The organism is Cellulomonas sp. ES6, from assembly GCF_030053835.1.
Classification (GTDB): Bacteria; Actinomycetota; Actinomycetes; order Actinomycetales; family Cellulomonadaceae; genus Cellulomonas.
In genome coordinates this window covers 1-57,050 of sequence record NZ_CP125655.1, presented here as the reverse complement: position 1 = coordinate 57,050, position 57,050 = coordinate 1, and the positions used below count along the sequence as shown (strand labels likewise).

54 protein-coding genes (1 of these 54 running past the window's edge) are annotated in these 57,050 nt (G+C 76.0%); 18 read left to right on the top strand and 36 right to left on the bottom strand.

Annotation, left to right across the window (positions count from 1 at the left end; genetic code table 11):
• The 8 genes from P9841_RS00270 to P9841_RS00235 form a co-directional block, all read right to left on the bottom strand.
• A protein-coding gene (locus P9841_RS00270) for an amidohydrolase (RefSeq protein ID WP_283320146.1) crosses the window boundary here: on the bottom strand, positions 1–1,099 show its 5' portion. It extends 203 nt beyond the left edge of the window; 1,099 of the gene's 1,302 nt are visible here — the first part of the coding sequence; its start codon is at positions 1,097–1,099; its stop codon lies off the left edge, out of view.
• A 74-nt stretch (positions 1,100–1,173) separates the two neighbouring features.
• A complete protein-coding gene (locus P9841_RS00265) occupies positions 1,174–2,502 on the bottom strand; it encodes an MFS transporter (RefSeq protein WP_283320145.1) in 1,329 nt (442 codons plus the stop codon).
• Between the two features lie 87 nt (positions 2,503–2,589).
• Positions 2,590–4,635 carry an ABC transporter ATP-binding protein gene (locus tag P9841_RS00260; RefSeq protein ID WP_502848136.1) on the bottom strand — a complete coding sequence of 682 codons (2,046 nt, stop codon included), beginning with the start codon at positions 4,633–4,635 and terminating at the stop codon, positions 2,590–2,592.
• Positions 4,632–6,365: an ABC transporter ATP-binding protein gene (locus tag P9841_RS00255; protein WP_283320144.1), complete on the bottom strand. Its 1,734-nt coding sequence runs from the start codon at positions 6,363–6,365 to the stop codon at positions 4,632–4,634. The genes P9841_RS00260 and P9841_RS00255 overlap by 4 nt, the downstream gene beginning before the upstream one ends.
• 136 nt (positions 6,366–6,501) lie before the next feature.
• Positions 6,502–7,239, bottom strand: a complete 738-nt coding sequence (locus P9841_RS00250; RefSeq protein WP_283320143.1) for a TetR/AcrR family transcriptional regulator — start codon at positions 7,237–7,239, stop codon at positions 6,502–6,504.
• 391 nt (positions 7,240–7,630) lie between these two features.
• Positions 7,631–8,827 carry an SPFH domain-containing protein gene (locus P9841_RS00245; RefSeq protein ID WP_283320142.1) on the bottom strand — a complete coding sequence of 399 codons (1,197 nt, stop codon included), beginning with the start codon at positions 8,825–8,827 and terminating at the stop codon, positions 7,631–7,633.
• A 127-nt stretch (positions 8,828–8,954) separates the two neighbouring features.
• The gene (locus tag P9841_RS00240; RefSeq protein WP_283320141.1) at positions 8,955–9,473 is read right to left on the bottom strand and encodes an NfeD family protein; all 519 of its coding nucleotides are present in this window, start codon (positions 9,471–9,473) and stop codon (positions 8,955–8,957) included.
• A gap of 168 nt (positions 9,474–9,641) precedes the next feature.
• Complete coding sequence (locus P9841_RS00235) at positions 9,642–10,427, bottom strand: ABC transporter ATP-binding protein (RefSeq protein ID WP_283320140.1); 786 nt, start codon at positions 10,425–10,427, stop codon at positions 9,642–9,644.
• Positions 10,428–10,482: 55 nt separating this feature from the next.
• On the opposite strand from P9841_RS00235, the gene P9841_RS00230 reads away from it, so the two are divergent.
• Positions 10,483–11,289 (top strand): Rv1486c family protein, encoded by an 807-nt coding sequence (locus P9841_RS00230; RefSeq protein ID WP_283320139.1) that lies wholly within the window; start codon positions 10,483–10,485, stop codon positions 11,287–11,289.
• Between the two features lie 33 nt (positions 11,290–11,322).
• Here the strand turns inward: P9841_RS00230 and glgA are convergent, their stop codons facing one another.
• Complete coding sequence (glgA, locus tag P9841_RS00225; RefSeq protein ID WP_283320138.1) at positions 11,323–12,543, bottom strand: glycogen synthase; 1,221 nt, start codon at positions 12,541–12,543, stop codon at positions 11,323–11,325.
• 71 nt (positions 12,544–12,614) lie between these two features.
• Here glgA and P9841_RS00220 point away from each other — a divergent pair, with 71 nt between their 5' ends.
• Together P9841_RS00220 and serB are read left to right on the top strand one after the other, a co-directional pair.
• On the top strand, positions 12,615–13,856 hold the full coding sequence (locus P9841_RS00220) for a glucose-1-phosphate adenylyltransferase (RefSeq protein WP_283320137.1): 1,242 nt from the start codon (positions 12,615–12,617) through the stop codon (positions 13,854–13,856).
• 79 nt (positions 13,857–13,935) lie between these two features.
• Positions 13,936–14,571 (top strand): phosphoserine phosphatase SerB, encoded by a 636-nt coding sequence (gene serB, locus P9841_RS00215; protein ID WP_283320136.1) that lies wholly within the window; start codon positions 13,936–13,938, stop codon positions 14,569–14,571.
• Between the two features lie 15 nt (positions 14,572–14,586).
• Here the strand turns inward: serB and P9841_RS00210 are convergent, their stop codons facing one another.
• Genes P9841_RS00210 through fabG form a run of 3 tightly spaced genes read right to left on the bottom strand, consistent with a single transcriptional unit; the run spans position 14,587 to position 16,657 of the window.
• The gene (locus P9841_RS00210) at positions 14,587–15,102 is read right to left on the bottom strand and encodes a SixA phosphatase family protein (protein ID WP_283320135.1); all 516 of its coding nucleotides are present in this window, start codon (positions 15,100–15,102) and stop codon (positions 14,587–14,589) included.
• Positions 15,103–15,121: 19 nt separating this feature from the next.
• Positions 15,122–15,889, bottom strand: coding sequence for an enoyl-ACP reductase FabI (fabI, locus tag P9841_RS00205; protein WP_283320134.1), 768 nt, complete (start codon positions 15,887–15,889; stop codon positions 15,122–15,124).
• A 33-nt stretch (positions 15,890–15,922) separates the two neighbouring features.
• Positions 15,923–16,657 (bottom strand): 3-oxoacyl-ACP reductase FabG, encoded by a 735-nt coding sequence (gene fabG / locus P9841_RS00200; RefSeq protein ID WP_283320133.1) that lies wholly within the window; start codon positions 16,655–16,657, stop codon positions 15,923–15,925.
• A gap of 286 nt (positions 16,658–16,943) precedes the next feature.
• Between fabG and P9841_RS00195 the strand changes: the two genes are divergently transcribed.
• From P9841_RS00195 to P9841_RS00185, 3 genes are read left to right on the top strand one after another with little or no spacing between them, the layout of a single operon-like run.
• Positions 16,944–17,336: a DUF3099 domain-containing protein gene (locus tag P9841_RS00195; protein ID WP_283320132.1), complete on the top strand. Its 393-nt coding sequence runs from the start codon at positions 16,944–16,946 to the stop codon at positions 17,334–17,336.
• Entirely contained in the window at positions 17,333–17,617 is a 285-nt protein-coding gene (locus P9841_RS00190; RefSeq protein WP_283320131.1) for a hypothetical protein, read from the top strand. Before P9841_RS00195 ends, P9841_RS00190 begins: the two co-directional genes overlap by 4 nt.
• On the top strand, positions 17,614–18,630 hold the full coding sequence (locus P9841_RS00185; RefSeq protein WP_283320130.1) for an SURF1 family cytochrome oxidase biogenesis protein: 1,017 nt from the start codon (positions 17,614–17,616) through the stop codon (positions 18,628–18,630). Before P9841_RS00190 ends, P9841_RS00185 begins: the two co-directional genes overlap by 4 nt.
• A gap of 156 nt (positions 18,631–18,786) precedes the next feature.
• Here P9841_RS00185 and P9841_RS00180 read toward each other — a convergent pair whose 3' ends face one another.
• Complete coding sequence (locus P9841_RS00180) at positions 18,787–20,385, bottom strand: ABC-F family ATP-binding cassette domain-containing protein (protein ID WP_283320129.1); 1,599 nt, start codon at positions 20,383–20,385, stop codon at positions 18,787–18,789.
• Positions 20,386–20,759: 374 nt separating this feature from the next.
• Here P9841_RS00180 and P9841_RS00175 point away from each other — a divergent pair, with 374 nt between their 5' ends.
• The 4 genes from P9841_RS00175 to ypfJ all read left to right on the top strand — a co-directional run bounded on the left by P9841_RS00175 (position 20,760) and on the right by ypfJ (position 23,954).
• Positions 20,760–21,476, top strand: coding sequence for a biotin transporter BioY (locus P9841_RS00175; protein WP_283320128.1), 717 nt, complete (start codon positions 20,760–20,762; stop codon positions 21,474–21,476).
• Positions 21,473–22,327, top strand: coding sequence for an energy-coupling factor ABC transporter ATP-binding protein (locus tag P9841_RS00170; RefSeq protein ID WP_502848127.1), 855 nt, complete (start codon positions 21,473–21,475; stop codon positions 22,325–22,327). The genes P9841_RS00175 and P9841_RS00170 overlap by 4 nt, the downstream gene beginning before the upstream one ends.
• A complete protein-coding gene (locus P9841_RS00165; RefSeq protein ID WP_283320127.1) occupies positions 22,324–22,926 on the top strand; it encodes a CbiQ family ECF transporter T component in 603 nt (200 codons plus the stop codon). Before P9841_RS00170 ends, P9841_RS00165 begins: the two co-directional genes overlap by 4 nt.
• Before the next feature lie 137 nt (positions 22,927–23,063).
• Positions 23,064–23,954: a KPN_02809 family neutral zinc metallopeptidase gene (gene ypfJ, locus P9841_RS00160; RefSeq protein ID WP_283320126.1), complete on the top strand. Its 891-nt coding sequence runs from the start codon at positions 23,064–23,066 to the stop codon at positions 23,952–23,954.
• 110 nt (positions 23,955–24,064) lie between these two features.
• Here ypfJ and P9841_RS00155 read toward each other — a convergent pair whose 3' ends face one another.
• The 8 genes from P9841_RS00155 to P9841_RS00120 form a co-directional block, all read right to left on the bottom strand.
• Positions 24,065–24,412 (bottom strand): metal-sulfur cluster assembly factor, encoded by a 348-nt coding sequence (locus tag P9841_RS00155; protein ID WP_283320125.1) that lies wholly within the window; start codon positions 24,410–24,412, stop codon positions 24,065–24,067.
• Positions 24,409–24,918 (bottom strand): Fe-S cluster assembly sulfur transfer protein SufU, encoded by a 510-nt coding sequence (sufU, locus tag P9841_RS00150; protein WP_283320124.1) that lies wholly within the window; start codon positions 24,916–24,918, stop codon positions 24,409–24,411. The genes P9841_RS00155 and sufU overlap by 4 nt, the downstream gene beginning before the upstream one ends.
• Positions 24,915–26,279 (bottom strand): SufS family cysteine desulfurase, encoded by a 1,365-nt coding sequence (locus P9841_RS00145; RefSeq protein ID WP_283320123.1) that lies wholly within the window; start codon positions 26,277–26,279, stop codon positions 24,915–24,917. The genes sufU and P9841_RS00145 overlap by 4 nt, the downstream gene beginning before the upstream one ends.
• A 103-nt stretch (positions 26,280–26,382) precedes the next feature.
• Positions 26,383–27,150 (bottom strand): Fe-S cluster assembly ATPase SufC, encoded by a 768-nt coding sequence (sufC, locus tag P9841_RS00140; protein WP_283320122.1) that lies wholly within the window; start codon positions 27,148–27,150, stop codon positions 26,383–26,385.
• A 22-nt stretch (positions 27,151–27,172) separates the two neighbouring features.
• Positions 27,173–27,505, bottom strand: a complete 333-nt coding sequence (locus tag P9841_RS00135; protein WP_222169592.1) for a non-heme iron oxygenase ferredoxin subunit — start codon at positions 27,503–27,505, stop codon at positions 27,173–27,175.
• Positions 27,506–27,557: 52 nt separating this feature from the next.
• Positions 27,558–28,919 (bottom strand): Fe-S cluster assembly protein SufD, encoded by a 1,362-nt coding sequence (gene sufD / locus P9841_RS00130; RefSeq protein ID WP_283320121.1) that lies wholly within the window; start codon positions 28,917–28,919, stop codon positions 27,558–27,560.
• Entirely contained in the window at positions 28,919–30,361 is a 1,443-nt protein-coding gene (sufB, locus tag P9841_RS00125) for a Fe-S cluster assembly protein SufB (protein WP_283320120.1), read from the bottom strand. The genes sufD and sufB overlap by 1 nt, the downstream gene beginning before the upstream one ends.
• A gap of 1 nt (position 30,362) precedes the next feature.
• Positions 30,363–31,196, bottom strand: a complete 834-nt coding sequence (locus P9841_RS00120) for a helix-turn-helix transcriptional regulator (protein WP_283320119.1) — start codon at positions 31,194–31,196, stop codon at positions 30,363–30,365.
• A 160-nt stretch (positions 31,197–31,356) separates the two neighbouring features.
• Here P9841_RS00120 and P9841_RS00115 point away from each other — a divergent pair, with 160 nt between their 5' ends.
• The 4 genes from P9841_RS00115 to P9841_RS00100 all read left to right on the top strand — a co-directional run bounded on the left by P9841_RS00115 (position 31,357) and on the right by P9841_RS00100 (position 35,204).
• Positions 31,357–32,358 (top strand): ABC transporter ATP-binding protein, encoded by a 1,002-nt coding sequence (locus P9841_RS00115; RefSeq protein ID WP_283320118.1) that lies wholly within the window; start codon positions 31,357–31,359, stop codon positions 32,356–32,358.
• Entirely contained in the window at positions 32,355–33,155 is an 801-nt protein-coding gene (locus tag P9841_RS00110) for an ABC transporter permease (protein ID WP_283320117.1), read from the top strand. The genes P9841_RS00115 and P9841_RS00110 overlap by 4 nt, the downstream gene beginning before the upstream one ends.
• Before the next feature lie 386 nt (positions 33,156–33,541).
• Complete coding sequence (locus P9841_RS00105) at positions 33,542–34,528, top strand: COX15/CtaA family protein (RefSeq protein ID WP_349306916.1); 987 nt, start codon at positions 33,542–33,544, stop codon at positions 34,526–34,528.
• 19 nt (positions 34,529–34,547) lie between these two features.
• The gene (locus tag P9841_RS00100; protein WP_283320116.1) at positions 34,548–35,204 is read left to right on the top strand and encodes a GAP family protein; all 657 of its coding nucleotides are present in this window, start codon (positions 34,548–34,550) and stop codon (positions 35,202–35,204) included.
• An 18-nt stretch (positions 35,205–35,222) separates the two neighbouring features.
• Here P9841_RS00100 and P9841_RS00095 read toward each other — a convergent pair whose 3' ends face one another.
• Complete coding sequence (locus tag P9841_RS00095; RefSeq protein WP_283320115.1) at positions 35,223–35,966, bottom strand: M15 family metallopeptidase; 744 nt, start codon at positions 35,964–35,966, stop codon at positions 35,223–35,225.
• Positions 35,967–36,171: 205 nt separating this feature from the next.
• Here P9841_RS00095 and P9841_RS00090 point away from each other — a divergent pair, with 205 nt between their 5' ends.
• From P9841_RS00090 to P9841_RS00075, 4 genes are read left to right on the top strand one after another with little or no spacing between them, the layout of a single operon-like run.
• Positions 36,172–37,401 (top strand): sensor histidine kinase, encoded by a 1,230-nt coding sequence (locus tag P9841_RS00090; protein WP_283320114.1) that lies wholly within the window; start codon positions 36,172–36,174, stop codon positions 37,399–37,401.
• Complete coding sequence (locus P9841_RS00085) at positions 37,398–38,096, top strand: response regulator (RefSeq protein WP_283320113.1); 699 nt, start codon at positions 37,398–37,400, stop codon at positions 38,094–38,096. Before P9841_RS00090 ends, P9841_RS00085 begins: the two co-directional genes overlap by 4 nt.
• A gap of 38 nt (positions 38,097–38,134) precedes the next feature.
• On the top strand, positions 38,135–39,106 hold the full coding sequence (locus P9841_RS00080; RefSeq protein ID WP_283320112.1) for an ATP-binding cassette domain-containing protein: 972 nt from the start codon (positions 38,135–38,137) through the stop codon (positions 39,104–39,106).
• On the top strand, positions 39,106–39,912 hold the full coding sequence (locus P9841_RS00075; protein WP_283322026.1) for an ABC transporter permease: 807 nt from the start codon (positions 39,106–39,108) through the stop codon (positions 39,910–39,912). Before P9841_RS00080 ends, P9841_RS00075 begins: the two co-directional genes overlap by 1 nt.
• Before the next feature lie 34 nt (positions 39,913–39,946).
• Here P9841_RS00075 and P9841_RS00070 read toward each other — a convergent pair whose 3' ends face one another.
• The 14 genes from P9841_RS00070 to P9841_RS00005 all read right to left on the bottom strand — a co-directional run bounded on the left by P9841_RS00070 (position 39,947) and on the right by P9841_RS00005 (position 55,315).
• On the bottom strand, positions 39,947–40,915 hold the full coding sequence (locus tag P9841_RS00070; RefSeq protein ID WP_283320111.1) for a GGDEF domain-containing protein: 969 nt from the start codon (positions 40,913–40,915) through the stop codon (positions 39,947–39,949).
• Positions 40,916–40,997: 82 nt separating this feature from the next.
• Positions 40,998–41,612 (bottom strand): NUDIX domain-containing protein, encoded by a 615-nt coding sequence (locus P9841_RS00065; RefSeq protein ID WP_283320110.1) that lies wholly within the window; start codon positions 41,610–41,612, stop codon positions 40,998–41,000.
• Positions 41,609–43,306 (bottom strand): CTP synthase, encoded by a 1,698-nt coding sequence (gene pyrG, locus P9841_RS00060; protein WP_283320109.1) that lies wholly within the window; start codon positions 43,304–43,306, stop codon positions 41,609–41,611. Before pyrG ends, P9841_RS00065 begins: the two co-directional genes overlap by 4 nt.
• A 102-nt stretch (positions 43,307–43,408) precedes the next feature.
• On the bottom strand, positions 43,409–44,497 hold the full coding sequence (locus P9841_RS00055; RefSeq protein ID WP_283320108.1) for a glycosyltransferase family 4 protein: 1,089 nt from the start codon (positions 44,495–44,497) through the stop codon (positions 43,409–43,411).
• A complete protein-coding gene (gene murJ / locus P9841_RS00050) occupies positions 44,494–46,320 on the bottom strand; it encodes a murein biosynthesis integral membrane protein MurJ (RefSeq protein ID WP_283320107.1) in 1,827 nt (608 codons plus the stop codon). The genes P9841_RS00055 and murJ overlap by 4 nt, the downstream gene beginning before the upstream one ends.
• Positions 46,317–47,246: a hypothetical protein gene (locus P9841_RS00045; RefSeq protein WP_283320106.1), complete on the bottom strand. Its 930-nt coding sequence runs from the start codon at positions 47,244–47,246 to the stop codon at positions 46,317–46,319. The genes murJ and P9841_RS00045 overlap by 4 nt, the downstream gene beginning before the upstream one ends.
• Complete coding sequence (locus P9841_RS00040) at positions 47,243–48,307, bottom strand: copper transporter (protein WP_283320105.1); 1,065 nt, start codon at positions 48,305–48,307, stop codon at positions 47,243–47,245. The genes P9841_RS00045 and P9841_RS00040 overlap by 4 nt, the downstream gene beginning before the upstream one ends.
• 115 nt (positions 48,308–48,422) lie before the next feature.
• The gene (gene steA, locus P9841_RS00035; protein WP_283320104.1) at positions 48,423–49,613 is read right to left on the bottom strand and encodes a putative cytokinetic ring protein SteA; all 1,191 of its coding nucleotides are present in this window, start codon (positions 49,611–49,613) and stop codon (positions 48,423–48,425) included.
• A 6-nt stretch (positions 49,614–49,619) separates the two neighbouring features.
• Entirely contained in the window at positions 49,620–51,350 is a 1,731-nt protein-coding gene (gene recN / locus P9841_RS00030; RefSeq protein WP_283320103.1) for a DNA repair protein RecN, read from the bottom strand.
• Between the two features lie 3 nt (positions 51,351–51,353).
• Positions 51,354–52,394: an NAD kinase gene (locus P9841_RS00025; protein WP_283320102.1), complete on the bottom strand. Its 1,041-nt coding sequence runs from the start codon at positions 52,392–52,394 to the stop codon at positions 51,354–51,356.
• Positions 52,391–53,206, bottom strand: coding sequence for a TlyA family RNA methyltransferase (locus tag P9841_RS00020; protein ID WP_283320101.1), 816 nt, complete (start codon positions 53,204–53,206; stop codon positions 52,391–52,393). The genes P9841_RS00025 and P9841_RS00020 overlap by 4 nt, the downstream gene beginning before the upstream one ends.
• A 5-nt stretch (positions 53,207–53,211) precedes the next feature.
• Positions 53,212–53,355, bottom strand: coding sequence for a hypothetical protein (locus P9841_RS00015; RefSeq protein WP_283320100.1), 144 nt, complete (start codon positions 53,353–53,355; stop codon positions 53,212–53,214).
• A 50-nt stretch (positions 53,356–53,405) separates the two neighbouring features.
• Entirely contained in the window at positions 53,406–54,455 is a 1,050-nt protein-coding gene (locus P9841_RS00010) for an HAD-IIA family hydrolase (protein WP_283320099.1), read from the bottom strand.
• On the bottom strand, positions 54,452–55,315 hold the full coding sequence (locus P9841_RS00005; protein WP_283320098.1) for a hypothetical protein: 864 nt from the start codon (positions 55,313–55,315) through the stop codon (positions 54,452–54,454). Before P9841_RS00005 ends, P9841_RS00010 begins: the two co-directional genes overlap by 4 nt.
• Positions 55,316–57,050 lie beyond the last annotated feature (1,735 nt).

Here is a 57,050-nt window from a genome sequence, read left to right as displayed (position 1 = left end):
CGCGCGGCAGGCCGTACTCGGAGAAGTCCTCGGAGCCCATGAGCGGCTCGGCGGTCCTCACCGTGCCGGCCGGCATCACGGCCCGCTGCGCGGCCATGACCCGGTCCACGACGTCCGGGTCGTTGACCGTCGCCGGCGGGTTCTCCCGCAGCGTGACCGTCGGCGGCTGCGGGCACCCCGCGGCGGCGGCCTCCGCCTCCACCACCCGCCGCACCGACGCGACGAGCCGCGCCATCGTGGCGTCCGAGCGGGCGCGCAGGTTGACCGTGAACGACGCGGTGTCCGGGATGATGTTCGACTTCGTGCCGGCGTGGAAGGTCGCGACGGTCACCACCACCGGGTCGTCCGGCGAGGTCTCGCGCGACGCGATCGCCTGCAGGCGCGTCACGGCGTACGCCGCGGTGAGCACCGGGTCGACGGTGACGAACGGGCGGGAACCGTGACCGCCGCGTCCGTGGACGGTGACGTCGAGCGTGCACGCCGCCGCCATCAGCAGGCCACGGGCGTGGTGGCTGACCCCCGCCGGCAGCGCCCCGACGTGCTGGCCGAGCGCCACGTCGGGCTTCGGGAACCGCGTGAACAGGCCGTCCTCCAGCATCGCGGACGCGCCGGACGCCGTCTCCTCGGCAGGCTGGCCGACCACCAGGAGCGTGCCGCGCCACTGCTCGCGGGCGCCGGCGAGCGCGTCCACGGCCGCCGCCAGCGCGGTGACGTGCATGTCGTGGCCGCAGGCGTGCATCGTCGGGACGGTGTCGCCGGCCGGGTCCACGTCGGTGTGCCGGCTCTGGTACGCCAGCCCCGTCTCCTCCCGGACCGGCAGGCCGTCCATGTCGGCGCGGAGCATGACGACCGGGCCGTCCCCGTTCCGGAGCACCCCGACCACGCCGGTCCCGCCGACGCCCTCGGTGACCTCCAGCCCCGATGCCCGGAGCTCCGCGGCGAGCGCGGCGGCGGTGCGGTGCTCGCGGCCCGAGAGCTCGGGGTGCGCGTGCAGGTCGCGGTAGAGCGCGCGCCAGTGCTCCGTGCGCGGGTCGGCGGCATCGAGGACGCGGGCGGCGCGGGCGGGGTCGGGGGCGCCGTCGGGGTGGGTGGCGGACATGCGGGCGGGGCTCCTCCGGGCAGGTGACGGGTCCTGCGCACCGTACCCGGGGGACCGCTGGCGGCGCGTGCGCCTCAGAGCGCCGCCGCCACCGCGGGTCGTTCGCGCCGCCACGCCCGGGCGCCCGCCAGGGCGGCGACGCCGCCGGCCACCGCGATGACCGGCACGATGACGAACGCCGTGTGCGACCCCACGGCGTCGGCCAGCGCCCCCAGCAGGAACGGCGCGATGCCGATGGCCAGCCCGCCGGCCACCGTGGCGCGGGCCTGCGCGGAGTCGGTGGCGCCCGCGGACGCGCCGAGCAGCAGCGAGATGCCGAGCGGGTAGTGCGCGCCGTACCCGAGCCCCGCGAGGAACAGCCCCGCGAGCGCCACCGACGCGCTGGTGGCCGTCCACAGCACCGCCCAGCCGGCGACCGCGACGCCGAACGCCCCCGCCAGCAGCCGCGCCGGCGACACCCGCAGCGACAGCGGCCCGACGACGAACCGGATGAGGGTCATGCCGGCGACCAGGCCCGCGGTCGTGGCGGTCGCGATGCCCGCGCCGGCCCCGGTGCGCTCCCGCACGAGGTCGGTGGCCCAGTACGTGGTGGCGTTCTCGATCGCGATCGCGGCGACGATGGTGACGAGGAACCAGCGCGAGGCGTGCACGGCCCGCTGCGTCGCGGCGGCGGGGACGGCCCGGGCCGCGTCCGCGGCGGGTGCGGCGTCCGCGGCGGGTGCGGCAGCCGCGGCGGTCGCCGCCACGGCGTCCGCGTCCGGGTCCGTCGCGGGGGCGCCGGTCACGACCGCGGCCGGCGCGGTCCGGCCCCGGCCGAGCGCGCCGTCGGCGGGCAGGCGCCGGATGAGCAGCGCGGTCACCAGCGCGATCACACCCGTCACGGCCACCGCCGGGCGCCAGCCCCAGCCGATCGCGACGCACGCGCCGACCGCGAGCGGCCCCAGCAGCCCGAGCCCCGACCCCACGCCGTTCGCCTCCGTCACCGCGGCGGACGCGGCGCGGCCGTGGTGGTCGGCCAGCCCGGTCTGCGAGGCGCTGATGAGCATGTTGCCGCCGACGGCCAGCACCACGACGGCGGCCAGGGTGAGGGCCAGCAGCGTCCCGGTCGTCAGCAGGGCGGTGCCCACGGCGACGACCGCGCCCGCGCCGACCGCGACCGCGCGACGCCCGAACCGCCGCACGGCGCGCGGCGTGAGGGCCGCGGCCACCACCGCCCCGACGGCCATCGCGGTTCCGTGCAGACCCGCCTGGGCGTGGGACACGTCGAGCTCGCGCGCGAGCAGCGGCACGCTCGGGTTGAACGAGTAGAGCAGCCAGCCCCACGTGACGAACGACCCGTACAGGGTGAGCGTGAACCGGTCCCGGTGGAGCCGCGGCGCGTCCGCCGCGGTGCGTGTCGTCACGCGCCGACCCTACTGGTCACGGCCGGGCGGGCGGCGGGCCCTCCGGCCCGGTGGCACGTGGGCGCCACCGGGCCGGGAGCGGTCGGCTCAGTCCTCGACGGACGCGGCCGCCGCGGCGAACTGGCTGGCGTACAGCCGGGCGTACGCCCCGCCCGCGGCCAGCAGCTCGTCGTGCGAGCCCTGCTCGACGATGGCGCCGCGCTCCATCACGAGGATCACGTCGGCGTCGCGGATGGTCGACAGCCGGTGCGCGATGACGAACGACGTCCGCCCCGAGCGCAGCGCGTTCATCGCCTGCTGCACGAGCACCTCGGTGCGGGTGTCCACCGACGACGTCGCCTCGTCGAGCACGAGGATCGCCGGGTCCGCCAGGAACGCCCGGGCGATCGTCAGCAGCTGCTTCTCGCCCGCCGAGAGGTTCGCGGCCTCGTCGTCGATCACGGTGTCGTAGCCGTCGGGCAGCGCCCGCACGAACTGGTCGACGTGCGTGGCGACCGCGGCCTCGACCAGCCGGGCCTCGTCCACGTCCTCGACCCCGTAGGCGATGTTGTCGCGGATCGTGCCGCCGAACAGCCACGTGTCCTGCAGCACCATGCCGACCTGCGAGCGCAGGTCGTCCCGGGTGAGGCTCCGGGTGTCGACGCCGTCGAGCGTGATCCGGCCGCCGTCGATCTCGTAGAACCGCATGAGCAGGTTGACCAGCGTGGTCTTGCCCGCCCCGGTCGGGCCGACGATCGCGACCGTCCGCCCGGGCTCGGCGACCAGCGACAGGTCGTCGATGAGCGGCGTCTCCGGCACGTACCGGAACGACACGTCCTCGAAGACGACGCGCCCCGCGACGCGCTCCGGCAGCCGCTCGGGCCGGGCCGGGTCCGGGTCCTGCTCCGGCGCGTCGAGCAGGTCGAACACCCGCTCCGCCGACGCGACGCCGGACTGCAGCAGGTTCATCATCGACGCGATCTGCGTGATGGGCTGCGTGAACTGCCGCGAGTACTGGATGAACGCCTGCACGTCGCCGAGCGTCATGGACCCGGACGCGACCCGCAGGCCGCCGACCACCGCGACGATCACGTAGTTGAGGTTCGCGATGAACCCCATCGCCGGCTGGATCACGCCCGAGATGAACTGCGCCCGGAACGACGCGGCGTACAGGTCGGCGTTCTGGTCGTGGAACTCCTGCACCGCCTGCTGCTGCCGCCCGAACACCTTCACCAGCGCGTGACCGGTGTACATCTCCTCGATGTGGGCGTTCAGCGTGCCGGTCACCCGCCACTGCCGGACGAACTGCGGCTGCGAGCGCTTGGCGATCGCCGTGGTCACGACCACCGACAGCGGGATCGTCACCAGCGCCACCACCGCGAGCAGCGGCGAGATCCAGAACATCATCGCCAGCACACCGAGCACCGTCAGCACCGAGGTGATGAGCTGCGACAGGGTCTGCTGGAGGGTCTGCGCGACGTTGTCGATGTCGTTGGTGACCCGGCTCAGCACCTCGCCGCGCGGCTGCCCGTCGAAGTACTTCAGGGGCAGCCGGCCGAGCTTGACCTCGACGTCGCGCCGCAGGCCCGCGACGGTGCGCTGGACGGCACCGGTGGTGATGTAGCCCTGCAGCCAGCTGAACAGCGCCGACCCGACGTAGATCGCGACGACCGCCAGCAGGAGCGTGCGCAGCCGGGTGAAGTCGACGCCCTGGCCGGGGACCACCTGCATGGCGCCGAGCATGTCGGCGAGCCGGTCCTGCCCCTGGGCGCGCAGCCCCTCGACGGCCTGGGCCTGCGTGGTGCCCGCCGGCAGCCGCTGGCCGATGATGCCCTCGAAGATGACGTTCGTGGCGTTGCCCAGCACCTTCGGCCCGGTGACCGCGAGGGCCACCGAGACGACGCCGAGCACCATGACGAGCGCCAGGCGCCACCGCTCGGGCCGCAGGACGCCCAGCAGGCGGCGGCCCGAGGCCTTGAAGTCGAGGGACTTCTCCCCCGGCATCCCCATGCCGCCCATCGGACCCATGCCGCCGCCGCGGGGGCGGGGCAGGCGCGCCGCCGGTGCCGCCGCGGCGGACGCCTGGGCGGGCGGCTCGGTGGCGGTGTCGGGGGCGGTCCCGGCGGGCCCGCGGCCCTCGTTCTCGGCGCTCATGCCGCCTCCTCCGCGCTGATCTGCGAGTACACGATCTCCTGGTAGGTGCGGCAGCTCTCCATCAGCTCCGCGTGCGTGCCGGTGCCGACCACCGCGCCCTCGTCGAGCACGACGATGCGGTCGGCGTCGCGGATCGTCGCGACGCGCTGCGCGACCACGACCACCGCCGAGCGCCGCGTCTCCGGCACCAGGGCGGCCCGCAGCGCGGCGTCCGTGGCGAAGTCGAGCGCGGAGAACGAGTCGTCGAACAGGTAGACGGCCGGCCGGCGGACCAGCGCCCGCGCGATCGCGAGCCGCTGCCGCTGACCTCCGGAGACGTTCGTGCCGCCCTGGGCGATCGGGGCGTCCAGGCCACCGGGCATCTCGGCGACGAACGACCGCGCCTGCGCCACCTCGAGCGCGTGCCACAGCTCCTCGTCGGTGGCGTCGGGGTTGCCGTACCGCAGGTTCGAGGCGACCGTCCCGCTGAACAGGTACGGGCGCTGCGGCACCAGCCCGATCAGGCTCCACAGCGTGTCCGGCGCGAGCTCGCGCACGTCGACGCCGTCGATGTGCACCGAGCCGCCGGTCACGTCGAAGAGCCGCGGCACGAGGTTCACCAGGGTCGTCTTCCCGGAGCCGGTCGAGCCGATCACGGCGGTGGTCTGCCCCGGCTCGGCCACCAGGTCGACGCCGTGCAGCACGGCCCGCTCGGCCCCCGGGTAGCGGAACTCGACGTCCCGCAGCTCGAGGCGGCCCTCCGGGCGGAGGAGCTCGACGGGCGCGGCGGGCGGGACGACCGAGCTCTCGGTGTCGAGCACCTCGGTGATGCGCTCCGAGGACACCACGGCGCGCGGCACCATGACGAACATCATCGAGGCCATCATCACGGCCATGAGGATGTACATGATGTAGGACAGGAACGCCGTCAGGGCGCCGATCTGCATGTCCCCCGCGTCGATGCGCTGGGCGCCGAACCACAGCACCCCGACGCTCGTCACGTTCATGATGAGCATGACGACCGGGAACATCAGCGCCATCAGCCGGCCGGCGCGCAGCGACGTGTCGAACAGCGCGTCGTTCGCGACCTCGAACCGCTCCGCCTCCCGGCGCTCGCGCACGAACGCCCGGATGACGCGCAGGCCGGTGATCTGCTCGCGCATGACCCGGTTGATCGCGTCGATGCGCTGCTGCATCGTGCGGAAGTACGGGACCATCCGCGACACGATGAAGCCGACCACCGCGGCGAGCACCGGCACGACCACCAGCAGCAGGCTCGACAGCGCGACGTCCTGCTGCAGGGCGAGCACGATGCCGCCGACCAGCATGATCGGCGCCATCAGCATGATGGTGAAGGACAGCAGCGCCACCATCTGCACCTGCTGCACGTCGTTGGTGGTGCGGGTGATGAGCGACGGCGCGCCGAACTGCCCGACCTCGCGCGCCGAGAACGTCTGCACGTGGGTGAACAGGCGCTCGCGCACGTCGCGGCCGAACGACATCGCGACCTGCGCGCCGAAGTAGACGGCGCTGACGGAGCAGATCACCTGGAGCAGGCTGATGCCGAGCATGACGGCGCCGATGCGCATGATGTAGCCGGTGTCGCCGACGGCGACGCCCTTGTCGATGATGTCCGCGTTGAGCGTGGGCAGGTACAGGGTGGCGACGGTCTGCGCGAGCTGGAGCAGCAGCACGGCGGCCACCTGGGCTCGGTACGGCCGCAGGTGCTCGCGGAGCAGGCGGAGCAGCATGGGACTCCTGAGGTTCCGGACGGGGTGGGGGCGGGTCGTCCGGCACGGCGGCCGGGCGGTTCGGCGTCCGCGGGCGGGCGTCGTGAGGTCGCGTCGACGGGGGCGAGCCCGGCACGACAGGGGGTGCGACGTGCCGTCAGGTGCGGGCGGCGCCGTGCAGCAGGACCTCGACGAGGTCGGCGACCATGGCGTCGGCGTCCTCGGGCAGGAAGGGGAAGCCGTGACCCATCACGGCGGCCAGGAGGACCCCGGCGAGCCGCTCGGGCTCCACGCGCAGGTCGCCGGCGTACGCCGCGAGCCGCCTCGTGACCACGGCCTTCTCCTCGGCGAGCGCGCGCGTGAGGGCGTCGCGTCCCGGCATCGCGGGGTGGCCGCGGCCGTGCGGGACCGGCGGGCGGAACGCGCCGGCCTCGGCGTCCGGCCCGCTCGCGCGGCCGGCGTGGCGCGGGGCGTCCCGGCCGGTGACGTCCGCACCGCGCGCCTCCCGGATCCGCTCCGCCCGCCGGCCCTCGTCCGACGCGAGCAGCGTGTGCAGCCCGACCATGACGCGCCGCGCGCGACGGCCGTGGTCGAGGACGACCCGGGCGACCTGCGCCAGCTCGTCCGCGAGCGACGCCGCCTGCGGCAGCGCCTCGATCTCCCGGACGCCGACCTGCGGGTCCAGCGCTCGCTCGGCGGCGGTGCGCAGCAGCTCGACCTTGTCGTCGAACGCGCGGAACAGGGTGCCCTCCGCGACGCCGGCCGCGAGGGCGATCTGCCGGGTGGAGACCTGCGAGCCGTGCTCGACGAGCAGGGGGATGGTCGCGGTCGCGATGGCGTCGCGACGCTCCTCGCGGCTCATCGGCCGCGCGCGCCCGGTCCTGGTCTCCTCCACGCCGCCGATCGTAAATGAGTGAGCACTCACTCGTCCAATCCGCCGCGCCCGTTCGCCGAGATGCCAGGACACGCCCGGGAACCGCGCTCAGCCTCGGCGTGTCCTGGACTCTCGCCGCGCGGAGCACCCGGGACCGCGACGCACGCCGAACCCGCGCGCGCACGCCCTAGCGCGGTCGGCCGCCTGCGCTCGCGCCCTCTCCCCGCACCGAGATGCCAGGACACGCCCAGGCCCCGCGCACGACCGTGGGCGTGTCCTGGACTCTCGGCGCGAGCGGACGCGGGCGGACGCGGGTGGACGCGGGCGGACGCGGCGACGCCCGCCGGGCCGGAGCACGACGGGCGTCGACGAGTCCCCCGGACCGCCTCGCGACGGGCCGGGTCGGGTCAGGTCAGGGCTGGGCGGGCGGCGGGGTCGTCCCGGCGTCCGGCTCGACCGGCGGCGGGGGCGTCGGCGGCACCGAGCCGTGCCGCGGGCGCTGACCGGCCTCCGCGACCGGGTCGAACGGCCGGCCGCTGAACGTGCCCGCGCTGGTGGCGTCCGCGGTGGCCGCCTCGGACTCGCGCCGGGCCTCGGCCAGCGCCTCCTTCGGGTCGGTCAGCGCGACCGGCGGCAGGTCCTCCGCGGACAGCGGCGACTCCCCCGCGCGACGCCCGGACGACGGCGCCTCGCCCTCGGCACCCGGCACCACGCCGCCGAACGCCCCCGCGAACCCCTGCGCGAACTGGCTGAGCGCGCCCGTGAGCTCGGACGGGACGATCCACACCTTGTTCGCCGGGGTCGACGCGAGCTTCGGCAGCGCCTGCAGGTACTGGTAGGCCAGCAGCTTCGGGTCGGCGTCGCCGCGGTGCACGGCGTCGAACACCTGGAGGATCGCCCGCGACTCGCCCTCGGCGGTGAGGATCGCCGACTGCGCGGCACCCTCGGCCCGCAGGATCGCCGCCTGCTTCTCACCCTCGGCGGTGAGGATCTGCGACTGCTTGACGCCCTCCGCGGTGAGGATCGCGGCGCGGCGGTCGCGCTCGGCGCGCATCTGCTGCTCCATCGCGCCCTGCACCGACGCCGGCGGGTCGATGCTCTTCAGCTCGACGCGGTTCACGCGGATGCCCCACTTGCCGGTCGCCTCGTCGAGGACGCCGCGGAGCTGGCCGTTGATCTGGTCGCGGCTGGTCAGCGTCTGCTCGAGGTCCATCGAGCCGATGACGTTGCGGAGCGTCGTGACGGTGAGCTGCTCGATGCCGGTGATGTAGTTGGCGATCTCGTAGACCGCCGACTTCGGCTCGGTCACCTGGAAGTAGATGACCGTGTCGATGCTGACCACGAGGTTGTCCGAGGTGATCACCGGCTGGGGCGGGAACGACACCACCTGCTCGCGCAGGTCGACGCCGGCGCGGACCCGGTCGATGAACGGGACGATCAGGTGCAGGCCGGCGTCCATCGTGCGGTGGTACCGGCCGAGGCGCTCGACGAGCAGCGCGACGGTCTGCGGCACGATCCGCACGGCGCGGACCAGGGTCACCACCACGAAGATCGCCAGGACGGCGATGAACGCCCACCCCACGATCGTGCCGATGTTCGGGTCGTCCACAGCCGTCCTCCCACCTCGGCCCGCTCGGGCCGTCGTCGTGCTCCGCGGCGGCCGGTCGGCCACCGCCTCCCCCGGCCACCGGGCGTGCCCGGCGGCCGTCGAGGTCCGTGCAGTGCGTGCGGAGCCGTCAGGCCCCGGCGGGCGTCCCGGGCAGCGGGCCCCCGGCCGGGCCGTCGGCGGTCCCGGGCGTCGTGCCTCCCGCCGGGCCCGCCACCCGGGGCACGGCCGCGATCACCGCCGTCGCCCCGTCGATCCGCGTCACGCGGACCTCCGTCCCGGTCGGGAACGACACGCCGACGTCCTCCGCGCGCGCCGACCAGACCTCGCCCGCCAGCTTCACGCGGCCACCGACGCCGTCGGTCGGGGCGACCACCACGGCCGGCCGCCCGACGAGGGCGGCGGAGTTGGTCTCGACCAGCTCGGTCCGCTCGCGGAGCCGGCGCAGCAGGAACGGCCGCAGCGCGAACAGCAGCAGCAGCGACGCGACCGCGGCCGTGACGATCTGCACGGCGAGCGGGGCGCCGAACGCCGCCGCGATCGTGCCGGCCAGGGCACCGCCCGCGAGCATGAGGAAGATCAGGTCGAGCGTGAACATCTCGGCCACGCCCAGCAGCAGCGCGCCGCCGAGCCACCACAGCCAGCCCATCGTCGGCCCCCTTCCCTGCGGGTGCCCGCGGTCCGGGCACCGTCGTCGTCGGCGGCGACCACGGCCGCTCTCCCACCGATCCTAGACGATCCCTTGACTTCTCTGTGAGGGATACGGTCCGGATCGCCCGCTCGAGCGTCCGGGCGGCGGCGCGGGCTCAGCCCCGCCTCACGCCCGCCCGCGGGCCGTCCAGCGCTCCCCGGAGCGCTCCACCGTCAGCGGTGTGCCGAACGCGTCCGACAGGTTCTCGGCGGTCAGCACCTCGTCCACCGGGCCGGCGGCGTGCACCCGGCCGTCCGCGAGCAGCAGCAGGTGCGTGAACCCCGGCGGGATCTCCTCGACGTGGTGCGTGACCAGCACCAGCACCGGCGAGCGGCGGTCGGCGGCCAGCTCGGCCAGCGCGGCCACCAGCTCCTCGCGCCCGCCCAGGTCCAGCCCCGCGGCCGGCTCGTCGAGCAGCAGCAGCTCCGGGTCGCTCATCAGCGCCCGGGCGATCTGGACGCGCTTGCGCTCGCCCTCGCTGAGCGTCCCGTACCGGCGGTCCGCGAACCGGGCCACGCCGAACGCCGCCATCAGGTCGGCGGCCCGGGCCTCGTCCACGTCCTCGTACGACTCGCGCCACCGGCCGGTCATGCCGTAGGCGGCGGTCAGCACGACGTCGCGCACGACCTCCCCGCCGGGGATCCGCTCCGCGAGCGCCGCACTGGCCAGGCCGATGCGCGGCCGGAGCTCGAACACGTCGACCCGCCCGAGCCGCGAGCCGAGCAGGTCCGCGGTCCCGGACGTCGGGTGCATCCGCCCGGACGCGACCTGGAGCACGGTGGTCTTGCCCGCGCCGTTGCGCCCGAGCACCACCCAGCGCTCGCCCTCCCGGACCGTCCACGAGAGCCGGTCGAGGATCGTCGTCGTCCCGCGCCGGATGGTCACGTCCTGGAGGTGGAGCACGTCGGTCATGGACACCAGACCCTAGTCGCCCGGGACCGCCCGGACGTGGTCGTACGTTGGTGCGGTGGACCACGCACCCGCCCTGCCGCGCTCCGTGCTGCTCGCCCTGTGGCTCGCCGAACCCGGGCCCGGGTCGGGCCCCGTGCAGCGCACGCTCGACGCGGTGCAGGGGGACGACGAGCCGCACCGCGTCCTCGTGGGCGACGCCGCCGTCCCCGGTCTGACCGACGTCGTCGCCGGGCCGGGCGGGCCCACGCTGGCGGACCTCGTCGCGGCGTGGGGCAGCGGGCCGCGGACGGTCGCCGCGGTGCTGCCGGCCCCGGGCGACCCGGCCGGGGCGCCCGCAGCTGTGGCCGGTCCCGCCCAGGCGGCCGGTGAGGCCGTGCTGGTCAGCACCCCGGGCGGCGACTTCGCCGCGGTGCCGGAGGTCGAGCGGTTCGGCAGCGTGTACGAGGCCGGGCACCTGGTGACGTGGCGGGTGCACGCCGTGCCCGCCTGGCGCACCGCTCTGGTGGGGCACGTCGGCACGCTCGCGGACGCCGAGCGCGACCTCGCCTCGGCGCTGACGCGGGCGACGGAGGCCCTGGTCGCCCTGGACGTGGCCCGCTGGCGGGAGGACGCCGCCGAGCGGATCGCCGCGCTGCGGACGCCGCCCGACCTGCGCCCGCTGGTGCCCCCGGGGCTCGAGCCGCGCCGCGTCCGCGTGCTCGGGACGGCGCTGCGGCTGCGCGCGATCATCGACCTCGCGACCGCCGACGACGGCGCGGCGGTCAACCTCTGGCAGGCCGACCAGCGCTCCACGGCGCTGCGGGACGTCGACCGGGCGGCCCGCCGGGCGCTGGCCGCGGCGACGCACCCCGGCCCGGGCTGAGGCGGCCCCGCCCCGCCCGCGCCGCGGACGGCCTCAGGCCAGGACGGACCGGTAGACGTCGAGCGTGCGCTCCGCCACGGCGTCCCACGAGAAGTGGTCCTCGACGCGCCGGCGTGCCGCGGCGCCCCACTCCCGCGCGCGCACCGGGTCCGACACGGCCCCCGCGAGCGCCGCGCCCAGGTCGGCGACGAACCGGTCGGGGTCGACGGGGGTGCCCGTGCCGTCCTGCACCTGCTCGATCGGCACCAGCCAGCCGGTGGCCCCCTCGTCGACGACCTCGGGGATGCCGCCGGTCGCCGTGCCCACCACGGGGAGCCCGACGGCCATGGCCTCCAGGTTCACGATCCCGAGCGGCTCGTACACCGACGGGCAGGCGAACACGGTGCCCGTCGCGAGCACGGCCACGAGCTCCTCGCGCGGCAGCATGCGCTCGATCCAGACCACGCCGTCCCGCTGCGCGCGCAGGTCGCCGACCAGCTCGGTGACCTCCACGAGGATCTCGGGCGTGTCGGGCGCCCCCGCGCACAGCACGAGCTGCACCTCCGGCGGCAGCGACTCGGCCGCGCGCAGCAGGTACGGCAGGCCCTTCTGCCGGGTGATCCGCCCGACGAACACCACGGCCGGCCGGTCCGGGTCGATGCCGTTGGCCTCGGCGACCCGCCGGGCGGCCGCCCACTGCTCGTCGCCCTCGGGCCGGCGCCACCCGGACAGGTCGATGCCGTTGTGCACGACGCGCACCCGCTCGGGGTCGATCGCCGGGTAGCTGCGCAGGATGTCCGCCCGCATGCCGGCGCTCACCGCGATCACCGCCGCCGCCGACTCGAAGGCCGTCCGCTCCGCCCACGACGACAGCGCGTAGCCGCCGCCGAGCTGCTCGGCCTTCCACGGCCGCAGCGGCTCCAGGCTGTGCGCCGACACCACGTGCGGGACGCCGTGCAGCAGCGAGGCGAGGTGGCCCGCGAGGTTCGCGTACCAGGTGTGCGAGTGCACCAGGTCGGTCGCCGGCCCGTCGCCGCGCCCCACCCCGTCGACGATCGACAGGTCCACCCCGAGCGTCGCCAGGGCGGGGTTGGCGCCGGCGAGGTCGGAGGGCACGTCGTAGCCGGTCACGCCCGGCTCGTCGCGGCGGCCGTCGAAGCAGTGGACCCGCACGTCGACGCTGCGCCGCAGCACCGCGGCGAGCTCGGCGACGTGCACGCCGGCCCCGCCGTAGACGTGGGGCGGGTACTCGCGGGTCAGCAGGTCGACTCTCACCTCGGACACGCTAGCGCCACTCCGGGGGTTCGCCTCGCCGTCGGGGCCGTCCTGCCTCTAGGGTTCGGGTCATGGCAGCGCCGCGCATCCTGGCAATCGTCCTCGCAGGTGGAGAGGGCAAGCGGCTGATGCCGCTCACCGAGGCCCGCGCCAAGCCCGCCGTCCCGTTCGGCGGCATCTACCGGCTCGTCGACTTCGCGCTGTCGAACCTCGTGAACTCGCGGTACCTGCACATCATCGTGCTGACGCAGTACAAGTCCCACAGCCTCGACCGGCACGTGTCCAAGACGTGGCGGATGTCGACCCTCCTGGGCAACTACGTCTCCCCCGTGCCCGCGCAGCAGCGGGTCGGCAAGCACTGGTACCTCGGCAGCGCCGACGCGATCTACCAGTGCCTCAACATCCTCGACGACGAGCGGCCGGACATCGTCGTGGTCGTCGGCGCGGACCACGTGTACCGCATGGACTTCTCGCAGATGGTCGACCAGCACATCGCGACCGGCGCGGAGATCACGGTGGCCGGCATCCGGCAGCCGATCGGGATGGCCGACCAGTTCGGCGTCATCGAGACGGACCCGTCCGACCCCACGAAGATCGCCGCGTTCCGCGAGAAGCCGACCGACCCGGTCGCGCTGCCGGACTCCCCCGGCGAGATCCTCGCGTCGATGGGCAACTACGTCATCAACACCGACGCCCTGCGCCGCGCGGTCACCGAGGACGCCGAGAACCCCACCAGCCGGCACGACATGGGCGGCGACCTGGTGCCCGCGTTCGTCGAGCGCGGGACCGCGTCGGTGTACGACTTCATCCACAACGACGTGCCGGGCTCCACGGACCGCGACCGCCAGTACTGGCGGGACGTCGGGACGCTCGACTCGTACTACGAGGCCAACCAGGACCTCATCTCGATCGAGCCGGTGTTCAACCTCTACAACGACGCGTGGCCCGTGTACACCGGCTACACCGGCCTGCCGCCGGCGAAGTTCGTGCACGCCGGCGCGGGACGCCTCGGGCACGCCGCGGACTCGATCGTGTCGCCCGGCGTGATCGTCTCCGGCGCGACGGTGTCGGGGTCGGTCCTGTCGCCGGGCGTGTACCTGCACTCGTGGGCGCAGGTCACGGACTCGGTGCTCATGGACGGCGTCGTCGTCAACCGGTACGCGCAGGTGCACCGGGCGATCCTCGACAAGAACGTCGTCGTGCACGAGCGGGCACGGGTCGGCATCGACCGGGAGCAGGACCTGGCGCGCGGCTTCACGGTCACGGAGTCGGGGATCACCGTCGTGCCGAAGGGCGCGGTCGTCAGCCTCTGACCCGGGCCCCGCGGCTCCCGGCGGTGCCGGGCGTGGACGCGTCCGGCGCCGGGCGCGCGCGTCCGGCTAGCCTGCCCGCGTGACACCCACCCGCCTCGTCGTCATGGACGTCGACTCGACGCTCATCACCCAGGAGGTCGTCGAGCTGCTCGCGGCCCACGCCGGGTCGCGGGACGAGGTCGCCGCGATCACCGAGCGGGCGATGCGCGGCGACCTGGACTTCACCGCGTCCCTGCGGGCGCGCGTCGCGACCCTCGCAGGGCTGCCCGTCTCCGTGTTCGCCGAGGTGCTCGAGGAGGTCGTCGTCACGCCGGGCGCCGTCGAGCTCCTGGCCGAGCTCGACCGCCGCGGCTGGCCCGTCGGGTTGGTCTCCGGCGGGTTCGTGGAGGTCGTCGGCCCGCTCGCCACGCGCCTCGGGATCCCGCGGTACCGGGCGAACGCGCTGGAGGTCTCCGGCGGCGCGCTGACCGGCCGGGTCGCCGGCGAGGTCGTGGACCGGGCCGTGAAGGCTCGCACGCTCCGCGAGTACGCCGCCGAGACCGGGGTCCCGCTGGAGCGCACGGTCGCGATCGGCGACGGCGCGAACGACCTCGACATGCTGGCCGCCGCGGGGCTCGGCGTGGCGTTCAACGCCAAGCCCGTGGTCTGCGAGCAGGCCGACGCCGTGGTGCGCGGCCGGCTGGACGCCGTGCTGGAGCTGCCCCAGCTGCGCTGACCGGGGCGCGGGCCGTCAGGCCGGGCTGACCACCCGCACGAGCCGCGCCGCGTCGGGGACCAGGTCGGCCCAGGCGCCGTCCACCTCCAGCACGCTGTAGGTGGCGGTCGGCACGCCGACCCGCACGCGGGCCGTCGCCGCGTCGTCCGACCCGGGGCCCGCGAGCGCCGCGGCGGTCTGCGACACCGTCGGCTCGTGGCCGACGACCAGCACCGTCGCCGCCTGCTCCTCGACCTCGCGCAGCAGCCCGATGAGCGACCGGACCCCGGCCGCGTACAGCTCGTCGCTCAGGCGCGCGACGTCGGCGGGCACGCCCAGGCCCGCGCGCACCAGGTCCCACGTCTGCCGGGTCCGCAGCGCGGACGAGACGAGCACCAGGTCGGGCACCAGGCCGGCGGCCCCCATCCCGGTGCCGACCTCCGACGCCTGGCGACGTCCGGTGAGCGCCAGCGGGCGCAGGTGGTCCTCCAGGGAGGCGGAGTGCTCCGCCTTGGCGTGGCGGAGCAGGACGAGGCGGTGCGGGTGGGTCACGCGCACCAGAGTCGCACGACTACTGGCCCATCGCGTGCACGCCGCCGTCGACGTGGATCATCTCGCCGGTGGTCTTGGGGAACCAGTCGGACAGCAGCGCGGCCACCGCGCGGGCGGTCGGCTCCGGGTCGGTGACGTCCCACCCCAGCGGCGCGCGGCCGTCCCAGCCACCCTCCATCGCCTCGAAGCCGGGGATCGACTTCGCGGCGGTGGTGCGGATCGGGCCCGCGGACACGACGTTGACGCGCACGCCGGACGGCCCGAGGTCGCGGGCCAGGTAGCGCGAGGTCGCCTCGAAGGCGGCCTTCGCGACACCCATCCAGTCGTACACCGGCCACGCGAACCGCGCGTCGAACGTCAGGCCGACGATCGAGCCGCCCTCCGTCAGCAGCGGCTGCGCCGCCACCGCCAGCGACTTCAGGGAGAACGCCGAGACCTCCAGGGCGGTGGCGACGTCGGCCCACTCGCCGGACAGGAAGTTGCCGCCCATCACCGACTGCGGCGCGAAGCCGATGGAGTGCACGACGCCGTCCAGGTGGTCGACGTGCTCGCGCACGCGGTCCGCGAGCGCCGCCAGGTCCTCGGCGTCGGTGACGTCGAGCTGCACGACGGGGGCCTCCTTCGGGAGGCGGCGGGCGATCGCCTGGGTGAGGCGGAACTGCCGGCCGAACGAGCTCAGCACGACCTCGGCGCCCTCCTCCTGCGCGAGGCGCGCGACGTGGAAGGCGATCGAGCCGTCGGTGAGGACGCCGGTGACGAGGAGCTTCTTGCCGTCGAGGAGGCCCATGGGGTGTTCCGTTCCGTTCGTGGGGGCGGGAGGTCAGTGGCCCATGCCGAGGCCGCCGTCGACCGGCAGCACGGCGCCGGAGATGTACCCGGCGGCGGGCGAGGCGAGGAACTCGACGGCAGCGGCGATCTCGTCGACCGCGCCGAACCGGCCGGCGGGGATCGTCGACAGGTACGCGTCCTGGCGGTCCTGGGGCAGCTCGGCGGTCATCTGCGTCTCGATGAAGCCGGGCGCGACGACGTTGGCGGTGATGCCGCGCCCGCCGAGCTCGCGCGTCACCGAGCGGGCCATGCCGACGAGGCCGGCCTTCGTGGCGGTGTAGTTGACCTGACCCGCGTTGCCGTACAGCCCGACCACCGAGCCGATCATGACGATGCGGCCGCGGCGCAGGCGGATCATGCCCTTCGACGCCCGGCGCACGCAGCGGAAGACGCCGGTGAGGTTGACGTCGAGCACCTGCTCGAAGTCCTCGTCGGTCATCCGCATCAGCAGGCCGTCGCGCGTGACGCCGGCGTTGGCGACCAGCACCTCGACGGGCCCGTGCTGCGCCTCGACCTCGGCGAACGCGGCGTCGACGGACGCCGTGTCGGTGACGTCACCGGTGACGGCGAGCACGCCGTCGGGCGCCCCGCCGCTGCGGACCAGGGTGGCGACCTTGTCGCCGTTCGCCACGAACCGCTCGGCGATCGCACGGCCGATGCCGCGGTTCGCGCCGGTCACCAGGACGCTGCGCGGCTCCGGGCGGGAGGTCTGGGAGTTCTCGGACACGGAAGTCGACGCTATCCGACCGCCTCGCGCCCCCGGTGCACCGCCGCGGCACAGGATGGCGCGCACCAGTTGTGCGGATCGCACAATCCCCACCCCCACCACCCCGCTCTCCCCCACCCTCCCCATCCCCTCGGAGGCTCCGAACGTGGTCGGAGGCGTGCGCGCGGCATCGGAGGGCTCCGCGGACACCTCCGAACGCACGTCGGAGCCTCCGAGTCGTCCGGGACGGCTGCGCGAGGGGGTGGGTGGCGGGGGCGGGGTGGGCGAGGGGCGCCTACGATCAGGTGTGAGCAGGCGGACCCCCGACGAGGCGCAGAGCATCACCAGCGCCCCCGAGCCCCTGGGCGCCGACCAGGCGCGCCGGGCACGCCGCTACCTGATCCAGATGGGCGTCCGGGTGGCGTGCTTCGTGCTCGCGGTGCTCACCTGGACGCACGTCCCGCTCTGGCTGAGTCTCGTGCTGATCGTCGGCGCCGTCGTGCTGCCGTACATCGCGGTGCTGTTCGCCAACGCCGGGCGGGAGCGCCGCGACGACGCGCCCGCGGGCTACGTGCCCCACCTGATCGACGCCGCACCACCCGTGCGGCCGGTCGCTCCCCCGCCGCCGGGCGCGCCCCGCGGGGACCAGCGCAGGCCCGACGACGACCACCACGACGGCACCCCCGGAGGACCCCGATGACCGCCCCCGCACCCGACCCCGTCGGCGACGAGCTCGGCTGCAGCGCCCGCGGCTGCCGCGCCGAGGCGTCGTGGGGCGTGCTGTGGAACAACCCGCGCCTGCACACGCCGGAGCGTCGCAAGGTGTGGCTCGCGTGCGACGAGCACCGCGCGCACCTCGAGGAGTACCTCGGCGTCCGGGCGTTCTGGAAGCAGACCGTGCCGGTCGACGAGCTGCCACGGCTGGAGCTCGGAGCACGGCCCGGGCTGCCGGGGCTGCCGGGGCTGCCGGGGCTGCGATGACCGCGGCACCCACGAGCCCGGCGCCGACCTCCGAGGGCGGGCGGGTGCGGCTGCGCGGCAACCCCGCCGCGAGGCGCGCGGTCGGCCTGCTGGTGCTCGCGGTGGTGCTGGCCGTCGCGTGCGTGTTCCTCGGGCGGTGGCAGTGGCACCGGCACGTCGCGCGCGACGCGGCGATCCGGCTGGTCGAGCAGAACTACGAGGCCGGCCCGGTACCGCTCGCCGAGCTGCTCCCCGAGGCCGGTGCCACGCTCGACCCGTCCGACGTGTGGCGGCAGGCCACCGTCACCGGCACCTACGACGCCGACGCCGCCGTGCTGCTGCGGAACCGGCCGGTCGACGGGCAGCCCGGTTTCCACGTGCTCGTGCCGCTCGTGCAGGACGACGGCACCGTCCTGGTCGTCGACCGCGGCTGGGTCGCCTGGGACCGGGACGCGAGCGGTGAGGTCGACGTGCCGCAGCCGCCCCCGGGCGAGGTCGAGGTCACCGTGCACCTGCGGCCGGACGAGCCCGCGAGCACCCGCGAGGCGCCGGCGGGGCAGGTGCAGGCCGTGAACGTGGCGCAGGTGCTGGCCGCGGGCGGCGTCACGGCACCGTCCTACGCGGCGTACGGCGGCGCGGTCGCCGAGGCGCCCGCCGCGGCCACGACGCTCGGCGCGCTGCCCGCCCCCAGCACGGACCCGGGGTCGCACCTGTCGTACGCGTTCCAGTGGTGGACGTTCGCGGCGGGGTCGCTCGTCGCGTTCACGTGGCTCGCCCGGCGCGAGCTGCTGGAGGGCGCGGCACCGGGCGGGTCGGGCGGACCGGCCGGACCGGGCGGATCGGCCGGACCGGGCGGATCGGCGGAGCCGGGTGCGCCCGCCGGCCCGGCAGAGGGGCCCGGCGCGGGCCCCTCGTCGGACGGCCCCGCGGACCGCGTCCCCGGCGGCCCCGCCGCCCAGCCGGCGCGGGCACGCCGACGCCGGCCGTCCGACGAGGAGACCGAGGACGCGCTCATCGACTCCCAGCTGGGCTGACCGGCGGGGCGCGCCGTGCGGAGCGCGCGTCCGGCCCCGGACAGGCCTGTGCCCGGGGCGCCCGTCCGGCCCCGGACGCACCGGCGCACCGGGCGTGCCGGCGCGATCGGGCCCGAGCGCCGGACACGGGGTCGGGACGACGCTCGCCCCCGACCGTCAGGCCAGCGTCACCAGATCCAGGTACGACGGGTTCCACAGGTCCTCGTCGCCGTCGGGCAGCAGGACGACCCGCTCCGGGTTGAGCGCCTCGACGGCCCCCTCGTCGTGGCTGACCAGCACGACCGCGCCCGTGTAGCCGCGCAGCGCCGCCAGGATCTCCTCACGGCTGGCGGGGTCGAGGTTGTTGGTCGGCTCGTCGAGCAGCAGCACGTTCGCGCTCGACACGACCAGGGCCGCGAGCGCCAGGCGGGTCTTCTCGCCGCCGGACAGCACCTTCGCGGGCTTGTCGGCGTCGTCCCCGGAGAACAGGAACGACCCGAGCACGGACCGGACCTGCGTGTCGGTGAGGTCCGGGGCCGACGACCGGAGGTTCTCCACGACGGTGCGGTCGAGGTCGAGGGTCTCGTGCTCCTGGGCGTAGTACCCGAGCTTGAGGCCGTGCCCCGGGGTGACCTCGCCGGTGTCGGACTGCGCCAGCCCCGCGAGGATGCGCAGCAGCGTCGTCTTGCCGGCTCCGTTCAGGCCGAGCACCACGACGCGGGAGCCGCGGTCGATCGCCAGGTCCACGCCCGCGAAGACCTCCTGCGACCCGTACGACTTCGACAGGTCGGAGGCGGTGAGCGGCGTGCGGCCGCACGGCGCCGGCTCGGGGAAGCGCAGTTTGGCGACCTTGTCCGACACCCGGACCTCGTCGAGCCCCGACAGCATCCGCTCGGCACGCCGCGCCATGTTCTGCGCCGCGACCGCCTTGGTGGCCTTCGCGCGCATCTTGTCGGCCTGGGCGAGCAGCGCGGAGGCCTTCTTCTCGGCGTTCGCCCGCTCGCGCCGGCGGCGCTTCTCGTCCGTCTCGCGCTGCAGCACGTAGGCGTCCCAGCCGAGGTTGTACTGGTCGAGCTCGCCCCGGTTGGCGTCCAGGTGGAACACCTTGTTCACGGTGGCGCGCAGCAGCTCGACGTCGTGGCTGATGACCACGAACCCGCCCGGGTACACCTTGAGGTAGTCGCGCAGCCAGGCGATCGAGTCGGCGTCGAGGTGGTTCGTCGGCTCGTCGAGCAGGAGCGTCTCGGAGCCCGAGAAGAGGATGCGGGCCAGCTCGACGCGCCGGCGCTGACCGCCGGACAGCGTGCCGATCTCCTGGGCGAGCACCCGGTCGTCCAGCCCGAGGTTCGACGTGATGCGGTGCGCCTCGGACTCCGCCGCGTACCCGCCGGCCGCCAGGAAGCGGGCCTCGAGCCGGGCGTACCGCTCCATCGCGGCCTCCCGCGTGGCGTCGTCCACGGACGCCATCGCGCCCTCGGTCTCCCGCATCGCGGCGACGATCTGGTCGAGACCGCGCGCCGACAGCACCCGGTGCAGGGCGAGCGTCGACAGGTCGCCCGAGCGGGGGTCCTGCGGCAGGTACCCGACGTCGCCGCTGCGGGACACCTGCCCGCCGGTCGGCTGCGACTCCCCGGCGAGCGTCTTGGTCAGCGTGGTCTTGCCGGCGCCGTTGCGACCGACGAGGCCGATCCGGTCGCCCGGCGCCACGCGGAACGTCGCCGCCGACAGCAGCACGCGCGCACCGACGCGCAGCTCGACGCCCTGGGCTGTGATCACTCTGGTCCCTGTCCCTCCACCGTGCCCGGACGTGGCTCGACCCGGCTGCTTGCCGCGCGCCCCGTCGCCGACCCGGCACAAACGCCGGCCATTCTACGAGCCCCAGCGTCCGCCCGCCGACGAGAATTCCGCCCGCCCCCTCGGGTGCCCCGTCCGCGAGCTCGGCACTTCCCGTCGAGTTCGGCAGCTCCAGGTGCCGAGCTCGACACCGGACTGCCGAACTCGCGGGTGGGGCGGGTGGGGTGGAGGGGTGTCGGGTGCGGAAACCTCCAGCGGGGTGGGGGCAGTGTTGGGCGGGTCGACCGGCGACCGCGTCGGGTGGGGCGAACTAGCGTGACGGCAGCACACCCGTCCGCCCCGTCCCGCGAGGTCCCATGTCCGAGCAGCACCGCCCCGAGCAGCACCGCCCCGAGCACGACCCGACGGCACGACCCGCCACGTCCGCGGACTCCCGGCGCGCCGAACCCCGCTCGCCGGGCGCCCCGGCGTTCGGCGCCGCCGCGACGGCCGCGTCCCCCGCTCCCGTGGCCCGCGCGTCCGTCGCGACCGACCTCGCCCTGGTGGCGACGTTCGCCGCGTTCGTCGCGGTGTGCGCGGTGCTGCCGGCCATCCCGACGGGCGGCGCCGTGCCGATCACGCTGCAGACGTTCGGCGTGGTGCTGACCGGGCTGGTGCTGGGGCCGCGCCGCGGCTTCCTCGCGCTGCTGCTGTACGTCGCGGTCGGGCTCGCGGGGCTGCCGGTGTTCGCCGGGGCGACCGGCGGGCTGGGCGTGCTGGCGGGGCCGTCGGCCGGGTACCTGCTCGCGTTCCCCGCGGCGGCCGCCGTCGCCGGCGCGCTCGGACTGCTGGCGCGCCGGGTCGCTCCGCGCTGGCGCGTCCCCGCGCTGTTCGGTGCCGCCGCGGCGGCCACGCTGCTGACGGTCCACCCGCTGGGCATCGCCGTCATGGGCTGGCGGCTCGGGCTGTCGCCGTCGGAGGCGATCACCGCGGGCGCCGTGTTCCTGCCGGGCGACGCGATCAAGAACCTCCTCGCCGCCGTCGTCGCGGCCGCCGCGCTCCGCGCGTTCCCCGACCTGCTGCGCGGCCGGTGATCGAGCTCGACGGCGCGGTCGTCACCGCGTACGCCCCCGGTGCGGCCCGGCGGGGGCAGGAGCGGGTGGTCACGCTGCTCGGCCCGGTGACCTGCACGCTGACCGAGCGCCGCGTCGCGGTGGTCGGCGCGAACGGCTCGGGCAAGTCGACGTTCGCCCGCCTGCTGAACGGGCTGACGCTCCCGTCGGCCGGGACGGTCCGGGTGGACGGCCTGGACACCGCCCGGGACGGTGCGGCCGTGCGGCGGCGCGTCGGCTTCCTGTTCACGGACCCGGACGCCCAGGTCGTCATGCCGACCCCCGTCGAGGACGTCGCGCTGTCCCTGCGCCGCCGCGGGGTGCCGGCGCGCGAGCGGGACGCGCGGGCGCGGGAGGCGCTGGCCCGGGTGGGTCTCGCGGAGCGCGCGGACGTCCCCGTGCGGGCGCTGTCCGGGGGCCAGCGGCAGCTCCTGGCCCTCGCGGCCGTGCTCGCGACGGAGCCGGACGTGCTGGTCTGCGACGAGCCGACGACGCTGCTCGACCTGCGCTGGCGCGGCGTGGTGGACGCGCTGCTCGCGGACCTGCCGCAGCAGGTGGTGCAGGTCACGCACGACCTGGAGGCGGCGGCGCGCGCCGACCGGGTGCTCGTCGTCGACGAGGGCCACGTCGTCCACGACGGCCCGCCCGCGGCGGCCCTGGCGGCGTACCGCGCCCTCATGGCCACCCCGCCCCCCGCGGTCCCCGACGTCGCCGCCGACGCGAGCGAGGTCGTCACCTCCGGCCGAGGTCGTCAGGCCGGACGCACGACCTCGGACCGGGGTGACGACCTCGGCGCCGACCGCGCGCCGGCCACCGGCGGGGACCGGCCGTGACGCTGCTCGGCGCGCACCGGACCGCGCGCACGCCGCTCGACCGGGCTCCCGCGGGCGCGAAGCTCGCGGGGCTCGCCGTGCTGGGCGTCGCGGTGGTGGTGACCGGCGGCGTCGTGCCCTCGCTCGCCCTGCTGGTGCTGACGGTCGCCCTCGCGGCGGTGGCCGCCCTGCCGCCGGGCCCGACGCTGCGCGGGATGCTGCCGGTCCTCGTCACGGCCGCGCTGGCGGGCGGCTACCAGGCCTGGGCCCGTGGCTGGGGTCCGGCCGTCGAGGTGGTGGCGGACCTGCTCACGCTGGTGCTCGCCGCCGCCGTCGTCACGGCCACGACCCCCGCCGACCGGCTGCTCGACGGCCTCACGCGCGCGGTGCGCCCGCTGCGGCGGGTGGGCGTCCGCCCCGACGTCGTCGCGCTCGCCGTCGCGCTGGTGCTGCGGACCGTGCCGGAGATCGCCCGCACGGTGCACGAGGTGCGCGACGCGGCCCGGGCGCGGGGCGCCGAGAGGGACCCGCGGGTGTGGCTGACGCCGGCCGTCCTGCGGGTGCTCGGGCGGGCGCGCGACCTCGGCGAGGCGCTGGCCGCCCGCGGGATCGTCGACTGACCGCTCGCGGAGCGGAGACACCGGCCGCCCGCACCCCGGCCCGGGACCGGCGGCCGCGCCCGGTCCCCCGCGCGCGCACCGACCCGCCGCGCCCCCTCCCCGCGCGCACCGACCCGCGCGGCGCTACCGTCCCGGCCATGACGTTCCAGGGTGGCGGCCGGTTCGAGGGCGGGCGCGTCGAGTCCCGCCGGGGTGGTCGCGGGCGCGGCGTCGCGGTGGGCGGCGGCATCGGCGGCCTGGTGCTCGTGGCCCTGGTCGTGCTGCTGGGCGGGGACCCGTCGCAGCTCCTGCAGGGCTCGACGGACGGCGGCGGCGAGCAGGTGTCGCAGGTCGGCGACTGCTCGGCCGAGCAGGCCAACAGCGACCGCGCGTGCCGGCTGTCGGCCACCGTGCAGTCGCTGGACGCGTACTGGGAGAAGGCGCTGCCGGCCGCCGGCGTGCAGGCGTCGGCGGAGCAGGTGCAGCCGGGCGTCGTGGAGTTCGAGCAGGCGACGGACACCGGCTGCGGCGCGGCGTCCGCGAGCACCGGACCGTTCTACTGCCCGCCGGACCGCACGATCTACCTGGACCTGACGTTCTACGACCTGCTCGCGTCGCGGTACGGCGCCTCGGGCGGCCCGCTCGCGGAGATGTACGTGGTGGCGCACGAGTACGGGCACCACGTCCAGAACCTCACCGGCGTGTTCGACCGGACGGACCGCTCCGGCACCGGGGACGACTCCGACTCGGTGCGCGTCGAGCTGCAGGCCGACTGCTACGCGGGGCTGTGGGCCGGGCACGCGGCGACGACGGTCGACCCGGACACCGGCGTGACGTTCCTGGAGCCGGTGACGCGCGGGCAGCTCGCCGACGCGCTGTCCGCCGCGGCGGCCGTCGGGGACGACCACATCCAGCAGCAGTCCGGCGGCGGCGTGGACCCGGACACCTGGACGCACGGGTCGAGCGAGCAGCGGCAGCGCTGGTTCACGACCGGCTACGAGCAGGGCACCCTCGCGGCGTGCGACACGTTCGCGGTGGCGGAGCCGTAGCCCCGGCCGGACGTCCGGCCCGGCCCGGCACGCCCGCGCGCCGCTCCCCCGCACGACGACGGCCGGCCACCCCGAGGGGCGACCGGCCGTGACGTCCGCGACGGGAGGGTTCAGATGTTGAACCCCAGCGCCCGCATCTGCGCGCGCCCGTCGTCGGTGATGCGCTCCGGCCCCCACGGCGGCATCCACACCCAGTTGATGCGGAACGAGTCGACGAGCCCCTCGAGCGACGAGCCCGCCTGGTCCTCGATCACGTCCGTCAGCGGGCAGGCCGCCGAGGTCAGGGTCATGTCGATCGTGACGTGCCGGTTCGGCTCCAGCGCGATGCCGTAGACGAGGCCGAGGTCGACCACGTTGATGCCGAGCTCGGGGTCGATGACGTCGCGCAGCGCCTCCTCGACGTCGGCGGCGTTCGCGGGTGCCTGGTCCGGCTGGCCCGAGACGGTGGTGTCGCTCATCGGCCCTCCTCCTGCGTGGTGTTGGTCGTCGCCGCGGCGGCCTGCGCCACGGCGTCCTTCATCGCGGCCCAGCCGAGCAGGGCGCACTTGATGCGGGCGGGGTAGCGCGCGACGCCGACGAACGCGACGGCGTCCTCCAGCGACTCGTCGAGCGCGTCGCCCTCGAACTTCTCCGGCAGCACGCCGCGGGAGTCCATGAGCTCGCGGAAGTCCGCGGACAGGGCGAGCGCGTCCGTCACGGAGCGCCCGGAGACGGCCTGCGACATCACCGAGGCGGACGCCTGGGAGATCGAGCAGCCCTGCCCGGTCCAGGTCAGCTCCCCGATCACCGGGCCGCCGCCGGAGTCCCCCGCGTCGAGCCGCACCCGCAGCGTGACCTCGTCGCCGCACGTGGGGTTCACGTGGTGGACCTCGACGTCGTACGCGTCCTGCGCGCCGCGGTGGGCGGGGTGCTTCGCGTGGTCGAGGATCAGCTGCTGGTACAGCTGCTCCATGCCGGTGCTCATCGGGTGCCGTCCTCGCTCGCGGGGGTCGTCGGGGTGCTCTCCAGTCCGAAGAACGCCCGGACCCCCGCGAGTGCTTCCCGGAACACCGCGATCTCCTCGTCGGTGGTGTAGACCGCCGCCGACGCGCGGGCGGTCGCGGCGACGCCGAACCGCCGGTGCAGCGGCTGCGCGCAGTGGTGCCCGACGCGGACGGCCACGCCGGCGTCGTCGAGCACCTGGCCGACGTCGTGCGCGTGGACGCCGTCGACGACGAAGGACACCGTGGCGAGGCGGTCGACGTTCTCGGTCGGCCCGATCACCCGCACGCCGGGGACGGACGCGACCGCGTCGAGCAGCAGACCGGCCAGGTGACGCTCGTGCGCGGCGACGGCGTCCATGCCGAGCTCGGCCAGGTAGGTCGCGGCGGCGCCCATGCCGACGGCCTGGGACACCATCTGGGTGCCGGCCTCGAACCGGCGCGGCGGCGGGGCGTAGGTGGTGGCCTCCATCGTGACGACCTCGACCATCGACCCGCCGGTGGTGACGGGCGGCATCGCCTCGAGCAGCTCGCGCCGGCCGTACAGCGCGCCGACGCCGGTGGGCCCGAGCATCTTGTGCCCGGAGAACGCGGCGAAGTCCACGCCGAGCGCGGCCAGGTCCACCGGCAGGTGCGGCACGCTCTGGCAGGCGTCGAGCACCGTGAGCGCCCCGACCTCCCGGGCCCGCGCGACGAACGGCGCGACCGGGGTGATCGCGCCGGTCACGTTGGAGGCGTGCGTGAACGCCAGCACCTTGGTGCGCTCCGTGACGACCGTGCCGAGCTCGTCCACCCGGATCCGCCCGGAGTCGTCGACGCCGAGCCAGCGCAGCGTGGCGCCGGTGCGGGCGGCGAGCTCCTGCCACGGGACGAGGTTCGCGTGGTGCTCGGCCTCGGTGACGACGATCTCGTCGCCGGGCGCGAGGGCGAACCGGCGCGCGGCGTCCCCGCCCCGGCCGAGCGTCGCGTTCGACATCGCGTACGCGACGAGGTTGAGGCCCGCGGTCGCGTTCGACGTCCACACCAGCTCGTCGTCGTGGACGCCCACGAACGACGCGACCTGCGTCCGCGCGGTCTCGAACGCCTCCGTCGCCTCCTCCGCGAGCTGGTGCGCCCCGCGGTGCACGGCGGCGTTGCGCTGCGCGTAGAAGTCCTGCTCGGCGTCGAGCACCACCTCGGGCTTCTGCGAGGTCGCACCGGAGTCGAGGTAGACGAGCGGGCGGCCGCCGCGGACGGTCCGAGCCAGCAGCGGGAAGTCCGCGCGCACCGCCGCCAGCTCGGTGGCGCCGAGCGTCCGGCCCTCCTCGGGCGTCGCGCCCTGGGCCGCGTCCAGCGTGTCCGTCATCTCGTCGTCCCTCGTGCTCGTGCCGTCGCGGGTGCAGCCCCGTCGTCCCCGGGGCGGGGCCGGGGGCGACGGTGCGTCGTCCCCGGCCCGGTGTGCCGTGCCGTCAGGCGCCGGCGGCCGCGCCGGTGAGGAACCGGTCGTAGCCCTCGTTCTCCAGGCGCTCGGCGAGCTCCGGCCCGCCCTCCTCGGCCACGCGGCCGTCCACGAACACGTGCACGAAGTCCGGCGTGATGTAGCGCAGGATGCGCGTGTAGTGGGTGATGAGCAGCACGCCCACCTCGGTGGTCTCGCGGACGCGGTTCACGCCCTCCGAGACGATGCGCAGCGCGTCGACGTCCAGGCCGGAGTCCGTCTCGTCGAGGATCGCGAACCGCGGCTTGAGGAGCTCCATCTGCAGGATCTCGTGGCGCTTCTTCTCACCGCCGGAGAAGCCCTCGTTGACGGACCGCTCCGCGAAGGTGGCGTCCATGCGCAGGCGCTCCATGGCGCTGTTGACGTCCTTGACCCACGTCCGCAGGGCCGGTGCCTCGCCGTCGACCGCGGTCTTCGCGGTGCGCAGGAAGTTCGACACCGACACGCCCGGCACCTCGACGGGGTACTGCATCGCCAGGAACATGCCGGCGCGCGCCCGCTCGTCGACGGACATCGCGAGGACGTCCTCGCCGTCGAGCGTCACGGAGCCCGAGGTGATCGTGTACTTGGGGTGCCCGGCCAGCGAGTACGCCAGCGTCGACTTGCCGGAGCCGTTGGGGCCCATGATCGCGTGGGTCTCGCCGCTGTTGATGGTCAGGTCGACGCCGCGCAGGATCGGCTTCGGACCCTCCTTGGTCTCGACGCTGACGTGCAGGTCGCGGATCTCCAGGGTGGACATGCTCTCGTTCTCCTCAGCAGGCTCAGGCGGCGCCGTCGACGTCGACGAGCACGCGCTCGCCGTCGACGGTCAGGGGGTAGACGGGGACGGGGCGGACGGCCGGGGGGCCCAGCGGCTCGCCGGTGCGCAGGTCGAACCGCGACCCGTGCAGCCAGCACTCCACGGTGCAGCCCTCGACCTCCCCGTCGGACAGCGACACGGCGCCGTGCGAGCAGATGTCGCTGATGGCGTGCAGCGCGCCGTCCTCGTCGCGGACGACCGCGACCTCGACGACGCCCGACTCCCCCTCGAGCTCGACGCGCAGGGCGCCGGCCTCGGGGACGTCGGAGGTCATGCAGGCGAGCTGGGCGGTCACGTCACGGCCCCCGCGGGGTCGGGGGCGCAGCGAGCGACGTCGTGGGGCGTGCTCATGCGGGCTCGTCCCGGCTGGTGACCGAGGCGGGCTCGACGAGGATCGCGCGGGCGCCGTCGGTCTGCGGCGTGACGGCGGACGCGTGGTCACCGCCGGCGGGCGCGGCGACGGCCGGTGCACCCGCAGCGGTCGCCGGGGCGAACTCCGTCATCGACCGGGCCAGCTCGGCCTCGATCGCCGCGATGAGCCGCTCCTCGACCTCGGGGACGCCGATCTGGCCGATCAGCTCCGCGAAGAACCCGCGCACCACCAGGCGGCGGGCGTCGGTCTCCGGGATGCCACGGGCGCGCAGGTAGAACAGCTGCTCGTCGTCGAACCGGCCGGTGGCCGACGCGTGGCCGGCGCCCTCGATGAGGCCGGTCTCGATCTCGAGGTTCGGCACCGAGTCCGCGCGCGCGCCGTCCGTGAGGACGAGGTTGCGGTTGAGCTCGTAGGTGTCGGTGCCCTCGGCCTCCTTGCGGATCAGCACGTCGCCGACCCACACGGTGTGCGCGCCCTCGCCCTGCAGCGCGCCCTTGTAGGTGACGCGGCTGGTGCAGGACGGCACGGCGTGGTCGACGAACAGCCGCTGCTCCTGGTGCTGGCCGGCGTCCGCGAAGTACACGCCGAGCATCTCGACCGAGCCGCCCTCGCCGGCGAACTCGGCGTCCGGCGTGATGCGCACGACGTCGCCGCCGAGCGTCACGACGATGTGCTTGACGGTGGCGTCCCGTCCCAGGCGCACCCGGTGGGCGGCGTTGTGCACCGAGCCCTCGGCCCAGTCCTGCACCGACACGACCGTCAGGTGGGCGCCGTCCTCGGCCACGACCTCGACCGTCTCGGTCAGCAGCGCCGACCCGACGTGGTCGATGACGACCGTGGCCTGCGACATCGGCTCGGCGTGCACCAGCAGGTGCGACGCGGTCGGCTCGAGCTGGCCCTCGACGCCCTCGACGCGCACCGAGGTGACCGTCGACGCGACGGCCTCGCGCGGGATCGTGACGACCGTGGCGCGCGGGAACGACGCCCACGCGACGGCCGCGGCCCGGTCCCCCGGCTGCCCGGCGCGACCCAGGCGCGCGTCGCCGCGGTCGACGATCTCGACCTCGACCTCGGGCGCGTCCACGACCGTGGTCAGGACGCCGTGCCCGGTCAGCGTGCCGGTCTCCGGTGCGAACAGCGGCGCCAGCCGGTCCACGGGCGAGAACCGCCACTCCTCCTCGCGGCCCGTCGGCACGGCGAAGTCCGCGACCTCGAACGAGGTCGGGCGCGCGGCGCGGGACGCCTCCGGGACGGTGCCGACGCCGTGGCTGTGCGCCTCGTCGGCGGTCGCCCGGGAGTGGTCGGTCGACAGACCCTGCTCTGCGGTGGTCGACATCAGCCGACGGCCCCTTCCATCTGCAGCTCGATCAGGCGGTTCAGCTCGAGGGCGTACTCCATGGGGAGCTCGCGCGCGATGGGCTCCACGAACCCGCGCACGATCATCGCCATGGCCTCCGTCTCGGGCATGCCGCGGGACATCAGGTAGAACAGCTGGTCCTCGCTGACGCGGGACACCGTGGCCTCGTGGCCCATCGACACGTCGTCCTCGCGGACGTCGACGTACGGGTAGGTGTCCGACCGGGAGATCTGGTCGACCAGCAGGGCGTCGCACAGCACGTTCGACGCCGAGTGCGAGGCGCCCTCGAGCACCTGCACGAGGCCGCGGTACGACGTGCGGCCACCGCCGCGCGCCACCGACTTCGACACGATCGAGGACGACGTGTGCGGCGCGGCGTGCACCATCTTCGAGCCGGCGTCCTGGTGCTGGCCCTCGCCCGCGAAGGCGATGGACAGCGTCTCGCCGCGGGCGTGCTCGCCCAGCAGGTAGATCGCCGGGTACTTCATGGTGACCTTGGAGCCGATGTTGCCGTCGACCCACTCCATCGTCGCGCCCTCGGCCGCGGTCGCCCGCTTCGTCACGAGGTTGTAGACGTTGTTCGACCAGTTCTGGATCGTCGTGTACCGCACGCGGGCGTTCTTCTTCACGATGATCTCGACCACCGCGGAGTGCAGCGAGTCCGACTGGTAGATCGGCGCGGTGCAGCCCTCGACGTAGTGCACGTACGAGCCCTCGTCCGCGATGATCAGCGTCCGCTCGAACTGGCCCATGTTCTCGGTGTTGATCCGGAAGTACGCCTGCAGCGGGATCTCGACGTGCACGCCCGGCGGGACGTACACGAACGAGCCGCCCGACCACACGGCGGTGTTGAGCGAGGCGAACTTGTTGTCCCCCGGCGGGATGACCGAGCCGAAGTACTGCTCGAACAGCTCGGGGTACTCGCGCAGGCCGGTGTCGGTGTCGACGAAGATGACGCCCTGCGCCTCGAGCGACTCCTGGATCTGGTGGTAGACGACCTCGGACTCGTACTGCGCGGCGACGCCCGCGACGAGGCGCTGCTTCTCCGCCTCCGGGATGCCGAGCCGGTCGTAGGTGTTCCGGATGTCCTCGGGCAGCTCCTCCCAGGAGGTCGCCTGCTTCTCCGTGGACCGCACGAAGTACTTGATGTTGTCGAAGTCGATGCCCGACAGGTCAGCGCCCCACCAGGGCATCGGCTTCTTGTCGAACAGGCGCAGCGCCTTCAGGCGGGTCTTGAGCATCCACTCCGGCTCGTTCTTCAGCGCGGAGATGTTGCGCACGACCGCCTCGGACAGGCCGCGCTGGGCGGAGGCGCCCGCGGAGTCCGGGTCGTGCCAGCCGTAGCCGTACGCACCGATCGAGGCGATCGCCTCGTCCTGGGTCATCGGCTCGGCCGTGCGGCCGGGGTCCGTCGTGGTCATCTCATCGTCCTTCCGTGTACGCCGCGGGGGCGGTGGCGTCGGGTCGCTCGGGGGGTGCTGCCGGTCGGCCGGGCGGGGGCCCGGAGGTGCCGGCGGGCGGGTCGGTCGCGGTCGGTCGCCGCACCGGGGTGATCGGGATGTTGGTCGTGCAGACGTGACCGCCGCGCGCGAGGGTCGCGAGCCGCTGCACGTGGACGCCGAGCATCCGGGAGAACGCGTGGGCCTCCGCCTCGCAGAGCTCGGGGAACTCCGAGGCGACGTCCTGCACCGGGCAGTGGCCCTGGCAGAGCTGGATCGCGTGGCCGCCGGGCACGGGCCGGGCGGTGGCGGCGAAGCCGTCGTCCGCGAGCGCCTCCGCCAGCACCCGGGCGCGACGGGCGGGGTCGTCACCGGCCTCGGCGAGCGCGCCGGCGTGCCGCTGCTCCAGCTCGTGCACCCGCCGCTCGGCGAAGCTGCGCACCGCGTCCGCGCCGCCGATCTCGGCGACGAACCGCAGGGCCTGCGCCGCGAGCTCGGAGTACTGCTGGCTGAGCGCCGCCTGCCCCTCCGCGGTGACGACGTAGCGCTTGGCGGGCCGGCCGCGGCGCGCGGGCCCGACCTGGCCGCGGCCGTCGTGGACCCCGATCTGGCCCTCGGCCTCGAGCGTCGCGAGGTGCCGGCGGACGGCCGCCGCGGTGAGCGAGAGCTCCGCGGCGAGCTCGGCGGCCGAGACCGGTCCGTCGGCGGCGATGAGGTCCAGCACGCGGCGGCGCGTGCCCGCCTCGAGGTCGTGCTCGCCCGGGACCGGTGCGACGCCCGGCGGCACCGCGGGGAGGCTCGGCGTCGTGGGACCCATGCACCCTCCTCCGGTTCGCTGCTGCGCGGCTGACGGCGGTCCCCGGGAGGCACGCCAGGACGCCACGAGGGCATCCGATATCGGCAACATCTTTGTTGCCGAATTCAGTCCCCGCAAGCAAGGTCTGCCTCACACCGGGCACGGCACCTACACTCGCGGGGTGCTCGGCCCGACTCCCACCCCGCTCGCCGTCGAGGTCCGCGGGCTCGTCAAGCGGTACGACGGCCGGGCGGTCGTCGACGGCCTCGACCTGCAGGCCGCACCCGGACGGGTGACGGCCGTGCTCGGCCCGAACGGTGCCGGCAAGACCACCACCGTCGAGTGCTGCGAGGGGCTGCGCACGCCCGACGGCGGCGCGGTCCGGGTGCTGGGGCTCGATCCGGTCGCCGACGCGCGCGCCCTGCGGCCCCGCGTCGGGGTGATGCTCCAGGACGCCGGCCTGCCGACCGGCGTCCCCGCGCTCGGCGTGCTGCGGCACGTCGCCGCGATGTACGCCGACCCGCGGGACGTCGGCGAGCTCGCCGACCGCCTCGGCCTGCACCCGTTCGCCCGCACCACCGTCCGGCGGCTGTCCGGCGGGCAGCGCCAGCGGCTCGCGCTCGCGACCGCCGTCGTCGGCCGGCCCGACGTCGTGTTCCTCGACGAGCCGTCCGCCGGCATGGACCCGCAGGCCCGCCGCGCCGTGTGGGACCTCGTGGCCGAGCTGCGGGCCGACGGGGTGGCCGTCCTGCTCACCACGCACCTCATGGACGAGGCGGAGGCGCTGGCCGACGAGGTCGCCGTAGTCGACCACGGTCGGGTCATCGCCCGCGGCTCCGTCCCGGACCTCCTCGCGGGTGCCGACGGGTCGACCCTGACGTTCCGGGCCACGCCCGGGTTGCCCGTCGACGACCTCGGCCGGGCGCTGGCGGCGGGCGGCGCGGCGGGCACGGCGGACGCGGCGGGCGCGGGCGGCACGGCGGGCGCGGCGGACGCGCGCCGCCCGGTCGTGCGGGAGACGGGACCCGGCGCGTACGTCGTGGACGCCCCCGCCGACCCCCGGCTGCTCGCGGCCCTCGCCGCGTGGTGCGCCGACCGCGACGTGCTGCTCGCCCACGTGGACGTCGGGCGGCGCACGCTCGAGGACGTGTTCCTGGACCTCACCGGACGGACCCTGCGATGACCGCGACCACGCCGGACGCCCGCGCCTCAGCACCCGCGCCGGACGCACCGGACCGCGCGGCGCCCGCCGCACGCCGCGTGCTCGCGCAGGCGCGGTTCGAGACGCTGGCCGTGCTCCGCAACGGCGAGCAGCTGCTCGTCACGCTCGTCATCCCCGTGGTGGCGCTCGTCGCCCTGGGGCGGTCGTCGTTCGTCGAGCTCGACACCGGGGGCGCTGCGCGGCTCGACGTCGTCACGCCCGGGGTGCTCGGCCTGGCCGTGATGGCGGGGTCGCTGACCTCGCAGGCGATCGCGACGGCGTTCGACCGGCGCAACGGCGTCCTGCGCCTGCTCGCCACGACGCCGCTCGGACGCGGCGGCCTGCTCGCCGGCAAGGTGCTCGCCGTGCTCGCCGTCGCGGCGCTGCAGGTGCTCGTCGTCGGCGCCACGGCGCTCGTCCTCGGCTGGCGCCCCGACCCCGCCGGCCTCGCCCCCGCCGCGCTGGCCCTGCTGCTGGGCGTCGCGGCGTTCACCGCGCTCGCGCTGCTGCTCGCCGGGACGCTGCGCGCGGAGGCGGTCCTCGCGGTGGCGAACCTGCTGCTCGTGGTGCTCGCCGTGGTCGGGGGTGTCGTGCTGCCCGTCGCCGAGCTGCCCGACGGCTGGGCGTCGGTGGCCCGCTGGTTGCCGCCGGGCGCCCTCGGCGAGGCGCTGCGCACGTCCCTGGTCGACGGCGGCTTCCCCGCGGCCCCGCTCGCGGCGCTGGCGGTCTGGGCGCTGCTGCTGGCCGCGGCCGTCCGGCGCTGGTTCCGCTGGGACTGACGCGCCCGAGCGGACGAGCGCACCCGAGCGCACCCGGACCTCCCCCGGACCGGGCCTATCCGCCCGACCGCCCCGTCCGTCGCGTCCGCCCCTGCCCCCACCCCCCCTAGCCCGTCGAGAGTGCAGTAGATGCGGGCTTCGGGCGCTGGAACCCCGCATCTGCTGCACTCTCGACGCGCCTGCGCCGGCGAGCGACGCGGGCGGGCTCCCGCACGCATGCACGCGGGGGCGAGCGAGCGAGGCGGGCGGGCTCGGTCGGACGAGGACGGGCTCGGCAAGGAGGCGCGGAGGGACGTGGGCGGGCCGGAGCGGCGCGGCCGCGGGCGTGAGCAAGGACTCGCGCGACGCGCACCCGCGGGTCCTGCCGCGACCGTAGGCTGGCCCCCGTGAGCTCCGACGTCGCCGCCGTGCCCGCGCCCCGCCCCGCACCGACCCGGTCGGCCGGCTGGCGCGAGCGGCTGGCGCACCCGGTGCTCGTGGCGAACCTGGTCGGGCAGATCGGCATCGTCGTCACGGGCGGCGCCGTGCGGCTCACCGGGTCCGGACTGGGCTGCTCGACGTGGCCGCAGTGCGAGCCCGGGCAGTTCGCGCCGGTGTTCCACGAGGCCGCGACCTACCACCGGTTCGTGGAGTTCGGGAATCGCACCCTGACGGGTGTCCTCTCGGTGCTGGCCGTGCTGGTGATCCTCGTCGTCTGGCCGGACCGCCGGCGCGCCCGCTCGTACCGGCTGCTGGGCTTCGCGCCGCTGCTCGGCGTCGCGGCACAGGCGGTCATCGGCGGGGTCATCGTGCTGCTGCACCTGCACCCGGCCTGGGTGAGCCTGCACTTCCTGGTGTCGATGCTGCTCGTGGTGCTGTCCACGCTGCTCGTCCACCGCGGGCGCGAGGGCGACGGGGCGCCGGTGCCCGTCGTGCCCCCTGCGGCCCGGGCGCTCGTCCCGGTCCTGGCGGTGCTGCTGGCGGTCGTGCTGGTGCTCGGCGCCGTCACGACCGGCGCCGGCCCGCACTCCGGCGACGAGGAGGTCGGGTACCGGTTCGCGGTCGACCCCTACCTGATGGCCCGCGTGCACGCCGCCTCGGTGTGGCTGTTCGTCGCCGTGCTGGTGGCGCTGCTCGTGCTCAACCGCCGCGGGCCGCAGGTGCTGCGCCGCCGCGGCCGGGTGATGGTCGCGCTGGTCGCCCTCCAGGGGCTCATCGGGTACGTGCAGGTCGCGACCGACCTGCCGGTGCTGCTCGTCCTGCTGCACATGCTCGGCGCCGCGCTGCTCGCGGCCGGCACCACCCGCTACCTGCTGACGTTCCGCACCCGGGACGTCGACGCCCCCGGCGCGACCGCCCCGGCGGCGACCGCGCCGGCGGCACCCCCCGCCTGACCCGTCCCCGGAGGCCGCCGTGCTCGACGCGATCGGCTCGTTCCTGCCCGTGGCGCTCGCCGTCGCCCTGAGCCCGTTCCCGCTGGTGGCGACGACGCTGCTGCTGACCGGCCCGCGGGCTCGCACGTCGGGGTGGCTGTTCCTCGCCGGCTGGGTCGTGGGGCTGGGCGCCCTGACCGCGGTCGCGCTCCTCGTCGTCGGCGGCGTGGAGTCGGTGGACGGCGGGCCCCGCGCCGTCGCGTGGCTCCGGGTGCTGCTCGGTGCCGCGCTCGTCGTGCTCGCCGTGCGGAAGGTCGTCGCGGCGCGCGGGTCCGGGACGCCCGACGCCCCGGGCTGGCTGTCGGCCTTCGACGACCCGGCACCCGCCCGGACGCTGGGACTGGGCGCGGCGCTGGGCGGCGCCAACCCGAAGAACATCGCGCTCACCGCGTCCGCCGCGGCCACGGTGCAGGAGGTCGCCCCGGACGCCGTCGTCGCCTCCGGCGGCGTGTTCGTGCTGCTCGGGTCGGCGAGCGTCCTCGCCGCGGTCGCGGCCCACGCCGTGGCGGGGGCGCGGGCCGAGCCGGTGCTGACCCGGGTCCGCGACCTCATGACACGGCACAGCGCGGTCCTCACCGCGGCGGTCCTGCTCCTGATCGGCGGGAAGATCCTCGGCGACGGCCTCGCGGCGCTGTAGCCGCCCCGGCGTGCCCGCTCACCAGGCCCACGACGAGTCCGGGCGTTGCTCGGGGCACGTGGTGGCGCCGTCGGGGAGCATCTCGAAGTGCCACATCTCGTTGGCGTACGTGCGGCACAGCCCGAGCTCCTCGCCGTGCTCCCCCAGCCACAGCGCACCGTCGGTCGGGCCCACGTCGACAGCCAGCCCCTGGACGTGGGCGGACCGGTCCGGCGGCAGCACCCAGCGGTACGCCTCGGGGACGCCGTAGCGCTCCACCGCCTGGTCGACGAGCCGCTGCTGCTCCTCCGGGGTGCGGCGGCCGGACGTCAAGGTCAGCTCGATCCCGTCGGCCGCCGCGGCGGCGACGGCGGCGTCGAGCCGTCGCTGCAGCTCGGGGTCGAGGCCGCCGGCATCGCCCGCACCGGCCGGATCACCCTCACCGGCCGGATCGCCCGCGCCGGCCGGGTCGGACGCGCGGGGCGGCTCGGACGCGGGGACGGTGCCCGTCGGCGTGCCCGGGCCGCGCGCCGCGCCGGACAGGAGCCGGTCGGCGGCCGCGGACAGGTCCACGCCCTGCACCGCCCAGGCGCCGGCCGCGAGCACGAGCAGCGCCACGACGCCCCACCGCCGCCACGCCCCGCCGCCGTGGCCGCCGGGCCGGCGCCCGCGGGTGCCGCGTGCGTCCGCGTGCCCGACGTCCGCACCCCGCACGCCCGCGGGTGCCGGGCTCGTGCGGTCGGGGTCTGCCGTGAGCCGGTCGGGCCGGCGGGTCGTCGTCATGCCTCCACCGTCCCCGCGACCACCCCCGCGGGGCGTCGGACGCCGGGTCGATCGCCGCGGCCGCACCGGACCGCCCTCAGGTGGTGGGCGTCCGCTCCAGGTCCGACGCCGCACCGCGGACCTCCACCCGAGGGTGGTGCCGGCCCTCGCACGATCCGCCCAGCCGCTGACGCCCCGGCCGGAGCCGCCGCCCTAGGCTCGCCGCATGCCCGGGACCGACCACCGTCACGCCGCGCTCGTCGACGGCCTCGTCGCGCTCGGCGTGCTGCTGGGGTGGACGCTCGCGGTCACCCTGCTCGCGCGCACCGGGCTGTGGAGCCCGCGCTGGCAGGAGGCGCACCTGTGGGCCGGCGTCGGCCTGGCGGCACCGCTGGCGCTGCGCCGCGCGGCCCCGGCGGCCGGGCTGTGGCTGACGGTCCTCGTCTACCCGCTCGGCTACGCGGTGCTGACCTACGGGGCCACGGTGCAGGCCGACCTGCACGCGGCGCCCCTCCTCGTGGCGGCCTACGCGGCGACGCGCGCCCGGGCGGTGCACCCGGTGCTCGCCGGGGCGGCGGGGGCGGCCGCGACCGCGGTGCTCGCGACGGGGACCGACAACCTCCGCCTGCTGCTGTCCGGGGCGGCGGGGCCTGCGAACCCCGCGCTCGGCGATCCCTCGGACACGCTGCTGCTGGTGCTGCTCGTCCTCGCGGCGACGACGCTCGGCACCGTGGCGGGTCGGCTGGCGGCCACCACCCGCTCGCTCGAGCTCCGCAACGCCGAGCTGCACGCCCTGCAGGCGGAGCGCGAGCGGGCCGCGGTCCGGGCCGAGCGCACCCGCATCGCCCGGGAGCTGCACGACGTCGTCGCGCACCACGTCAGCGCGATCGTGGTGCGGGCCCAGGCCGCGGACCGCGTCGGCGACCGCCACCCCGAGGAGTACCGGGACGCGGTGCGGTGGATCGCGCCGGCCGGCAAGGAGGCGCTGACCGCGATGCGGTCGGTCGTGCGCGTGCTGCGGGCCGCGGACCGGCCGGACGTCCCGCTGTCCCCCCTGCCGGGGCTGACGGAGCTGCAGGACGTGCTCGAGCGCGTGCGGGGGTCGGGCCTGGCGGTCGAGGCGGTGCTGCCCGACCCGCTGCCGCCGTGCCCGCCGGAGGTCGGGCTGGCGGTGGTCCGCGTCGCGCAGGAGGCGCTGACGAACGTGCTGGTGCACTCGGACGCCGCCCGCGCCCGGGTCGAGCTGAGCGGCCGCCCGGGCCGCCTCGCGCTGCGGGTCGAGGACGACGGTCCGGCGCGCGCCGGCACCGGGGGCACCGGGAGCACCGGGGGCGGCGGCAACGGGGTCGTCCACATGCGCGAGCGCGCGGCGGCGTGCGGCGGGACCCTGGCGGCGGGTCCGGCAGGTCCTGCCGGGCGCGGCTGGGTCGTCGCCCTGGAGGTGCCGGTGCCGTGACCGACGCCCCCGAGGTCCGCGTGCTCGTGGCGGACGACCAGGCGATGATCCGCTTCGGCCTGCGGCTGATCATCGACCACGAGCCCGGGCTGACGACCGTCGCGGAGGCCGCCGACGGCGCGCAGGCCGTCGAGCTCGCCGCCCGGCACCGCCCCGCCGTCGTGCTCATGGACATCCGCATGCCGGTGCTCGACGGGATCGAGGCGACCCGGCGGCTGCGCGCCGACCCCGCGCTCGACGCCGTGCGGGTGCTCGTGCTCACGACGTTCGACGACGAGGAGTACGTCACCCGGGCGCTGCACGCCGGCGCGGACGGGTTCCTGCTCAAGGACACGGACCCGGCGGCGCTGGTCACGGCGGTCCGGCGGGTGCACCAGGGCGGCTCGGTGCTCGACCCGGCGATCGCTCCCCTGGTGCTCGAGCAGTGGCGGCGCTGGGGCCGCTCCCGCCCGCAGGCGGCGACCGACCCGTCGGGGCCCGGCGGCCTGAGCCCGCGCGAGCGGGACGTGCTGCTGGCCGTGGCGCGCGGGCGGTCGAACCAGGAGGCCGCGGACGAGCTCGGCCTGGCCGTCGCCACGGTCAAGGCGCACGTCCACGGCCTGCTCGCGAAGACCGGCACGACCTCGCGGACGCAGCTCGTGGTGCTCGCGTACGAGTCGGGCCTGGTGGTGCCGGGCGGCGATCTTCCCCGCTGATCTTCTGGTGTGTCGTAGGTCACATCTACGCTCGCACCATGGAACAGGCGATCGAGGCCCGCGGGCTCGCGAAGCGCTACAAGGGCGTCACCGCCCTGGACGGCGTGGACCTCACGGTGCCGGCCGGCACCGTGCTCGGTCTGCTCGGCCCGAACGGGGCCGGCAAGACCACCATCGTGCGGATCCTGTCGACGCTGCTGCGCCCGGACAGCGGGACCGCGCACGTCATGGGCGTCGACGTCCTGGCCCGCCCGGCGGAGGTCCGTCGCCGCATCGGGCTGTCGGGGCAGTACGCCGCGGTCGACGAGTACCTCTCGGGGTACGAGAACCTCGAGATGATCGGGCGCCTCTACCACCTCGGCGCGCGACGGGCCCGGGCCCGGGCGCGCGAGCTGCTCGCGTCGTTCCGCCTGGAGGACGCCGCCGACCGTCCCACGCGCACGTACTCCGGCGGCATGCGGCGGCGGCTCGACCTCGCCGGCGCCCTGGTGGCCGACCCGCCGGTCATCTTCCTCGACGAGCCGACCACGGGCCTGGACCCCCGCGGCCGCACCGACATGTGGGAGGTCATCCAGCAGCTCGTGGCCGGGGGCACCACCCTGCTGCTCACCACGCAGTACCTCGAGGAGGCCGACATGCTCGCCGACGAGATCGTCGTGATCGACCACGGGCGGATCATCGCGCAGGGCACCGCGGACCAGCTCAAGCGCCAGGTCGGCGGCGAGCGCCTCGAGCTCACCGTCGCCGACGCCGCCCGGCTCGCCGACGTCACCGAGGCCCTCGCCCCGCTGGGCGTCGGGGCCCCCGCCGTCGACGAGTCCCGCCGGTCGTTCGTCATGCCGGTGTCCGGCGGCCCCGAGGTGCTCGGGGAGGCGCTGCGCCGCCTCGACGCCCAGGACGTCCGCCTCGAGGACGTGGGCCTGCGCAGGCCGACCCTCGACGACGTGTTCCTCGCCCTCACCGGGCGCCCGACCGAGCAGGACGACGCCCCGCAGGAAGGAGGCGCGTGATGCGGTTCCCCGCCGTGCTGGCCGACGCGTCCGTCGTCGCCAAGCGCAACATCATCAAGATCAAGCGGGTCCCCGACCTGCTGGTGTTCACCACGCTGTCGCCGATCATGTTCGTGCTGCTGTTCTCGTACGTCTTCGGCGGCGCGATCGACCAGCAGGGCGGCGGGTCCGCCTACCGGGAGTTCCTCATCGCGGGGATCTTCGCCCAGACGGTCATCTTCGGCGCGACCGTCACCGGGGCGGCGCTCGCCGAGGACCTCAAGAAGGGCATCCTCGACCGGTTCCGGTCGCTGCCGATGGCGCCGTCCGCCGTCCTCACCGGCCGCACGTTCTCCGACGTCGTCAACAACGTCATCGTGCTGGTCGTCATGGGGCTGACCGGCCTCGTCGTCGGCTGGCGCATCCGGTCGTCGTGGCTCGACGCGCTCGCCGGGTTCGGGCTGCTGCTGGCGTTCGCCTACGCGATCTCCTGGATCATGGCGTGGGTTGGGATGCTGGTGCCGAGCCCGGAGGTCGTGAACAACGCGTCGTTCATCATCATCTTCCCGCTGACGTTCGTGGCCAACACGTTCGTCCCGCTGGAGACGCTGCCGACGCCGCTGCAGACGTTCGCGGAGTGGAACCCCGTCTCCGCGGTCACGCAGGCCGCACGGGAGCTGTTCGGCAACATCCCACCGGGCGTGCCCGAACCCACGGCGTGGCCGCTGCAGAACCCCGAGCTCTACACGCTGATCTGGTCCGCGCTGTTCCTGGCGATCTTCGTACCGCTCGCGAACGCGCAGTACCGGGTGTCCACCAGCCGCTGACGTCGGCGGGTCCCCGACGTGGCGGGGCCGGCGGTCAGGCGAGGCCCTCCGCCATGCGGTCGCCCTTGCGCGCGTACAGGGCGGCGTCCGCGCGGGCGAGCACCTCGCGGACGGGCTCGTCCCGGCGCGCCTGGGCGACGCCGTGGCTCCACGTCGGGTCCCCCGGCGCCCGCACCGCGTCGGCCTGCAGCGCCCACACCTCGGCGTCCTCCGCGGTGCGCCCGGCCAGCACCACCGCGAACTCGTCGCCGCCCCGCCTGCCGATGACGTCGTGCCGTCCGAGCGTGCCCCGCCAGGCGTCGACGAGCCGCACCAGGACGTCGTCGCCCGCCTGGTGCCCCTGGGTGTCGTTGACCTCCTTGAAGTCGTCGACGTCGAGGCACACCAGGCTCACCGGCCGGCCGTCGCGGGTGGTCCGCGCCACCACGGCGGCGGCGCGCTCGTCGAACGCCGCGCGGGTCAGGACCCCGGTCAGGTCGTCCGTCGTGGCGAGCTCCCGCAGCCGCGACAGCAGGTACGTCACCAGCTCGCTCGTCACGACCGTCATCACGGCCAGCACGACCCAGCTCGCCGGGCGGAACGGCACCGGGGCCGCGACCATCGCCCCGGCGAGCGTGACGACGACGAGCAGCAGCAGGCCACGCGCCAGCCGCCGGCTGCCGAGCAGCGCGGCGGCCTGCCCGGCGACGACCAGGCCGAGCGACGTCGTCACCACCCCGGCTGCGGTGCGGCAGACGGCGACCATCGCCGCCCCGACGGCGATCCCGAGCAGCACGGCCACCAGCGGCGTGCGCGGGTGGTGCCGCCAGACGACCGCGGCGACCGTCGCGACGGCCAGCACCGCCCCGCCGGCGTACCAGTACCCGACCCGCGTCAGCGGCGACGGCGGCCAGACGGCGCCCGCCAGGCACAGCACGGCGCACAGGCCGAGCACCACCGCCGCGTGCGTCCCGGCCAGGACGACCCCGGCCGGCGAGGGCGGCGGGGGGCTGGCGTCGGGCACACCCGTGTCATCGGCGCTCCCCGGCTCTCCCTGACCTGTCAGGCTCGACGTCCACCGATCGGGCGAAGGGTGAACACCCAGGTCACACGGGGCGCAGCGTGCTCCAGCCCCGGTCGCGCGACGCGGCAGCCGCCAGGACGCCGACCGCCGCGCTCGGGCTGTGCAGCCGACCCTCGAGCACGGCCGTGACCGCGTCGTCGAGCGGCAGCCACAGCGGGACCATGCCCGCCTCCTCGTCCTCGCGGGCGAACCGCTCGGCCTCGGGCACCTCCGACAGGTCGCGGGCCAGGTACACGACGATCCGCTCGGTGGACCCGCCCGGGGAGGTGGCGAACTCCGTGAGCTCGTGCCACGAGCCGGCCCGCAGGTCGGCCTCCTCGGCGAGCTCGCGGGCGGCGGTCACGTGCGGCGGTTCCCCGTCGACGTCCCGCAGGCCGGCCGGCGGCTCCCAGAGCTCGGCCCGCACCGGGTGCCGGTACTGCCGCAGGAGCAGCACGCGGTCGTCCTCGTCGAGCGCGATCACCGCGACGGCACCGGGGTGGTCGACGAACTCGCGGACCACCTGCGACTCCCCGAGGTCCACGGTCTCGGACACCAGGTCCCAGATCTTGCCGTGGTGCAGGTCCGTGTGCTCCAGGACGGGGCGGGGGGCCGGCCGGTCGGCCGGCCCCCCGCTCGTCGCGTCGGCGACCGTCACGCCTCGACCGTGGCGCGGCGCCCGGCCGGGGCCGCCTGCTGCGCGGCCAGGGCGGCGGCCACCAGGCCCGAGAACAGCGGGTGCGCGCGGGTGGGCCGGGACTTGAACTCCGGGTGCGCCTGCGTCGACACGTAGTACGGGTGCACGTCGCGCGGCAGCTCGACGAACTCCACCAGCGACGAGTCCGGCGACACCCCGGAGATGACCAGGCCGGCCTCCTCGAGCTTGTCGCGGTACGCGTTGTTGACCTCGTACCGGTGGCGGTGCCGCTCGGTGACACGGGTCGTGCCGTACGCCTCCGCCACGACGGACCCCTCGGTGAGCACGGCCTCGTACGAGCCGAGGCGCATCGTGCCGCCGAGGTCGCCCTCGCCGCCCACGATCGCGAGCTGCTCCGCCATGGTCGCGACCACCGGGTCGGCCGGGTCCGCGTCGAACTCCGACGACGACGCCCCGGGCAGGCCCAGCACGTTGCGCGCGTACTCGATGACCATGGTCTGCAGGCCCAGGCAGATGCCGAGCGTCGGCACCCGGTTCTCGCGCGACCACCGCAGGGCGCCGAGCTTGCCCTCGATGCCCCGCACGCCGAAGCCGCCGGGGATGAGCACCGCGTCCACGCCGGACAGCGCGCGCTGCGCCCCGTCGGGCGTCTGGCAGTCGTCGGAGGTGACCCAGCGGATCCGCACCTTCGCGTCGTGGTGGAACCCTCCGGCGCGCAGCGCCTCGGTCACCGACAGGTACGCGTCGGGCAGGTCGATGTACTTGCCGACCAGCGCGATCTCGACGTGGTGGGCCGGCTGGTGCACGCGCTCCAGCAGGTCGTCCCACCCGCTCCAGTCCACGTCGCGGAACTGCAGGCCGAGCCGCTGCACCACGTACGCGTCGAGGCCCTCGGCGTGGATGACGCGCGGGATGTCGTAGATGCTCGGCGCGTCCTTGCAGGAGATGACGCCCTGCGTGTCGACGTCGCACATGAGCGCGATCTTCGCCTTGATCGACTGCGGCACCTCGCGGTCGGAGCGCAGCACGATGGCGTCCGGCTGGATGCCGATGCTGCGCAGCGCGGCCACGGAGTGCTGCGTCGGCTTGGTCTTCAGCTCGCCCGACGGGCCGATGTACGGCACCAGCGAGACGTGCAGGAAGAACACGTTGTCGCGGCCGAGCTCGTGGCGCACCTGCCGGGCGGCCTCGAGGAACGGCTGCGACTCGATGTCGCCGACGGTGCCGCCGATCTCGGTGATGATGATGTCGACGTCGTCGGCGGCCTGCGACCGCATGCGCGTCTTGATCTCGTCGGTGATGTGCGGGATCACCTGGACCGTGTCGCCGAGGTACTCGCCGCGCCGCTCCTTCGCGATCACGTGCGAGTAGACCTGGCCGGTCGTGACGTTCGCCGACCCGACGAGGTCGACGTCGAGGAACCGCTCGTAGTGCCCGACGTCGAGGTCCGTCTCGGCGCCGTCCTCGGTGACGAAGACCTCGCCGTGCTGGAACGGGTTCATCGTCCCGGGGTCGACGTTGAGGTACGGGTCGAGCTTCTGCATCGTGACCCGCAGACCGCGGGAGCGGAGAAGTCGTCCCAGGCTGGAGGCGGTCAGGCCCTTGCCCAGTGAGGAGGCGACGCCTCCCGTGACGAAGATGTGCCGGGTCGTGGAGTCCGACCGCCCGGAGAGTCGATTTGCGCGCTCTGCCACGGGCTTCCACTGTACCCGACGCGAGCGGCCGGCGGGCCGACGCGCCGGGTGACGCCGGTGACACGCCGTCGGCGACCGACGTGCCGCTCGCCTCGGACCGGCTCAGCCCCGGTAGTGCGCCTCGAGCTGCGCCAGCACGTCCGGCAGCCGCGGGAGCCCGGCGGCCCGGGTGCGAGCGGCCTCCCGCAGCGCGTCGCGGCGGGAGGCGTCCGCGAGCACGCCCGCCACCGCCGCGCCGAGCGCCTCCGCGTCGCCGACGGGCACCAGCACCGCGGCGTCGCCCGTCACCTCGCGCGTGCCGCCGGCGTCCGTGGCCACGAGCGCCGCGCCGAGCGCCAGCGCCTCCTGCACGGCGATCGGCTGCCCCTCCCACACCGCCGTGGACGCGACCACGTCCGCCGCGGCCACCAGGTCGGCGACGTCCTCGCGCCGCCCGAGCAGCGTCACGGGCGCGCCGGCCGCACGGGCCGCGGCCTCCACCTCGTCATGCAGCGGACCGTCCCCCGCGACCACCCAGCGCAGCGCCGGGCGGGTCCGGGCGGCCGCGGCCGCGGCGCGCACGAGGGTGTCCAGGCCCTTCTGCGGCGCCAGCCGGGCGACCGTGACGACCAGCTCGTCGGTGCTCGCGAGGCCCAGGTCCGCACGTGTCTGCGCGGCCCCGCGCGACGGCGCCGGGCGGGCCGGCGCCGGGACGAGGGCGCGCTCGGCCGACCGGGCACCCTGCGCCCGGGTCAGCGCCACGAGGTCGCCCGAGACGCCGAGCACCACGTCGGCGCCGCGGGCGACCACCCGCCCGAGCACCGCCGACACCGCCCGGACCGCGCGGCCGCCGACGGGCAGGTTGTGCAGGGTGACGACGACGCGCGGCCGGCGCCCCGGCCGGGAGCGCACCGCCAGCACCGTCAGCGCACCCGCGCGCAGCCCGTGGGCGTGCACCGCGTCCGCGTCGCGGGACAGGCGCGCCAGGCGGGCGAGCGCGCGCAGGTCGGAGGCGTGCGGGCGGTCCGCGATCTCGACGGGCACGAACCGCGCCCCGCCGTCCGCCGGGGCGACGACCCCCGCCAACCCCGAGGGGCCGGCCACGACGACCCGGTCCCCCGCGTCGGACAGCGCGGCGGCCACCTGGGCGACGTGCCGGGCGACACCGCCCGCGCTCGACCCCAGCACCTGCAGCACCCGCTGTCCGGTCACCGCCCGGCCTCCTGCTCGTCCCGGCCGGCGGCGCCGGCGTCCGTCCCCGCGGCGTCGGCGGTGCCGGCGGTGCCGACGGCCTCCTTCGCTCCTGCGGCCGCACCGCCCGCGCCCGTCCCGCCCGCGACGCCCGCCTGCCCCGGCACCGCCGCGGCCCGGTCCCGCGCGCCGCCCGCGTGCGCCACGGACGGCGTCGCGCGGCGCCGCAGCAGCCCGGTCACCGTCGACCGGTCGAGCAGCCACACCGCCCCGACCACCACCGAGGCCGCGAGCGCCCCGCCGCCCGCCGCGGCCGCCACGGCCCCGCCCAGGCCGTCGGTGAACCGCTGCACCGCGTCCACGGTCCAGCGGCCCGCCGTCGCGCCGGCCGCTCCGCCGACCACGAGCACCGCGACCGTGCGGGCGGCCCCCGAGATCGCGTTCCGGCCCGCCGCGGCGCGCAGCGCCAGCAGCAGCACGGCCCCCGCGACGACCATGCCGACGGTGTTGCCGAGCGAGAGCGCCCGCAGGGTGGCCGGGCCGTCCTGCGCGCCGGGCACCAGCACGACGCACGCGACCCACGACGCCACGACCACCGCGGCCCAGCCGCTGCTGACCGCGAGCACCGCGAGCCGTCCCCGCTCCAGCGCGTACAGCGCGCGCGACACGTGGAAGATCAGCCCGAGCCCGAGCAGCCCGGGGGCGATGAGCGTCAGCGCGACACCCACCGACGTGATGAGGCGCTCGTCGCCCGTGCCGATCGCCACGAACGCCCGCGCGACGGCCGGCGCGGCCGCGGCGAGCACCGCCGCGCCGACCGCCCCCGCGACCAGCACCGCCCGGGTGGTCACGGCGGCGAGCGGTGCGTACCCCTCGCGCCCCGGCCGGGCCGCGCGTTCGGCGAGCCGCGGGAACGTGCTCGTCGCCAGCGGGACGGCGAGCACCGCGTACGGCAGCAGGTACACCGCCTGGACGACCTGCTGGTACGCCACCAGGGTGCCGTCACCGCCGAACCGGCGCGCCATCCACAGCGTCGTCACCAGCACGGCCACCTGCTGCGCCACGAGGCCGCCGACGCCCGCGAGCGCGAGCCCGCGCGCCCGCGCGGCGACTCCGTCGGGGAACCGCAGCGTCGGGCGCAGCCGGACGCCGGAGCGGTGCACGGGCACCAGCATGGGCAGGCCCATGGCGAGGACGCCCGCGGTCGTGCCCCACGCCAGCAGCGCGGTCGCACCGGCCGGCAGGACCCCGACGTCGCTCGACGCGGCGTCGACCTGGGCGTGCCGCAGCGCGGCCCCGTAGCCGAGGTAGGTCGCGATCACCACGAGGCTCGACAGCACGGGGGCGAACGCGGGCCAGAAGAACCGGCGCTGCGCCTGCAGGACCCCGGACAGCACCACGGCGAGCCCGTACAGCGGCAGCTGCACGGCGAACACCCGCAGGAAGAACACCACGAGGTCGTGGCCGGCGTCCGACCGCGTCGTCGCGAGCAGCGCGATCGGCTCGGCCGCCAGCGCCAGCACCGCGGCGAGCAGCGTCAGGCCGCCCAGCGTCCAGCCGAGCATGGCCGAGGCGATGCGCGACACGTCGTCCCGCATCCCCCGGGCCAGCGGCGCCGCGAGCACCGGGATCAGGGCGCCGGCGAGGGCACCACCGGCCGCGACCTCGAACAGCACGTTCGGCAGGGTGTTCGCCCACGCGTAGGCGTCGCCCGCCGCGGTGATGCCGACGTTGCCGGTGAAGGCCAGCGTCCGCGCGAAGCCCAGCAGGCGGCTGACGACGGTCACGACCGAGATCAGGGCCGCCGCGCCCGCCAGACCCGACAGGACGCCCCGCCGGTTCACCGCCCGGGCACCCCGTCCGTCTCCGGGGCGCCGGGCGACGTCCGGGCGGGTCCCGGCACGTGCGCCGGACGTCGACCCCAGGCGTCGATCTCCCGCAGCACCGGGGTGCGCGCGATGACCTGCGTGAAGCTGATCCGCTCCGAGGCCACCGTCAGCGCCAGCACACCGGCCAGCAGCGCGACGCGCACCGGGCGCGGGCACTGCTGGACCGCGACCACGCCGAGGGCGGCGCCGACGGCGTTCGCCCCGGAGTCGCCGAGCATGTCGCGCTCGGCCAGGTCGTCCGGGAGCTCCGCGACGACCGAGCCCAGGACCGCTGCGGCGGTCGCGCCGCCGCGGCCCCCGAGCACGCCCGCCGGGGCGGCGGCGAGCCCGGCGGCCTTGAGCGCGCGGCCCGGTCGCAGGTCGAGCAGGTTGACGAGGTTCGCGCTGGCGGCCACGAGGGCGCCGTCCACCGCGACGTCGACGAGCCGGGTCAGCACCGCGCGCCCGCGGCCGGCGACCGGGGCGTCGTGCGGCCTGCTCAGCGCCGCGGCGACCAGCGCGCCCGCGCCGATCCCCAGCACCTTCAGCCCGCCGGTCGTCACCTCGCCGCGCGCGAGCGCACCCAGGTGCCCCTTGAGGCCCTTGCGGACCGTGCCGTCACGGTCCTCCGTGAGGTCGTCGACGAGGCCGAACGCGGTCGCCGCGGTGGTCGCCACCGCCAGCGCCGCGCCGTCGCGGACCGACGGCGCACCGACGACGCCGCCGGCGAGCACGCCCGCGGCGACCGCCGGCCCGCCCAGCAGGCTGACGGGCTCGCCCCGGTGGTTCGTGCGCTCCCAGGTCCGGGCGCCGCCCGGCGGGTCGTCGTCGAGCACGCCGCGCACCAACGTGGTCGTGACCCGCGCGACCGCTGCCGCCGTGAGCCGGCGCGCGACGCTCACCCCTGGCCGCCCGCGTCGTCGGCGCCGTCCCCGGTGGTGTCGTCGGACGCGTCGTCCGACCCGGACGCGACGGGCGTGCGGTCCACCGGCGGCAGCACCGTCGTCTCGGGGAGCGTCGTCATGTCCTCCCCGTGGCCGTAGTGACCGCCGGAGCCGCCGATGCGCGCGTTGAGGGCGAGCGGCACGGAGACCTGCCCGGTCGCGGTGTCGGCGTCCGAGACGGTCGTGATCGCCCGGGACGCGTCCTCGTCGGCGAGGATCGCTTGCACCAGCGTGCCCTCGGCGAGCGGTCCGTCGACCACGACGGCGCCCTCGGACCGGGTCTGCGCGACCCGGGCCAGGGCGATCTGCGAGTCGAGCGCGGCCTGGAGCTCGTCGGCGTCGCCGCCCGCAGCGGCCTCCGCCTCCGCGGGCACGACCGTCGGTGCGACGAGCACGACGGCGTCCGCGGGGGTCGTCACGTCGGCGCCGAAGGCGACCAGCGGGTCGTCGCCCGAGCTCAGCAGCTCCAGGAGCGTCGCCGCGTCGGTGCTCAGCTCGTCGGGCTGCGCCGGGTCGGCCCCCGTGAGGCCCTGGAGCAGCGCCTCCGCGAGCGCGGTGTCCGGCGTCGCGTCGTCGTCGGGCTGCGGGTCGAGGTACGCCTCGATGTTGCCGACCAGCGCGGAGCGGAACTGGCGCAGGTCCGTCGACGTCCACGCCGGGTTGAGCGTGACGTCCGCGCTCACGGTGGCGCCGGCGTCGGTGAGCTGGTCCTCGACCGCCGCGAGCGCGTCGCCGTCCACCGCGCCGAGCGCGACGACGGCCACCCGGCGGTCGTCGAGCGTGCCGTCGACCAGCTCGGCGCCCGCGGCGCGCACCCAGGCGTCGGCGGCGGCCAGGTCGGTGCCCGCGTCGTCGAGCTCGGCCCGCAGCGCGTCCTTCTCGGCGCGGAGCTGGTCGACCTGGCCGGTGAGCGTGTCGCCGATCGTCTCCTTGAGGGGTCCGGCCCCGAGCGCGATGCCGACGGCCAGCGCCAGGAACACCGAGATCAGGGAGACGAGGTGGTAGCGGAAGTCGATCACAGGGAGCGCTCTCGGTCGGGTGCCGGCACGAGGCGGGCACGGGCGGGACGGTCGGCGGGGCCGGGGGTCGCGCGGCGGGGCGGGACGTGCTCGGCCCGGGCGCGTCGGGCCGGCGTCACGGTGCGCCGCCGAACAGCGACCCGAGCCACGACACGAAGTCGTCCCAGCGGGCGCCGGTCAGCCCGATGAGGGTCTGGCCCGCGGTGGTCGAGGCCAGCGCGACGCCGAGCGCCAGCAGGCCGGCGAGCACCAGCAGCGTGAGCTGGAGGTTGGAGATCCGGTTGCGGTACAGCCGGGACACGCCCTTGGCGTCGACGAGCTTGCCGCCCACGCGCAGCCGCGTGAGGAAGGTGCTGGCCATGCCGGAGCGACCCTTGTCGAGGAACTCGACCAGCGTGGCGTGCGTGCCGACGGCGACGATGAGCTCGGCGCCCTTGTCGTCCGCCAGCAGCATGGCGACGTCCTCGCTGGTGCCCGTCGCCGGGAAGACGATGTGCGGCACGCCGAGCTGGTCCACGCGTGCGAGGCCCGGCGCGCGGCCGTCCCGGTAGGCGTGCACGACGATCTCCGCGCCGCAGCGCAGCGCCCGGTCGGAGACGGAGTCCATGTCCCCGACGATCATGTCGGGCGTCCAGCCGGCCTCGAGGATCGCGTCCGCGCCGCCGTCCACCCCGATGAGCACCGGGCGGTACTCGCGGATGTACGGGCGCAGCGTGACCAGGTCCTCCTTGTAGTGGTACCCGCGCACGACGATGAGCACCTGCCGGCCGTCGATGACGGTCGCGATGTCGGGCACGCCGACGCCGTCGAGCAGCAGGTCCCGCTCGCGCCGCAGGTAGTCCATCGTGTTCGCCGCGAACGACTCGAGCTGCACCGACAGGCCCTCGCGCGCGGCGGCCTGGTCGGCCGCGACGGTCTCGGGGGTCTGCACGACGCCCTCCGCCACGAGCCGGTCGCCGTCGTGCACCGCGCCGCCGGTGATGCGCAGCGAGCGTCCCTCGCGCAGCGTCATGACGTCCGGGCCGAGGTCGTCGACCAGCGGGATGCCCGCGGACACCAGGATGTCCGGGCCGAGGTTCGGGTAGCGGCCCGACGTCGAGCGGGCGGCGTTCAGCACCGCCGCGGGCTGGCAGGCGACGAGCGCCTCGGCCGAGACCCGGTCGATGTCGACGTGGTCGATCACCGCGATCTCCCCGGGCCGCAGCCGCTTGGTCAGCGACTTCGTGCGGGGGTCGACCCGGGCCGGGCCGACGAGCTCGCCCCCGGGGGGCGCGGCGGAGCGTCTACGCGAGGGCAGGAGTTTCATCGGTGTTCATCGTGCCACGCTTCCCTGCTCCAGAAGCTCCGCTGCGTGCGCACGCGCCGCGTCGGAGTCCTCCTGGCCGGACAGCATGCGCGCGAGCTCGCGGACCCGGTCCTCGCCCGTGACCTCGCGCACGTCGGAGGCGGTCACGGCACCGTCGCGGGACTTCGTCACGACCAGGTGGCGGTCCGCGAAGGCGGCGACCTGCGCGAGGTGCGTGACGACCAGGACCTGGGAGTTCCGCGCCAGAGCGGCCAGGCGGCGGCCGACCTCCGTCGCCGCGCGGCCCCCGACGCCCGCGTCGACCTCGTCGAAGACGAACGTCCCCGGCCGGTGCTCGCCCTGGTCGGGCGACGTGGCGAGCGCCACCTCGAGCGCGAGCATCACGCGCGAGAGCTCGCCCCCGGAGGCCCCCCGGCCCAGCGGGCGCGCGGGCGCACCGGCGTGCGCGACCAGGAGCATCTCCACGACATCTCCACCGTGCGGACCCAGCTCGGACGCAGGCTCGACCCGCACCTCGAGGGACGCACCGGCCATCGCGAGGCCGGCGAGCTCCGCGGACACGGTCTCGGCCAGCCGCGCACCGGCCTCCCGGCGGGCCTCCCCGACGCGGCGGGCCAGGTCGGCCAGACGGGCGTCGAGGGCGTCGCGCTGCCCGGCGAGCGCCGTGACGCGCTCGTCGCCGTCACCGATCTCGAGCAGCCGCCGGCCGCCCTCGTCCGCCCAGCGCAGCACCGCCTCGACGTCCTCGCCGTAGGACCGCGTGAGGGACGCGAGCTCCGCGCGGCGCGCCTGCGCCGTGTCGAGGCGCAGCGGGTCGGCCTGCAGGTCCTGGAGGTACGACGACAGCTCCGTGGCGGCATCCGCCAGGAGGTACCCCGCCTCGGCCACCCGGTCGCGCAGCTCGGCGAGGCGGCCGTCGTGCGCGCCCGCGCCGTCCAGCAGCCGGCGTGCGTGCTCGACGGCCCCGGCCGCCGTGGCGGCGTCGTCCACCGCGTCGTCGTCGCCCACCAGCGCGGCATGGGCCCCGGACGCGGCCGCGCGCAGGTCCTCCGCGTGCTCCAGCCGCTCGATCTCCGCCGCGAGCTGGACGTCCTCCCCCGGCTGCGGGTCGACGCGCTCCACCTCCGCCAGCCCGAGCCGCAGCAGCTCCGCCTCCCGTGCGAGGTCCTGGCGCCGCGCCGTCAGGTCGTCGATCGTGGCCTGCAGCCGGGCGCGCTCCGCCCACGCCTCGCGGTACCGGCCGAGAAGCTCCTGGTGGGCCGCGCCGGCGAACGCGTCGAGCGCCTCCCGCTGGTGCGCGGGCGACCGCAGGCGCGCCTGGTCCTGCTGGCCGTGCACGGTCACGAGGTGCTCCGCGAGCTCCCCCAGCACGGCCTGCGGCACGGACCGGCCGCCGAGGTGCGCGCGGGACCGGCCCGGGGCGTCCTCCGTCGGCGCCGTCACGGTGCGCACGAGCACGAGCCCGCCGTCGTCGTCGAGCGCGGCGCCCGCCTCCTGCGCGCGCGCCAGCACCGGCGACCCCGCCGCGACGAGGACCCGGCCCTCGACGACCGCCTGCGCAGCTCCGGTGCGGACGGTCGCGGGGTCGGCCTTGCCGCCCAGCAGCAGGTCGAGACCGGTGAGCACCATCGTCTTGCCGGCGCCGGTCTCGCCGGACAGCACGGTCAGCCCCGGGTGCAGCCGCACCTGGGCGCCGGTGATCACGCCGAGGTCGCTGATGGAGATCTCCTCGAACACCGGTCAGCTCCCGTCCGCGCCGCGGGTGCCGGGCGCACCGGGAGAACCAGGCGCACCGGGAGAGCCGGTCAGGTCGCCGTCGCCGGAGCGGGTCGGCGCGTCCGGTGGTGCCCCGTCCGCCCGGAGCGCGTCCTCGGGCCGGGGGCCGGCGTCGTGCCGGAGCGGGCCGTGCTCGTGCGGGCCGCGCTCGTGCGCGCGGCCCCGCCAGCCGGCGACCGGCAGCGCGAACTTGTTGACCAGGCGGTCCGTGAACGGCGCCGGCGTGAGACGCGCCAGCCGCACCGGCACGGGCGACCGGCGGACCTCCACGCGCGAGCCCGCCGGGACGTCGATGCGGCGGCGCCCGTCGCACACCAGCACCGCGGGCGACGGGGAGCGCGTCAGCACCTCGACGGCGACGACGCTGCGCGGGCCCACGACGAGCGGGCGCGCGAACAGGGCGTGCGCGGACAGCGGGACGACGATGAGGCTGTCGACCTCCGGCCACACCACCGGGCCCCCGGCGGAGAACGCGTGCGCGGTGGACCCGGTGGACGTCGCGAGCACCACGCCGTCGCACCCGAACGTCGACAGCGGCCGGTCGTCGACCTCGATGACCACCTCGACCATGCGCGCCGGCTCGGCCTTCTCCAGCGCGGCCTCGTTCAGCGCCCACGACGTCAGCGGGTCCGCCCGGCCGGGGACCTGCACCTGCACCTGCAGGGTGGTCCGCTCCTCGACCGTGTAGTCCCCCGCCGCGATGCGGCGCACGGCCTCCTTGATGTCGTCCCGCTCGCTCTCCGCGAGGAACCCGACGTGGCCGAGGTTGATCCCGAGCAGCGGCACGCCGGCTCCGCGTGCGAGCTCCGCCGCGCGCAGGATCGTCCCGTCGCCGCCGAGGATCATCGCGAGCTCGATGTCGTGGAACGCCATCCCGGGGACGTCCTCCCCGGCGAGGACGGGCGTGAACCCGGCCGCCGACAGCGCGGCGGCGGCCTCCTCGGTCGCCGTCACCGCCTCGGGCCGCCCGCTGTGCGTGACGACCAGGACCCTCCTGCTGCTCATGCCCCTGCACCCTCTCCGTCGTCCACGACCTCGTGCACCCGCGCGGCCAGGCGGTCGCCCACGAGGCCCGCCGGGCCCCGCCGCAGGTGCAGGAAGTACTCCACGTTGCCGCTCGGGCCGGGCAGCGGGCTGCGGGCCACGCCGAGCACCGCGAGACCGAGGTCGCCCGCCGCGGCGGCGACGTCGAGCACCGCCTGCGCGCGCTGCCCGGGCGACCGCACCACGCCACCGGCGCCGAGCCGCTCCCTCCCGACCTCGAACTGCGGCTTGACCAGCAGGATGAGGTCGGCGTCCGGCGCCCCGACCGCCACCAGGCCGGGGAGCACCAGCCGGAGCGAGATGAACGAGAGGTCGCCCACCACGAGCCCCGGCGCCGGCTCGACGTCGCCCGGGGCGAGGTACCGGACGTTGACGCCCTCGCGGGCCTCCACCCGCGGGTCCGCGCGCAGCCGGTCCACGAGCTGCCCGTGCCCGACGTCCACCGCGACCACCCGGCGCGCTCCCCCGCGCAGCAGCACGTCGGTGAACCCGCCGGTGCTGGCGCCCGCGTCCAGGCAGTCGCGACCGGTGACGTCCACCTCGAAGGCGGTGAGCGCCCCCAGCAGCTTGTGCGCACCGCGCGACGCCCAGTCGTCGTCCGGCGTCCTGTCACCGACGACCTCCGGCCGCTGACCGTCCGCGAGCGGCTGCGCGGGCCTGCGGACGGCGGCTCCGTCCACGACCACGCGGCCGGCGGCGATCAGCTCGGCCGCGTGCCGGCGCGACCGGGCGAGCCCGTCGCGCACCAGCGCGGCGTCGACACGCGTCGCCACGCGCCTCAGCCCTCCGCGTCGGCGAGGCGGTCCCGGAGGGCGGCGTGGACGGCGTCGAAGACGGCGAGCTGCTCACGCAGCCCCAGCCCGGTGACGTCGGTCAGGCGCGACAGCGCCTCGTCCACCACCTGGTCGCCCGTCGGCTCCACGAGTCCCACTCTCCATCCACCGGTGCTGACCTGCCCCCGCCTCCGTCAGGCTACCGGCCTGCTCCGACGCCGGCCGCCTGCCCCGGACCGACACGCAGCTCCGGGACGGAGCCCGGGTCGACCGCCCGCCCGTCGTCGGCCGACTCCCACGCCGCCGCGCACGCCGCCCGCACCAGGTCGATGCCCGCGGGCGACGACCCGAGGTCGAGCCGGCCGTCCACCACGCGCGCCGCGGCCTCGCCGCAGGTCCACCACCCCTCGCCGCCGGGAACCGGCGCGGGGTGCGGGACCAGGAGCCCGCCGAGGTCCGCCGCGATGAAGTGGGGACGCAGCCCCGCGGGCGCGAGCACGTCGTCCCGCGCCGTGCTGACGCCCGTCAGCACGTGCAGCCCGTCGAACCCGCCCGACCGGGCGCCCGCGAGGTCGGTGTCGAGGCGGTCGCCGACCACCAGGGCCGCGCGGGCACCGGCGCGCTCGACCGCCATCTCGTACATGGTCGACGCCGGCTTGCCCGCGCTGTCCGGGACGACGCCGGTGGCCGCCGTGACCGCGCCCACGAGCGCGCCGTTGCCGGGCGCGAACCCGCGGGCGGTCGGCAGGCTCTTGTCGAGGTTGCTCGCCACGAACCAGGCGCCGCCGGCCACGGCGTACGCCGCCTCCGCCAGCTGGGCCCAGCCGAGCTCGGGCGCGAAGCCCTGCACCACGGCGTCGGGCCGGTCCTCCGCGGACGTCACGACCGTGAAGCCCGCCTCCCGCACCGCGGTCAGCAGGCCCGCGCCGCCCACCACGAGGACCGTGGCGCCACGCTCCAGCCGGGTGGCCAGCAACGCCGCCGCGGCCTGCGCCGCCGTCATCACCTCGTCCGGCCGCGTCGGGATGTCCAGGGACGTGAGCTGCTCGGCCACGGACTCCGGCTCCCGCGACGCGTTGTTCGTCACGAACACCAGGCGCATGCCCGCGGCGCGCGCACCGGCGAGCCCGGCCGACGCCCCGTCGATGGGCTCGTGCCCCCGGTACGCGACGCCGTCCAGGTCGACGAGGGCCAGGTCGTAGCGCTCGGCCAGCGGGATGTCGCTGCCGAGCAGGCGTGCGTCGGTCACTCGTCCTCCGTGTCGGGCTCGGGGGTCGCCGCGTCGGCGGCCCCGGCGGGCCGGTCCGGCTCGACCCCGACCGCAGACTGGTCCGGCTCGACCCCGACCGCAGACTGGTCCGGCTCGACCCCGACCGCAGACTGGTCCGGCTCGACCCCGACCGCAGACTGGTCGGTGCCGCCCTCGGCCTCGTCGTCCTCCTCGAGGTCGAACACGACGACGTCCTCGTCCGGCTCGGGGTCCGCGACCTGCGCCATCAGCGCCGCGGGGACCGCGGCCTCGGCGGCGTCGGCCTCCGCGGCGCGGCCGGCTGCCCGGAGCGCCTCGGCCCGCGCCTGGACGACCCGGGCGCCCAGGACCGTCCGCACCGTCCCCGTCGCGATCCCCGACAGGGCCGCGAGGGCCGCGTCGGGGTCGCCCATGTCGAGCCGTGCCCCGCTGACCACCATCGCCAGCTCCACCCGGCCCTGCACGTCGAGCTGCTCCGCCTCGGGTTCGGCCGCGAGGGCGATCGCACGCTCGGGCCTCCCCAGGCCGCGCTCGCAGTCGGCCATCACGGCGAGGTGCTCCGACGACCCGTTCAGGCGCCGGACCGTGCGCAGCTCCCGCAGCGCCTCGGCGAAGCGCCCGGTCCGGTACGCCGCCAGACCGGCGGCCTCCCGCACCACGTCCACCCGGCCGCCGTGCCGCACCGCGGCCTGGGCGTGCTCGTACGCGAGCTCCGGGTCGACGTCGAGCAGCCGCCCGGTCATGACGAGGTGACGCCCGACGACGAACGCGTTGTCCTTGCTCAGGGTCCGCAGCCGCGCCCGGACCTCGCGGTCGAGCTGGCTGAACTCCACGTCGTCCGGGATGTCCGGGCCGTACACCCGGACGGACTGGGGCGGTCGGGTGTCCCGCTGGTCGTCCCCGCGGTGCGGTCCACGACGCAGAGGCCGCCGCTCGTCCGAACCCCCCGGGCCCCGACGCTCGCCGTCGAACCCGCGACGACCCTCCCGCGGTCCACCGCGGTCGTCCCGGCCCCCGACCCGGTCACCCCGCGCACCACCTCGAGGGTCAGCGAACCCGGGCCGGCCACCGCGCTCGTCACGCCGAGCACCCTCGTCACGACCGAACCCACCGGGACGACCACCCCGCGCGCCACCCCGGGCGTCACCGAACCCGGACCGACCACCGCGCTCGTCACGCCGAGCACCCTCGTCACGACCGAACCCACCGGGACGACCACCCCGCGCGCCGTCGTTGCGCGCCCGGCCGCCGCCCGGGGCGGAGCCGTCCTGGTCCCGTCGCCGCCCGCGCTCCTGCCAGGTGCCACGCGGCCGGTCGCCGCTCTCGGAGCCACGACGGACGTCGCCACGATCGCTCCCGGCACGGGCACCGCTGCGGAACCCGCCCTCACGGGCACCGCCGCCCCGCCGGTCGTCCCCATCGCGCCGGAACCCACCGGACGCGCCTGAGCTGTCCCGGCGCGAGCCGTCACGCCCCGCGCCGTCCCGGTACCCGCCTCGTGCCTCGTCGCGCGAGCCGCGCGCATCACGGCGAGGACCTCCCCAGCCGGTGCCGGCCCCGCGCCCCTCACCCGTCCCGGACGGCCGACGCGCGCCACCGCGGTCGTCCCGACCTGAGCCGTCCCGCGCGCGGTCGCGTGTGAACCCGCCACCCGGTCGCGAGGAGCGCTCCCCCGCGAACCCGTCGGCGCGATCGCCACGGTCACGGCCCGCACCGGCCCGCTCACCTCGGTACCCACCACGCGACGAGTCACCCGCACCACGCGACGACTCACCCCGGTACCCACCACGCGACGAGTCCCGGTAGCCCTCGCTCGAACGGCTGCCGCGGTCACCCTGAGCCCCGCGACCCGATCGACCGCCCTGGTCGGATCCGCCCCACGACCCGCGCCCCGCGCTGCCGTCGCCCGACGGACGCCCGCCACGCTCGTACCCGCCGCGCCCGCGCTGAGCGTCGGGGCCCCCGCCCACGGCCCGCGAACCCGCGTACCCGCCGCGCGCACCGCCGCTACGGCCACCGTCCTCGGCCTGCCCTCGTCCACGCTGCCCCGCCACCCGCGGAGCGCGCGCCGGCCGTGCCCCGCCCGCGGGGCGTGCACCGTTCCGGTTGCCGTAGCGCCCGACGCCACCGCCGCGGCGATCGCCCTCGTCCGCCGAACGCGTCCCGCGCTCGTCGCTGCTCATGTCCTGCGTCTCCTCGTCATCCGACCGTTGACCATCGTCTCATCCAGCCACGCCCGTCCCCACATCCGGCCCCAGCCTGGGGACCATCGACCTCCACGTCGTCTGGTCACCAGCCGCCGGCCGCCTGGACCCAGCGCCCGCGACGGGAAGCCGCCCGTCGCGGTTGCTGTAGATGCGGGGTTGCACGACGTGAACCCCGCGACAACTGCAATGTCAATGCGGCACGTGCGAGGTCCGCGCGCGATCCGCTCGCGCGCCGGACTTGCGTATCACGGGTCGGGCCTGCTGGCTCGAGCGGACCTGCTGGCTCAAGCGGTCCTGTGTCCGGCGCGCGGGCCTGCGGGCTCACGCGGTGCCGTGCGTGCAGGGATGAACGCGCGGGTCCGGGGGCTGTGCGCGGGTGGGCGTGCGT

What these genes read in the sequence shown, in the direction of transcription:
- P9841_RS00260 (WP_502848136.1), bottom strand. Translation starts at nt 4,635, where the DNA reads ATGAGCGCCGAGAACGAGGGCCGCGGGCCCGCCGGGACCGCCCCCGAC.
- P9841_RS00255 (WP_283320144.1), bottom strand. Translation starts at nt 6,365, where the DNA reads ATGCTGCTCCGCCTGCTCCGCGAGCACCTGCGGCCGTACCGAGCCCAG.
- P9841_RS00240 (WP_283320141.1), bottom strand. Translation starts at nt 9,473, where the DNA reads ATGGGCTGGCTGTGGTGGCTCGGCGGCGCGCTGCTGCTGGGCGTGGCC.
- P9841_RS00235 (WP_283320140.1), bottom strand. Translation starts at nt 10,427, where the DNA reads ATGACCGACGTGCTCCACCTCCAGGACGTGACCATCCGGCGCGGGACG.
- P9841_RS00220 (WP_283320137.1), top strand. Translation starts at nt 12,615, where the DNA reads ATGGCAGCGCCGCGCATCCTGGCAATCGTCCTCGCAGGTGGAGAGGGC.
- fabI (WP_283320134.1), bottom strand. Translation starts at nt 15,889, where the DNA reads ATGGGCCTCCTCGACGGCAAGAAGCTCCTCGTCACCGGCGTCCTCACC.
- P9841_RS00190 (WP_283320131.1), top strand. Translation starts at nt 17,333, where the DNA reads ATGACCGCCCCCGCACCCGACCCCGTCGGCGACGAGCTCGGCTGCAGC.
- P9841_RS00185 (WP_283320130.1), top strand. Translation starts at nt 17,614, where the DNA reads ATGACCGCGGCACCCACGAGCCCGGCGCCGACCTCCGAGGGCGGGCGG.
- P9841_RS00175 (WP_283320128.1), top strand. Translation starts at nt 20,760, where the DNA reads ATGTCCGAGCAGCACCGCCCCGAGCAGCACCGCCCCGAGCACGACCCG.
- ypfJ (WP_283320126.1), top strand. Translation starts at nt 23,064, where the DNA reads ATGACGTTCCAGGGTGGCGGCCGGTTCGAGGGCGGGCGCGTCGAGTCC.
- P9841_RS00155 (WP_283320125.1), bottom strand. Translation starts at nt 24,412, where the DNA reads ATGAGCGACACCACCGTCTCGGGCCAGCCGGACCAGGCACCCGCGAAC.
- sufU (WP_283320124.1), bottom strand. Translation starts at nt 24,918, where the DNA reads ATGAGCACCGGCATGGAGCAGCTGTACCAGCAGCTGATCCTCGACCAC.
- P9841_RS00145 (WP_283320123.1), bottom strand. Translation starts at nt 26,279, where the DNA reads ATGACGGACACGCTGGACGCGGCCCAGGGCGCGACGCCCGAGGAGGGC.
- sufC (WP_283320122.1), bottom strand. Translation starts at nt 27,150, where the DNA reads ATGTCCACCCTGGAGATCCGCGACCTGCACGTCAGCGTCGAGACCAAG.
- sufD (WP_283320121.1), bottom strand. Translation starts at nt 28,919, where the DNA reads ATGTCGACCACCGCAGAGCAGGGTCTGTCGACCGACCACTCCCGGGCG.
- sufB (WP_283320120.1), bottom strand. Translation starts at nt 30,361, where the DNA reads ATGACCACGACGGACCCCGGCCGCACGGCCGAGCCGATGACCCAGGAC.
- P9841_RS00120 (WP_283320119.1), bottom strand. Translation starts at nt 31,196, where the DNA reads ATGGGTCCCACGACGCCGAGCCTCCCCGCGGTGCCGCCGGGCGTCGCA.
- P9841_RS00110 (WP_283320117.1), top strand. Translation starts at nt 32,355, where the DNA reads ATGACCGCGACCACGCCGGACGCCCGCGCCTCAGCACCCGCGCCGGAC.
- P9841_RS00095 (WP_283320115.1), bottom strand. Translation starts at nt 35,966, where the DNA reads ATGACGACGACCCGCCGGCCCGACCGGCTCACGGCAGACCCCGACCGC.
- P9841_RS00090 (WP_283320114.1), top strand. Translation starts at nt 36,172, where the DNA reads ATGCCCGGGACCGACCACCGTCACGCCGCGCTCGTCGACGGCCTCGTC.
- P9841_RS00080 (WP_283320112.1), top strand. Translation starts at nt 38,135, where the DNA reads ATGGAACAGGCGATCGAGGCCCGCGGGCTCGCGAAGCGCTACAAGGGC.
- P9841_RS00075 (WP_283322026.1), top strand. Translation starts at nt 39,106, where the DNA reads ATGCGGTTCCCCGCCGTGCTGGCCGACGCGTCCGTCGTCGCCAAGCGC.
- steA (WP_283320104.1), bottom strand. Translation starts at nt 49,613, where the DNA reads ATGAAACTCCTGCCCTCGCGTAGACGCTCCGCCGCGCCCCCCGGGGGC.
- P9841_RS00025 (WP_283320102.1), bottom strand. Translation starts at nt 52,394, where the DNA reads ATGAGCAGCAGGAGGGTCCTGGTCGTCACGCACAGCGGGCGGCCCGAG.